At 68.6% G+C, this 50,025-nt stretch carries 49 protein-coding genes; 24 read left to right on the forward strand and 25 right to left on the reverse strand.

What is annotated here, in order from left to right; genetic code table 11:
• The 4 genes from D3H34_RS26220 to D3H34_RS26235 all read left to right on the forward strand — a co-directional run.
• Window positions 1-486: energy transducer TonB (locus tag D3H34_RS26220; protein WP_147400485.1), on the forward strand; the 486-nt coding region annotated here is incomplete at its 5' end.
• 71 nt (window positions 487-557) lie between these two features.
• The gene (locus D3H34_RS26225; RefSeq protein ID WP_119557231.1) at window positions 558-1,385 is read left to right on the forward strand and encodes a MotA/TolQ/ExbB proton channel family protein; all 828 of its coding nucleotides are present in this window, start codon (window positions 558-560) and stop codon (window positions 1,383-1,385) included.
• Between the two features lie 88 nt (window positions 1,386-1,473).
• Complete coding sequence (locus D3H34_RS26230; RefSeq protein ID WP_119557233.1) at window positions 1,474-1,911, forward strand: ExbD/TolR family protein; 438 nt, start codon at window positions 1,474-1,476, stop codon at window positions 1,909-1,911.
• Between the two features lie 9 nt (window positions 1,912-1,920).
• Window positions 1,921-2,349 (forward strand): ExbD/TolR family protein, encoded by a 429-nt coding sequence (locus tag D3H34_RS26235; protein ID WP_119557235.1) that lies wholly within the window; start codon window positions 1,921-1,923, stop codon window positions 2,347-2,349.
• 129 nt (window positions 2,350-2,478) lie between these two features.
• On the opposite strand, the gene D3H34_RS26240 is transcribed toward D3H34_RS26235, so the two are convergent.
• Window positions 2,479-3,426, reverse strand: a complete 948-nt coding sequence (locus D3H34_RS26240) for a hypothetical protein (protein ID WP_147400486.1) — start codon at window positions 3,424-3,426, stop codon at window positions 2,479-2,481.
• Window positions 3,427-3,721: 295 nt separating this feature from the next.
• On the opposite strand from D3H34_RS26240, the gene D3H34_RS26245 reads away from it, so the two are divergent.
• Complete coding sequence (locus D3H34_RS26245; protein WP_119557239.1) at window positions 3,722-4,618, forward strand: transporter substrate-binding domain-containing protein; 897 nt, start codon at window positions 3,722-3,724, stop codon at window positions 4,616-4,618.
• 8 nt (window positions 4,619-4,626) lie between these two features.
• Here the strand turns inward: D3H34_RS26245 and D3H34_RS26250 are convergent, their stop codons facing one another.
• The gene (locus D3H34_RS26250) at window positions 4,627-5,547 is read right to left on the reverse strand and encodes a LysR family transcriptional regulator (protein ID WP_119557241.1); all 921 of its coding nucleotides are present in this window, start codon (window positions 5,545-5,547) and stop codon (window positions 4,627-4,629) included.
• A 166-nt stretch (window positions 5,548-5,713) separates the two neighbouring features.
• Here D3H34_RS26250 and hglS point away from each other — a divergent pair, with 166 nt between their 5' ends.
• From hglS to D3H34_RS26265, 3 genes are all read left to right on the forward strand, one after another.
• Entirely contained in the window at window positions 5,714-7,117 is a 1,404-nt protein-coding gene (gene hglS / locus D3H34_RS26255; protein WP_119557242.1) for a 2-oxoadipate dioxygenase/decarboxylase HglS, read from the forward strand.
• Window positions 7,114-8,535 (forward strand): FAD-binding oxidoreductase, encoded by a 1,422-nt coding sequence (locus tag D3H34_RS26260; protein WP_119557244.1) that lies wholly within the window; start codon window positions 7,114-7,116, stop codon window positions 8,533-8,535. Before hglS ends, D3H34_RS26260 begins: the two co-directional genes overlap by 4 nt.
• A gap of 61 nt (window positions 8,536-8,596) precedes the next feature.
• Entirely contained in the window at window positions 8,597-9,874 is a 1,278-nt protein-coding gene (locus D3H34_RS26265) for an aminotransferase-like domain-containing protein (RefSeq protein WP_119557246.1), read from the forward strand.
• 24 nt (window positions 9,875-9,898) lie between these two features.
• Here the strand turns inward: D3H34_RS26265 and D3H34_RS26270 are convergent, their stop codons facing one another.
• Together D3H34_RS26270 and D3H34_RS26275 are read right to left on the reverse strand one after the other, a co-directional pair.
• Window positions 9,899-10,792, reverse strand: coding sequence for a DMT family transporter (locus D3H34_RS26270; protein WP_119557321.1), 894 nt, complete (start codon window positions 10,790-10,792; stop codon window positions 9,899-9,901).
• Between the two features lie 108 nt (window positions 10,793-10,900).
• The gene (locus D3H34_RS26275; protein ID WP_147400487.1) at window positions 10,901-12,061 is read right to left on the reverse strand and encodes an ABC transporter substrate-binding protein; all 1,161 of its coding nucleotides are present in this window, start codon (window positions 12,059-12,061) and stop codon (window positions 10,901-10,903) included.
• Between the two features lie 201 nt (window positions 12,062-12,262).
• Here D3H34_RS26275 and D3H34_RS26280 point away from each other — a divergent pair, with 201 nt between their 5' ends.
• On the forward strand, window positions 12,263-14,365 hold the full coding sequence (locus tag D3H34_RS26280; RefSeq protein WP_167481280.1) for a YadA family autotransporter adhesin: 2,103 nt from the start codon (window positions 12,263-12,265) through the stop codon (window positions 14,363-14,365).
• A 26-nt stretch (window positions 14,366-14,391) separates the two neighbouring features.
• Here the strand turns inward: D3H34_RS26280 and D3H34_RS26285 are convergent, their stop codons facing one another.
• Window positions 14,392-15,417, reverse strand: coding sequence for a phosphotransferase enzyme family protein (locus D3H34_RS26285; RefSeq protein ID WP_119557250.1), 1,026 nt, complete (start codon window positions 15,415-15,417; stop codon window positions 14,392-14,394).
• Window positions 15,418-15,631: 214 nt separating this feature from the next.
• On the opposite strand from D3H34_RS26285, the gene D3H34_RS26290 reads away from it, so the two are divergent.
• From D3H34_RS26290 to D3H34_RS26305, 4 genes are all read left to right on the forward strand, one after another.
• A complete protein-coding gene (locus D3H34_RS26290) occupies window positions 15,632-16,315 on the forward strand; it encodes a response regulator transcription factor (protein ID WP_119557252.1) in 684 nt (227 codons plus the stop codon).
• A 22-nt stretch (window positions 16,316-16,337) separates the two neighbouring features.
• Entirely contained in the window at window positions 16,338-18,110 is a 1,773-nt protein-coding gene (locus D3H34_RS26295) for an ATP-binding response regulator (RefSeq protein ID WP_119557254.1), read from the forward strand.
• Window positions 18,111-18,221: 111 nt separating this feature from the next.
• Window positions 18,222-19,583, forward strand: coding sequence for a DUF8696 domain-containing protein (locus tag D3H34_RS26300; protein ID WP_147400488.1), 1,362 nt, complete (start codon window positions 18,222-18,224; stop codon window positions 19,581-19,583).
• 65 nt (window positions 19,584-19,648) lie between these two features.
• Complete coding sequence (locus D3H34_RS26305; protein ID WP_119557258.1) at window positions 19,649-20,305, forward strand: dihydrofolate reductase family protein; 657 nt, start codon at window positions 19,649-19,651, stop codon at window positions 20,303-20,305.
• Between the two features lie 87 nt (window positions 20,306-20,392).
• Here D3H34_RS26305 and D3H34_RS26310 read toward each other — a convergent pair whose 3' ends face one another.
• Window positions 20,393-21,061, reverse strand: a complete 669-nt coding sequence (locus tag D3H34_RS26310) for an oxalate:formate antiporter (protein ID WP_167481281.1) — start codon at window positions 21,059-21,061, stop codon at window positions 20,393-20,395.
• A 224-nt stretch (window positions 21,062-21,285) separates the two neighbouring features.
• Here D3H34_RS26310 and D3H34_RS26315 point away from each other — a divergent pair, with 224 nt between their 5' ends.
• The 3 genes from D3H34_RS26315 (at window position 21,286) to D3H34_RS26325 (ending at window position 23,118) form a co-directional block, all read left to right on the forward strand.
• Entirely contained in the window at window positions 21,286-21,573 is a 288-nt protein-coding gene (locus D3H34_RS26315) for a helix-turn-helix domain-containing protein (protein ID WP_119557262.1), read from the forward strand.
• A gap of 103 nt (window positions 21,574-21,676) precedes the next feature.
• The gene (locus tag D3H34_RS26320) at window positions 21,677-22,663 is read left to right on the forward strand and encodes a LysR family transcriptional regulator (protein WP_119557264.1); all 987 of its coding nucleotides are present in this window, start codon (window positions 21,677-21,679) and stop codon (window positions 22,661-22,663) included.
• Window positions 22,660-23,118, forward strand: a complete 459-nt coding sequence (locus tag D3H34_RS26325; protein ID WP_119557266.1) for a GNAT family N-acetyltransferase — start codon at window positions 22,660-22,662, stop codon at window positions 23,116-23,118. Before D3H34_RS26320 ends, D3H34_RS26325 begins: the two co-directional genes overlap by 4 nt.
• Before the next feature lie 21 nt (window positions 23,119-23,139).
• Here the strand turns inward: D3H34_RS26325 and D3H34_RS26330 are convergent, their stop codons facing one another.
• Both D3H34_RS26330 and D3H34_RS26335 read right to left on the reverse strand, forming a co-directional pair.
• Window positions 23,140-23,484: a hypothetical protein gene (locus D3H34_RS26330; protein WP_119557268.1), complete on the reverse strand. Its 345-nt coding sequence runs from the start codon at window positions 23,482-23,484 to the stop codon at window positions 23,140-23,142.
• An 88-nt stretch (window positions 23,485-23,572) separates the two neighbouring features.
• Window positions 23,573-24,058, reverse strand: a complete 486-nt coding sequence (locus tag D3H34_RS26335; RefSeq protein WP_119557270.1) for a DUF2165 family protein — start codon at window positions 24,056-24,058, stop codon at window positions 23,573-23,575.
• A gap of 96 nt (window positions 24,059-24,154) precedes the next feature.
• Between D3H34_RS26335 and D3H34_RS26340 the strand changes: the two genes are divergently transcribed.
• Window positions 24,155-24,508 carry a hypothetical protein gene (locus D3H34_RS26340; RefSeq protein WP_119557272.1) on the forward strand — a complete coding sequence of 118 codons (354 nt, stop codon included), beginning with the start codon at window positions 24,155-24,157 and terminating at the stop codon, window positions 24,506-24,508.
• Window positions 24,509-24,517: 9 nt separating this feature from the next.
• Here the strand turns inward: D3H34_RS26340 and D3H34_RS26345 are convergent, their stop codons facing one another.
• The 6 genes from D3H34_RS26345 to D3H34_RS26370 all read right to left on the reverse strand — a co-directional run bounded on the left by D3H34_RS26345 (window position 24,518) and on the right by D3H34_RS26370 (window position 30,322).
• Window positions 24,518-25,147: an FABP family protein gene (locus D3H34_RS26345; protein WP_119557274.1), complete on the reverse strand. Its 630-nt coding sequence runs from the start codon at window positions 25,145-25,147 to the stop codon at window positions 24,518-24,520.
• A gap of 78 nt (window positions 25,148-25,225) precedes the next feature.
• On the reverse strand, window positions 25,226-25,651 hold the full coding sequence (locus D3H34_RS26350; protein WP_119557276.1) for a hypothetical protein: 426 nt from the start codon (window positions 25,649-25,651) through the stop codon (window positions 25,226-25,228).
• Window positions 25,652-25,666: 15 nt separating this feature from the next.
• Entirely contained in the window at window positions 25,667-27,004 is a 1,338-nt protein-coding gene (locus D3H34_RS26355; protein ID WP_119557278.1) for an adenylosuccinate synthetase, read from the reverse strand.
• A gap of 10 nt (window positions 27,005-27,014) precedes the next feature.
• On the reverse strand, window positions 27,015-27,986 hold the full coding sequence (locus tag D3H34_RS26360; RefSeq protein WP_119557280.1) for a VWA domain-containing protein: 972 nt from the start codon (window positions 27,984-27,986) through the stop codon (window positions 27,015-27,017).
• A gap of 45 nt (window positions 27,987-28,031) precedes the next feature.
• Window positions 28,032-28,976 carry a protein kinase family protein gene (locus tag D3H34_RS26365; protein ID WP_119557282.1) on the reverse strand — a complete coding sequence of 315 codons (945 nt, stop codon included), beginning with the start codon at window positions 28,974-28,976 and terminating at the stop codon, window positions 28,032-28,034.
• Window positions 28,977-29,011: 35 nt separating this feature from the next.
• On the reverse strand, window positions 29,012-30,322 hold the full coding sequence (locus D3H34_RS26370; protein WP_119557284.1) for a hemolysin family protein: 1,311 nt from the start codon (window positions 30,320-30,322) through the stop codon (window positions 29,012-29,014).
• Window positions 30,323-30,345: 23 nt separating this feature from the next.
• On the opposite strand from D3H34_RS26370, the gene D3H34_RS26375 reads away from it, so the two are divergent.
• Window positions 30,346-31,203: a symmetrical bis(5'-nucleosyl)-tetraphosphatase gene (locus D3H34_RS26375; RefSeq protein WP_119557286.1), complete on the forward strand. Its 858-nt coding sequence runs from the start codon at window positions 30,346-30,348 to the stop codon at window positions 31,201-31,203.
• A gap of 29 nt (window positions 31,204-31,232) precedes the next feature.
• Here D3H34_RS26375 and D3H34_RS26380 read toward each other — a convergent pair whose 3' ends face one another.
• The gene (locus tag D3H34_RS26380) at window positions 31,233-32,783 is read right to left on the reverse strand and encodes a M20/M25/M40 family metallo-hydrolase (protein ID WP_119557288.1); all 1,551 of its coding nucleotides are present in this window, start codon (window positions 32,781-32,783) and stop codon (window positions 31,233-31,235) included.
• A gap of 133 nt (window positions 32,784-32,916) precedes the next feature.
• On the opposite strand from D3H34_RS26380, the gene D3H34_RS26385 reads away from it, so the two are divergent.
• Entirely contained in the window at window positions 32,917-33,858 is a 942-nt protein-coding gene (locus D3H34_RS26385) for a LysR family transcriptional regulator (protein ID WP_119557290.1), read from the forward strand.
• Here D3H34_RS26385 and D3H34_RS26390 read toward each other — a convergent pair.
• Window positions 33,838-34,353, reverse strand: coding sequence for a helix-turn-helix transcriptional regulator (locus D3H34_RS26390; protein ID WP_119557292.1), 516 nt, complete (start codon window positions 34,351-34,353; stop codon window positions 33,838-33,840). The genes D3H34_RS26385 and D3H34_RS26390 overlap by 21 nt on opposite strands.
• A 237-nt stretch (window positions 34,354-34,590) precedes the next feature.
• Between D3H34_RS26390 and D3H34_RS26395 the strand changes: the two genes are divergently transcribed.
• Window positions 34,591-35,616, forward strand: coding sequence for a helix-turn-helix domain-containing protein (locus D3H34_RS26395; RefSeq protein ID WP_119557294.1), 1,026 nt, complete (start codon window positions 34,591-34,593; stop codon window positions 35,614-35,616).
• Here D3H34_RS26395 and D3H34_RS26400 read toward each other — a convergent pair.
• The 7 genes from D3H34_RS26400 to D3H34_RS26430 are packed head-to-tail and all read right to left on the reverse strand — an operon-like array spanning window position 35,613 to window position 42,568.
• Window positions 35,613-36,575 carry an ABC transporter substrate-binding protein gene (locus D3H34_RS26400; protein ID WP_119557296.1) on the reverse strand — a complete coding sequence of 321 codons (963 nt, stop codon included), beginning with the start codon at window positions 36,573-36,575 and terminating at the stop codon, window positions 35,613-35,615. The two genes, D3H34_RS26395 and D3H34_RS26400, sit on opposite strands and share 4 nt — an antisense overlap.
• 34 nt (window positions 36,576-36,609) lie before the next feature.
• Window positions 36,610-37,752 (reverse strand): c-type cytochrome, encoded by a 1,143-nt coding sequence (locus tag D3H34_RS26405; RefSeq protein ID WP_119557298.1) that lies wholly within the window; start codon window positions 37,750-37,752, stop codon window positions 36,610-36,612.
• Window position 37,753: 1 nt separating this feature from the next.
• The gene (locus tag D3H34_RS26410) at window positions 37,754-38,548 is read right to left on the reverse strand and encodes an ABC transporter ATP-binding protein (protein ID WP_119557300.1); all 795 of its coding nucleotides are present in this window, start codon (window positions 38,546-38,548) and stop codon (window positions 37,754-37,756) included.
• On the reverse strand, window positions 38,542-39,606 hold the full coding sequence (locus tag D3H34_RS26415; RefSeq protein WP_119557302.1) for an ABC transporter permease: 1,065 nt from the start codon (window positions 39,604-39,606) through the stop codon (window positions 38,542-38,544). Before D3H34_RS26415 ends, D3H34_RS26410 begins: the two co-directional genes overlap by 7 nt.
• Complete coding sequence (locus D3H34_RS26420; protein WP_119557304.1) at window positions 39,603-40,604, reverse strand: ABC transporter substrate-binding protein; 1,002 nt, start codon at window positions 40,602-40,604, stop codon at window positions 39,603-39,605. The genes D3H34_RS26415 and D3H34_RS26420 overlap by 4 nt, the downstream gene beginning before the upstream one ends.
• A 26-nt stretch (window positions 40,605-40,630) precedes the next feature.
• A complete protein-coding gene (locus D3H34_RS26425; RefSeq protein WP_119557306.1) occupies window positions 40,631-41,455 on the reverse strand; it encodes a class II aldolase/adducin family protein in 825 nt (274 codons plus the stop codon).
• Between the two features lie 3 nt (window positions 41,456-41,458).
• Window positions 41,459-42,568, reverse strand: a complete 1,110-nt coding sequence (locus tag D3H34_RS26430; RefSeq protein ID WP_119557308.1) for an LLM class flavin-dependent oxidoreductase — start codon at window positions 42,566-42,568, stop codon at window positions 41,459-41,461.
• Between the two features lie 200 nt (window positions 42,569-42,768).
• Here D3H34_RS26430 and D3H34_RS26435 point away from each other — a divergent pair, with 200 nt between their 5' ends.
• Genes D3H34_RS26435 through D3H34_RS26450 form a run of 4 tightly spaced genes read left to right on the forward strand, consistent with a single transcriptional unit; the run spans window position 42,769 to window position 47,214 of the window.
• Window positions 42,769-44,013 (forward strand): acyl-CoA dehydrogenase family protein, encoded by a 1,245-nt coding sequence (locus tag D3H34_RS26435; protein WP_119557310.1) that lies wholly within the window; start codon window positions 42,769-42,771, stop codon window positions 44,011-44,013.
• Window positions 44,010-44,981, forward strand: coding sequence for an ABC transporter substrate-binding protein (locus tag D3H34_RS26440; protein WP_119557312.1), 972 nt, complete (start codon window positions 44,010-44,012; stop codon window positions 44,979-44,981). Before D3H34_RS26435 ends, D3H34_RS26440 begins: the two co-directional genes overlap by 4 nt.
• Window positions 44,978-45,580: a cysteine dioxygenase family protein gene (locus tag D3H34_RS26445; RefSeq protein ID WP_119557314.1), complete on the forward strand. Its 603-nt coding sequence runs from the start codon at window positions 44,978-44,980 to the stop codon at window positions 45,578-45,580. The genes D3H34_RS26440 and D3H34_RS26445 overlap by 4 nt, the downstream gene beginning before the upstream one ends.
• Complete coding sequence (locus tag D3H34_RS26450) at window positions 45,577-47,214, forward strand: rhodanese-related sulfurtransferase (protein WP_119557315.1); 1,638 nt, start codon at window positions 45,577-45,579, stop codon at window positions 47,212-47,214. The genes D3H34_RS26445 and D3H34_RS26450 overlap by 4 nt, the downstream gene beginning before the upstream one ends.
• Window positions 47,215-47,284: 70 nt before the next feature.
• Here D3H34_RS26450 and D3H34_RS26455 read toward each other — a convergent pair whose 3' ends face one another.
• A complete protein-coding gene (locus D3H34_RS26455; RefSeq protein ID WP_119557317.1) occupies window positions 47,285-48,754 on the reverse strand; it encodes a DEAD/DEAH box helicase in 1,470 nt (489 codons plus the stop codon).
• A gap of 130 nt (window positions 48,755-48,884) precedes the next feature.
• On the reverse strand, window positions 48,885-49,763 hold the full coding sequence (gene ypfJ / locus D3H34_RS26460; protein WP_119557319.1) for a KPN_02809 family neutral zinc metallopeptidase: 879 nt from the start codon (window positions 49,761-49,763) through the stop codon (window positions 48,885-48,887).
• Window positions 49,764-50,025: the final 262 nt, after the last annotated feature.

The following is a 50,025-nucleotide window of genomic DNA, read 5'->3' on the forward strand; positions in this document are numbered from 1 at the left end:
CCTCCGCAGGAGCCTCCCAAGCGTCCGCCGCCGGTACGCAAGGCCGCGCCGCCGCCGAGCTACGTGCCGCCACCGGAGGTGAGCGTCGCGCCACTGCCGAATCCGGGACCCACGATCACCACCACGTCGGCGGCACCACCGCCCACACCCGTGGCCATCGCGCCCCCGGCGCCTGCGGTGCCGCGCCCCACCGGCACGCCAGCACGCATCGATGTGTCGTCCTGCGACAAGCCGGAGTATCCGCGTGCCGCGTTGCGCGCCGAAGCCACCGGCACCACGCGCATCCGCTTCACGATCGATGCGACCGGCCGGGTCGCGAAAGCCGAGATCGACAAGCCTTCGGGACTGACGCGGGAGCACCGCACGATGGACGCAGCCGCGGTCGAAGTGCTGAGCAAGTGCCCGTTCCGGCCGGGGACCGATGCCGAAGGCCGTCCGGTCGGCGGCGCCGTCACCACTGTCGACTACGTGTGGAAGCTCGAGTAAGCCGTCCCAGTCCTGTTCACCCCACGCGCCGGCCGTGCCGGCCACTTCTTGTTCCCAACGGAGAAAAATCCATGTCCCTGATCCAACTCATGCGCGCGGCCGTGCTGGCTGTCGTCGCCACCGTCTCGATGGCGGTACCCCTGGCCGCTTCCGCGCAGGCCGACCCTGCGCCAGCGGTGTCATCGGCGCCGGTCACCGCCGCGCCAGCCGCGGCCGAGAGCCCCACCGCAGCCGCCCACGCGGTCGAGAACCCTTACGGTCTCGGCGCGCTGTGGGCGCAGGGCGACTTCGTGGCCAAGGGCACACTGCTCATCATGGTGATCATGAGCATCGGCAGCTGGTGCATCATCTTCACCAAGCTGTTCGAGCAGCAGAAGCTGCTGAATGCGGCCAATGCGGCTGGCCAGTCGTTCTGGAAGGCCGGCACGGTGCGCGCCGGTACCGATGCCCTGCACAGCGGCAGTGCCTTCCGCTACATCGCGGAGCAGGGACTGACGGCCAGCGAGCATCACGAGGGCACGTTGGTCGAGCAGATCGACCTGCATACCTGGGTCACCATGAGCATCCAGCGCGCCGTGGACAAGGTCCAGAGTCGCCTGCAGGATGGACTGGCGTTCCTGGCCACCGTCGGCTCGACCGCACCCTTCGTCGGTCTCTTCGGCACGGTCTGGGGCATCTACCACGCACTGACCGCCATCGGCATCTCCGGCCAGGCATCCATCGACAAGGTGGCAGGCCCCGTGGGCGAGGCGCTCATCATGACGGCCATCGGCCTGGCAGTCGCGGTGCCTGCGGTGATGGGCTACAACTGGCTGATCCGTCGCAACAAGAGTGCGATGGAACGGGTCCGCAATTTCAGCGGCGACCTGCACAACGTCCTGATCGCCGGCAAGCGATGAGCACATCCGCATGGCGGCCGAGCCGCCTCTCGAAGGAGGGCCGGGTCGCTTTCCTGCCGGTCCTTTTCCCTGAAATGAGGGCTCCATCATGGCGATGAACATTTCTGCCGGGGGCGATGATGAGGAGGCCCTGAACTCCAGCATCAACACGACCCCCTTGGTCGATGTGATGCTCGTGTTGCTGATCATCTTCCTGATCACCATTCCGGTGGTCACGCAGTCCATCAAGCTCGATTTGCCGAAGGAGCGGAACGTCCCGACGCAGACCAAGCCCGAGAACATCGTGCTGGCCGTCAGCCGTGGTGGCGATGTCTACTGGGGTGTGGAGCGCGTGCCCGATATCGAGACGCTGGTGAGTCGCTTGAAGACCTCCGCGGTCAAGGAGCCGCAACCGGAGGTGCATATCCGCGGCGATGCCGAGGTGCCGTACGAATCCGTCGGCCGCGTGGTCGTCGCCTGTCGGCGCGCGGGCATCCAGAAGGTCGGATTCATCACCGAGCCGCCGGCCGGTGTCGCCAGTCGCTAGGAGAAAAACATGGCAATGAATGTAGGCAGCGGTGGTGGCGACGACGACGTGATGGTCGACATCAACACCACGCCGCTGATCGACGTGATGCTGGTGCTCTTGATCATGTTCATCATCACCATCCCGATCCAGACCCATGCGGTCAAGATGAACATGCCGGCGCCCAGCACGGCACAGTCACCGCCGAAGCCGCCCGAAGAAGTTCGCATCGACGTCGAGACCGACGGGACCGTCGGATGGAACGGTGAAGTCGTGCCGAGTCGCACCGATCTGGAAAGACGGCTCGCGCAAGTGGCCGCGCAACCTGACCAGCCGGAGGTGCACCTGAGGCCCAGCAAGCTGGTGCCATACAAGCATGTCGCAGGCGTGATGGCCAGCGCGCAACGCCTGGGCGTGACGAAGATCGGCATCGTCGGAAGCGAGCAGTTCACGAATTGAGGCCTGTCTGCGTTTGCGGGAGCAGGTGGAGGGTCGAGCTTCGGGAAGCTGCGAGCATCCCTTGCCAGGCGCCCTTGTCACGGCCCACCACCGTCTTCGCCAGTACCCGCGAACTCGGTCTGAGATTTCTCAATCGGTACCAAATACACGTCGGCCAGCGCGAGGCTTCAGCTTCTGATATTTGGCATAGGCATCTCCCGCAGCGCGACGCAAGGCTTTTTCGTCTGCCTGCGAGTCACTCCCGGCAAAGGTGCGCGCGACAGCCTCTACCACATAGCCTTCGGGCGCCATCAAGCTGAAGGTTGTGACGACCGGGGTGGCGCCGGCTGCCAGCAAGTGCTTGCTGAAGAAACGGTCGCTCAGGCATGCCAACACCGCCGCCTTCTTTCCGTGCGGCGTTCCACGGGGAAATTGGGCCGGCAGATTGGCGTGCACGGCGTCCATCAGGCCGTCGTGCCCCACGAACATGACCAATTCACGCCGGTTGGCCGTTTTCGGTGGCGTGGCCGCCTGAGTCATGAAAGCCTGCATGGCCCGATCGATGTGCCGGCCGCGCCAGGCCTCCGCCGTGAGGCGAAGCTTGTCCTTGCCCCATACGAATTCGCAGCGCTCGAGGATGCTGTCCGTCACATCGCTCTGGCAGCCTGTGCGTCGCCAACCCGGCGCCTTGCTCAGGAACGTTTTCAGCCCGTAAGCGGCACCCCAATACAGGTTGCTGGCCGCATCGTCGCCGTTTCCGATGGCGGCGGGCACGGGGACGATGCCTTGGGAGGCGTTGTCCACCAGCGCCACGACGACATGGACCTGAGGCGCGCTCTCCAGTATTTGCGCGGCGGCCGACGGTGCCGTTGCAGTCCCGACCGTCATGACTGCACCCACCGCGCCAACGCGGATCGCAGCCCTGGCTGCGGCACGCAGGCCATGCAGAAGATCGGCGGGGAAACGGGTGAAAGTCTGTGAGTTCATTTCAATGGCACACGGATTCCGACGCGGTGGTCCACCCTCCGCCGCACCAAGAATACGAGCGCCACGCGCCACGGGTTGGCAGTAGTTCACATTCTGATCAACATCGTGCATGCGGGAGTTTCTGCTCTCCGCTTCGGTGCGCAGAAGGTGTCTCGCGCATCTGGAGCCACCGGCCGGTCCCGGGGGAACAACTGCGCCCCACCCCCTGCAAAGTCATGCGCCACCGGCATGACCTCCTTCCATTTGATCGTTATGCAGCGCACGTATGTTGCTAAATACTCGGTTCGGGCGCCTCGACGGCGGCCTTTTTTCATTCAGGGGCAAGGCGCTGCCGGTGGCCAGCGCCTGGCGCGGGCGCGCCCTCGGCGCCCCCTGCAACCTACATAGACAGATCAAGGAGACATCGATGCGATTCGTTCTGGCCCATATGGCAATGGCATGCGTGATGGCGGTTTCTGCCGCAGCCCACGCGCAGGGTTCAACTGGCACGCTGGACAAGATCCAGGCGGAAGGCAAGGTCGTGATCGGCGTACGGGAAAGCTCGGCGCCCATGGCCTATGCCCAAGGCGCGGCCCAGAAGTTCGTCGGCTACCACGTCGAGCTGTGCGAGAAGGTGCTGGCCCAGATCGCGCCCAAGGCAAAGATCGAATACATGATCCTGACCGCGCAGAACACCCTGCCGCTGGTGCAGAACGGCACGGTGGACATGGGCTGCGGCCCGACCACGAACAACCTCGCGCGCCAGCGGCAGGTGGCTTTCGCGGTGACCACCTATGTGAGCCAGGTGCGCATGGCGGTGCGTGCCGACTCGGGCATCACCTCGTTCAAGCAGCTCGACGGCAAGCCCGTGGTGGCCTCGACCGGCACCACGGCCCTGCAACTGCTGCGCAAGTTCGCGCGCGACCAGAACATCACGGTGCCGACCTCGATGGGCAAGGACCACTTCGAGAGCTTCCTGATGCTGGAGTCCGGCCGCGCCGATGCCTTCGTGCTCGACGACAACCTGCTGGCCGGCGTCATCGCCAACTCGAAGAATCCCGATGGCTACAAGGTCGTGGGCGAAGTGCTGGGCTCCGAACCCATCGCCCTCCTGTTCCGCAAGGACGACCCCGCTTTCAAGAAGGCCGTCGACGATGCGCTGGTGCGCATGATGGCGTCCGGCGAAGTGGCCAAGCTCTATGACAAGTGGTTCATGCAGCCGATTCCACCCAAGAACGCAGCCCTGAACCTGCCCATGAGCGACACGCTCAAGCAGCTGCTGCAAAAGCCCAACGACAAGCCGCTCGAAGCCTACGGCAGCTGATCCCGGCTTCAGCGCCCTGCGCTCTCGCGCATGAAGTCCTGCGCCGCCTGCTGCAGCCAGTCCTTGAAGCTCTGCAGCGGCGGGTAGTTGTCACGGCTGGTGGGCCAGGCTAGGTAGTAGCGCTCGGCGCTCTCCATCTCGGGCACCTCGGGGAGCGCGCACACCAGGTCGCCCTGCGCCAGTTCTCGCTCGATGAGAAAGCGCGGCAGCAAGGCCACGCCCACCCCCACGATGGCGGCCTGGGCGGCTGTCGCGAACTGATCGAACAGCATGCCCTGGCTTTCCTGCAGCAGCACATGGTGAACCGACAGCCAGCGCTGCCACGCGTCGGGTCGCGAGGCCAGGTGCAGCAGCGGCGCGCGCAGCAGGTCCTCCGGCTGGGCAAAGCCATGCTGGGCAGCCAGCGCAGGGCTGCAGGCCGGCACCACCGTCTCGCTCATCAGAAACGCCAGCTCCGCGCCGGGCCATTGCGGCAGGCCGAAATGGATGGCCGCGTCCACGGCTTCGAGCTGGAAGTCGAACTGCGACAGCCGCGTCGTCAGGTTGATCGTGATGCCCGGATGCGCCTCGAAGAACTGCGGCAGTCGCGGCGCCAGCCAGCGCGTCCCGAAGGTGGGCAGGATGGCCAGGTTCAGGCTGCCTCCGCGCGGGTTGGCGCGAAAGCCCAGCGTGGCCGATGAGATGCGCATCAGCGCGCCGCGTATCTCCTGGGCATAGGCCTGCCCCGCCGGGCTCAGGCGCACGGTCTGGCGTTCGCGCACGAAGAGCTCCGTCTCCAGCCGCTCTTCCAGCGCGCGGATCTGGCGGCTGACGGCGCTTTGCGTCAGGTGCAGCTCGGTCGCCGCGGCCGTGAAGCTCTGGTGCCGGGCCGCCGCCTCGAAGGCGCAGAGCAAGGACATGGGCGGCAGGAATCTTCGGGTCAGGAGCATGGCGGTCGGCCTCGGAATGGGCGGTGGCTTCATTCCGCTTGGGAATGACTTGTGGGCCGGATTATCGTTTGACCCTGTGCGAGGCGCGGTCCTAGCATTCACGCCAGGAACTACCCATGCCGCCCCACTCTCTTGTGCGGCTTCACCTGCACCCCCACCCCACACCATGTCCGCTACGCCTTCCACCGCCTTCGTGTCCTGCGACGAAATCCGTGTGCGCTTCTCGCGCGCCATGTCCGAGATGTACTGCAAGGAGGTGCCGCAGTACGGCACCCTGATGGAGCTGGTGGCCGAGATCAACGGGCGCACGCTGCAGGACCAGCCCGCGCTGCTGGCGCAGATGCAACGCGCGGGCGAACTGGCCCGCCTGGGCGCGGAGCGCCACGGCGCCATTCGCGTCGGCACGGCTGCCGAGCTGTCGATGCTGCGCCGCCTGTTCGCGCAGATGGGCATGGAGCCCGTGGGCTACTACGACCTGTCGGTGGCGGGCGTTCCCGTGCATTCCACCGCCTTTCGTCCCGTGACCGATGCCGCGCTGCAGGCCAACCCCTTCCGCGTCTTCACCTCGTTGCTGCGCCTGGACCTGATCGCCGACGCCTCGCTGCGCCAGCGGGCCGCGGACATCCTTGCGCAGCGCCACATCTTCACCGAACGGACGCTCGCGCTGATCGCCCAGGCCGAGGCCGCGGGTGGACTGACCGATGCGCAAGCCGATGAATTCGTGCGCGAAGCACTGGAGACCTTCCGCTGGCATGGCGAATCGACCGTCGACGCATCGACCTACGACGCGCTGCACAAGGCGCACCGGCTGATCGCCGACGTGGTCTGCTTCAAGGGTCCGCACATCAACCACCTGACGCCGCGCACGCTGGACATCGACACCGCCCAGGCCGCCATGCTGGCGCGCGGCATGGGCGCCAAGGACGTCATCGAAGGTCCGCCGCAGCGTGCCTGCCCCATCCTGCTGCGCCAGACCAGCTTCAAGGCGCTCGAGGAAACGGTGCGCTTCGCGGGCGATGCATCGCCAGACGGCTCGCACACCGCGCGCTTCGGCGAGATCGAGCAACGCGGCGTGGCGCTCACGCGCAAGGGCCGCGCGCTGTACGACCACCTGCTGGCCCAGGTGCGCGACGCGGGCGGTGCCGCATCCGACTACGGCCAGCGCCTGGCGCAGGCCTTCAAGGCCTTTCCCGACACGCACGAGCAACTGCGTAGCCAGGATCTGGCCTTCTATCGCTACGCACTGACCGACGAGGGCCAGGCGCAAGCGGGCGACAGCGGCGGCGACGCGGATCTGCAGACCCTGCTGGACCGTGGCTGGCTGCGCTTCGAACCCGTCATCTACGAAGACTTCCTGCCCGTGAGCGCGGCCGGCATCTTCCAGTCCAATCTCGGCGGCGAAGCGCAGGAGCAGTTCGCAGCCCATGCCGCCGATGCGACCCGGCAAGCCTTCGAGGCCGACCTGGGCGCGCGCGTGCACGACGAGATCGCGCTGTACGAGGCCGCCCAACGTCACTCGATCGCGCAGGTGCGCGCCGTGCTGCGCGGCCAGACCCCGGTGTCCGCATGAGCAAGCTGACGGTCGACGAGGTCGTGGCCGGCCTGCGCGACATCGTGGGCCCGCGGGGCCTGCTGCTGGGCGACGACATGGCCGCGTACGAACAAGGCGCGCGCTATGGCCAGGGCCGTGCGCTGTGCGTGCTGCGCCCCGACAGCCTGACGCAGGTGCAGGCCGTGGCACGCTGGTGCGCCGAACACGGCGTGAAGCTGGTGCCGCAGGGCGCCAACACCGGCCTCGTGGGAGCGAGCACGCCCGATGCCAGCGGCAACCAGGTCGTGCTGTCCACCAGCCGCCTGCGCGGCGTGTGCGAGATCGACGTGGAGAACCGGAGCGTGCGCGTCGATGCCGGCATCACACTGCAGGAACTCAACGAGCGCCTGGAGCCCCATGGGCTGTGGTTTCCCATCGACCTGGGGGCCAACCCCACGGTCGGCGGCATGATCGCCGCCAACACGGGCGGCACGCGGCTGATCCGCTACGGCGATGTGCGCCACAACCTGCTGGCGCTGCAGGCGGTGCTGCTGGAGCCGCCCGGCGAAGTGCTCGAGATGGGCCGCGCGCTGCGCAAGGACAACACGGGGCCCGATCTCAAGCACCTGTTCGTGGGCAGCTCCGGCGCGAGCGCCATCCTCACGCAGGCCACGCTGGAGGTGCATGTGCGCCCCGCCCAATCGGCCACGGCGTTGGTGGTGCCGACCTCCGATGCGGCGGTGCTGCAACTGCTGCTGGCGCTGGAGCGCGAGCTGGGTGATTTCCTCAGCGCCTTCGAGGGGCTGTCCGGCCATGCCATGCAGGCAGCCATCGACCATGTGCCCGACCTGCGCAACCCCTTCGCCCCGGAGCCCGCACCCGACTTCGCCATCCTCATCGAACTGGAGGCCTCGGGCACGCGCACCTACACAGGGCTGGACCTGCAGGAAGCGCTCAACCTGTTCCTGCAGGATCAGTTCGAGCAGACCATCGAGAACGCGGTGATCGGCAACGGCCGCGAACTCTGGCATCTGCGCCACAGCATCAGCGAAGGCGCGCGGGCACTGGGCCAACCGATCGCCTTCGATGTCTCGGTGCCGCGCTCGCGCCTCATGGCGTTCTGCCGCGCAGCGCGCGCGCTGGTGGCTGCGGAGTTTCCGTTCCTCCATGTCGTGGACTTCGGCCATATCGCCGACGGTGGCGTGCACTTCAATGTCATCTGGCGCCATGACGCGGGCCGCCCCTACGACGCGGCCACGGTGCAGGCGCTTCGCGACCGCATCTACGCCATGGTGATGGACGACTACGGCGGCAGCTACAGCGCCGAGCATGGCGTGGGACCTCACAACATCACTTACTACCGCCGCTATGCCAGCCCCACGGCGCGCCGGCTGGCCCGGGGGCTGCGCGACCTCGTCGATCCGAAGCAGCTGTGCGGCAGCGTCGACTTCGGCTGATGTCCTCTTCTTCCTGTATTCCAGAGGGCGCAGCGTCCTCGCTTTCTTTCACGAGTTCCAGATGAGCATCGCCAACACGGGCAGCCCCTCGCCCACCTCGCACCTGTTCAACCCGCTGTTCGCCCAGCCCGAAGGCTCACCGATCCGAGAGCTGTTTCCCTACCTGAGCCGCCCCGGCATGCTGTCGCTGGCGGGAGGCTATCCCTCGCCTGGCCTGTTCGATGCCGAAGGCCTGCAGCAGGCCGCGACAACGGCCCTGCAGCAGGATGCGGCGGCCAGCCTGCAATACGGCGCCAGCGAAGGCCAACTGCCACTGCGCGAGGCGCTGGCCGAGCTCTGCGCCAGCCGGGGCATTACCTGCACGCCGGGCGATCTGCTGGTGACCACCGGCTCGCAGCAGGCCTTCGATCTGCTCGTCAAGGTGATGGTCGCCCCCGGCGACCCGGTGCTGGTGGAAGTGCCCGCCTATCCGGCCACGCTCCAGACACTGAAGCTGGCCCAGGCCCAGGTTGTCTCCGTGCCCACGGACGAGCACGGCCTGGACACCGAGGCCCTGGCCCGACTGCTGGCGCAATGGCCGCACGCGCGCCGACCCAAGCTGCTCTACACGGTGCCGAATTTTTCCAACCCGGGCGGCACGCTGCTGCCTGCGTCGCGGCGCGCGGCCCTGGTGGCGCTGGCGCGCGAGCACGGTTTCGCCATCGTCGAAGACGACCCCTATGGCGAGCTGCGCTTCGACGACCGGTGCGAGCCGTCTGTCTACGAGACAGGGCTTGCGCAATGCGGCAGCGCCAATCCTGTGGTGTACCTGTCCAGCCTGTCGAAGACGGTGGCACCCGCGCTGCGCATCGGCTGGATGCTGGCCGACGCCCAACTGCTGCGCCGCTGCGCCATCGCCAAGCAGACGGCCGATCTGTGCACCTCGCCGCTGGCACAGAACATTGCCGCCCACTACCTGCGCTCCGGTCGCTACGCGCCCCAACTGCAGAAGTCCTGCGCCGAGTACGCAGCGCGCATGGATGCGCTGTGCTCCGGCTTGGAGGCCGCCCTGGGCGAGCAGATCCGTTTCGTGCGGCCCGCTGGGGGCATGTTCATCTGGGCGCAACTGCAGCCGCAGGAAGGCGACCACGAGGCCCTGTCCCGCGCGCTGTTCGCGGCGGCTGTCACGCAAGGTGTGCTCTATGTGCCGGGCAAGGCCTTCTTCCCGGCCGACGCCGCAAAACAAGCCGGCCTGTGCATGCGGCTGTCTTACGCCGCGCCGACGGTGCCTCAGATCAACGAGGCCGTGGAAAGGCTGGGTCGCGCCTGGCAGCAGGCCGTGCTCAGCCCCATCGCCTGAAAAGCAGCTTCGCTCCGCCGCGCCTCAGGCTGCCTGCCGATTTTTCGTTGCGGACCTCGGCGCCTCGCTGCGCGCCAGCCACAGCCCGCTCGCAACGATCAACGCCCCGCCGCCCAGCGTCCACGCATCGGGCGCGGCCTTCCAGAACACCCAGTCCAGCACGAGCCCCCAGGCGAGCGCGCTGTATTCGAAGGGAGCGATGGCTGCAGCCTGGCCGTGGCGGAAGGCCTCGGCGATCGCCAATTGGCCCAGGAAACCGCTGAGGGCCAGACCGGCAAGCAACCACGCATGCTCGGCCTGGATGGGCACCCATTGCGGTGCCGACAACAGGCTGCCGCCAACGGCCATGCCGGCGGTGGTCCAGAAGACCAGCGCGGCGCTCGACTCGGTGCGGCTGATGAGCCGGCCCAGCATGTTCGACAGCGCATAGCAGACCGCGGCCACCAGAATCGCCAGCGCGCCCGTCGAGAGAAAAGCTCCCTGCTCGGGCCGCAGTGCGATCACGACGCCGAGGAAGCCCAGTCCGATGGCGATCCAGTGTCGCGGCAGGATCGACTCGCCCAGCAACGGCACGGCGATGAGCACCATCAGCAGCGGCGCGATGAAGGTGAGCGTGTAGGCCTCGGCCAGGCCCAGGGTCTTCAGGCCATGGACGAAGAGCACGAGCATCGTCATGTTCAGCACGGTGCGCAGCAGGTGCAGGCGCCAACGCAGCCGGCGGTTGAATACACCGGCCGCCTCGCGCCGCCAGCCGATGTACAGGCACACCAGAGGCAACGCCGTGAGGCCGCGCAGTGCCATCACCTGCACCGCCGGGTAGTGCCCGGCCAGGTTCTTGAGCAGCGCGTCCATGCAGGCAAAGAAGGCGCAAGCCAACAGCATCGCGGCGATGCCGCGCAGGGTTCCGGTCGAGTGCATGGTCGGGTTGTCTCTCGGCAGTGCCAAGGAGGGATGGGGGTCTTCGTGACCGCCTGGCATGGACGCTGCGAACGTCAGGTCTGGGTCCGATTCTGCCGGAACCCCACCCTACCGGCACTCGTTCCAGTACCCGTCAGGATTCGCCTCCAGCGGCGTGGCAATCCGCTGGAGCGACACGCGGCCCTGCGTATCCTTCGCAACAACGAAGACGTGTCCGTCCTGAACCGGAAAGCCGTTGCGCAGGAACTTGAAGCCGCTTCGGACCGACGCAAAGTCGGCCGCGTTGAGTGCGTTGCGCAAGGCACCCCGATCCGCGACGGAGCCCTTGGTTTCCTTCAGCGCGCTATCGATCAGGAGCGCCGCGTCGAAACCTTGCGCGGCGTATTGCGACGGGATGCGTCCATGCTTCCTTTCGAAGGCGGCCACGAAGGCCTTGCTCGTCGGGCTCGGCAGGTCAGGCCCCCAGACCGCGCCTGCGATCACATTCAGCGCGGCATCCTGAAGCAGCGGCAGCGTCGTGCCATCGACCGTGCCGACCGTCAGCAAGGGCACCTTGCTCAAGAGGCCCGTGCGGTTCATCTGCTGGATGAAGTGGACGCCCATGTCGCCCGGCAGGAAGGCGACCACCGCATCGGGCGCGACGCGCCTGATCTGCGCCAGCGCGGCCGCGTAGTCGGTCTGCTGCGGCGGGGCGTAGATTTCGCTGACCACCTCGCCCGAGTAGTAGCGCTTGAAGCCCCGCAACTGGTCCTTGCCGGACGCGTTGTCGGGCGCAATGAAGAGCGTCTTCCAGTACCCCTTGTCGACGGCGTACCGGCCCACGATGCCGGCCTGGTACTCGTCCTGGTACGAGGCGAAGACGAACCTGTTGTTGCACTGCTTGCCGGCCATCGGCGCGGGGCCGGCGTTCGAGCCGACGAACAACATGCCGGCCCTGGCCATCGGCCTGGCGATGGCCATCATCACGTCGGAGAAGGTCACGCCCGTGATGAAGCTGACCTTGTCCCTCTCGATCAGGCGCTGCGCCAGCTGCGCTGCGAGCTCGGGGTTGTGCTGGTCGTCTTCCTGGATGACCGTCACAGGGACGCCGCCGAGCATGCCTTGCCGCTGCTCGACCGCGAGCATGAAGCCGTCGTACTGCTCTTTTCCGACCGCTGCAGCCGGTCCGGAGAGCGTGCCGATGAAGCCGATCTTTACTTGAGCAGAAACGGCCAGCGCCGTGGCGCCCAAGGCGCAGGCCATGAGGATCGTGCGGATGTGGTGGATCAATGTGTTCCTTGTGATGTCGCTCGCGATGCTTCGCGGCTCGGTGACCTTTCGTGCATGAAGAGGATGCCAGACATGGCGGCCTGCCTCCCGCCACGGCCGCGTCTACCAGTTCTCGGGTATGGCCCTGCAGAAAACAAAAAGACACACTTGCCCGCGTTTTGTTTTGTCTGTCTTGTCCGCTGTTTTCGCGAAGGAGGAACCATGGCCACCATCACCCGACTGCACCCCGCACTCAGATACCTGCAGGCGGTTGCATTGCTTGCCGTGGGCAGCGCTCACGCAGCAGGCTACGTGGCCGGCGACGCCGGCAACCCCGGCCCCAGCCAGCCGGGCTGGACGAGCAGCGGCGGCGGCAGCGCAGCCACGGTTTCGGGAGATGGTGCCACCTCGATCGGCGCGGGCGGCAACGGCAGCAACGGAACCGCCGGGGGAACGGGTGGCACCGGTGGTGCGGGCGCCAGCGCAAGCGCGAACGGCGCGACGGCCATCGGCGGTGGCGGCACTGCCGGACAGGGCTCCGCGGGCGGCACGGGCGGCAGCGGCGGCCGCGGTGCGCAGGCTTCGGCCAGCGGCGCAATCGCCGTCGGGGCGGGCGGCCAGGGCACCGAGGGTTGCTGCGGTTTCACTGGCCAGGCGGGCGGCAGCGGCGCGCAGGCATCGGGCATCTCGGCGGTCGCCATCGGCAGTGCGTCCGGTGCCAGCCAGGGCGCGGTGGCGTCGGGCAACGGCAGCACGGCGATCGGCGGCGCCTACAACGGGTCTTCCGGCGCATCGGCACTGGCCACGGGCAGTGTGGCCGTCGGTACGGGCAGCCAGGTCGCGAGTGGCGCGACCAACAGCGTGGCCATCGGTGCGAACTCGGTCGCCACCGCGGCGAACACCGTGTCCTTCGGCTCGGTGGGCCAGACACGCACCCTCGTCAACGTGAGCGCGGGCGCGGTAAGTGCCACCAGCACCGATGCCGTCAACGGCAGCCAGCTCTACACCGTGAAGCAGACCTCCGACACAGCCCTCGGCCTCGCGCAGAACTCAGCGCAGTACGGCGCAGGCGGCACCACGCTGCAACTCAACGCCAACGGCGGCGCGGGCACCGCCATCCGCAACGTGAGCGCGGGTGCGGTGACCGCCAGCAGCACCGATGCCGTCAACGGCAGCCAGCTCTACACCGTGAAGCAAACCTCCGACACGGCCCTGGGTCTCGCGCAGAACTCGGCGCAGTACGGCGCAGGCGGCACCACGCTGCAGCTCAACGCCAATGGCGGCGCGGGCACCGCCATCCGCAACGTGAGCGCGGGCGTGGTGAGCGCCACCAGCACCGATGCCGTCAACGGCAGCCAGCTCCACACCGTGAAGCAGACTTCCGACACGGCGCTCGGCCTCGCGCAGAACTCGGCGCAGTACGGCGCGGGCGGCACCACGTTGCAGCTCAACGCCAACGGCGGCGCGGGCACCGTCATCGGCAACGTGAGCGCGGGCCAGGCGAGCACCGACGCGGCCAACGTCGGCCAGGTGCAGCAGGCCCAGCAGACGGCCATCACCACGGCGAACAACTTCACCGTGCAACAGGTCACGGCGCTGCAGTCGCTGATGAATCAGGCGCTGTCCAGCGGCGTCTGCGCGGTCGGCGCGGGCGGTTCCGTGGCCTGCGGCCCGGGCGCCGGCGCCAGCGGCGCGGGCAGCACCTCGATGGGCACCAACGCGCAGGCCAACGGAGAGAACACCGTGGCCGTCGGCAACGGAGCACAGGCCCACCACGCAGGCTCGGTCGCCATCGGTGCGGGCGCGAAGGCCCTGGCCGACCCGACCACCGCCGTCGGCAACAACGCAGTCGCCACCGGCAACAACGCCGTCGCGCTGGGCGCCAATACGCTGGCCAGCGGCAACAACGCCGTGGCACTGGGCCAGGGCTCGGTGGCCGACCGCGACAACACCGTGTCGGTCGGCAACGCGGCCACCCAGCAGCTGCGCGCCATCACGAACGTCGCGCCCGGTGTGCTGGGCACGGATGCCGTCAACGTCAACCAGCTGCAGCAGGCGGTGAGCAACGCGACCAGCCAGGCCAACGCATTTGCCGCGCAAGGCGTTGCCGCAGCCATGGCGATGCCGTCGATGCCAACGCTGGCGGCAGGAAAGAAATGGATGGGCGCGGCCGTGGGCAGCTACGCAGGGGCATCCGCCGTCGGCTTTGCGTTCGGGTATCAGGTCAACGACAGCCTGAACCTGGGGGTGGGCGTTTCGACGGCGACGAGCAGCGGGAGCGGAAACAGGGTTGCGGCGAGGGTGCAGGCGGGGTACGCGTGGTGAAACGCGAACGGGAAGAATGATCGCGGTCAGGCGCGCAGGTCCAGCCTCCTCCACGCCTCGAACACCTCCAGTTGCTTTTGCAGCCAATCCACAGGCACTGAATTCGTCCCCCAGTGGTGCAGCCGCCCGGCTGCCTCGCCAAGGTTCCACAGGTGCCGAAGCTGCAGGAACAGCGGCAATGCCGCCAGGTCGCTCTCGCTCACCTCACCGCCGCCCGCGCGGTAACCGCGCAGGTAGTGCGTCCAACGCTCGCGCAGCACCTCGTCGGGTTCCTTGAGGCTCTTGCGAAACAGATACGACCAGGGCAGCACGCTCAGGTCGTAGGCCAGGAAGCCCGGTCCGGCATCGTCGAAATCGAAGAACACGGTTTTCCTGGTGCCGGCCGGGTCCGTGTGCACATGGTTGTTGAAGCCATGCGTGTCACCATGGCAGATGACGCGCGTCAGCCCGCCCTCCGCCGCAGCCAGCTCTTCGAGCAGGCGATGTACCAAGCGGCGATACATCTCCAGCAGCTCCGCGCTGATCTCCGGGTACGCCTGCAGGTAGCCCAAGGTCCGGCCGGCCAGGTGGTGGCCGTCCAGCACGTAGCGACTGGGTGGGCCGGCGTGGTCGCGCGCCGCTTCATGGATGCACGCCAGCGCGCGGCCGGTCAGCTCGAGTTCTTCCAGCGTATCGGGATTCACGCCTTCGGCATGACGAAACAGGGCCAGGGCACGCGGCCCTTCGGGGAACTGCAGTTCGACGTACGCGCGCCCTTGCGTCGCCGGCACGGCCGCGGCAACGCCCACCCCCTTGGCTTCCAGGTGCGCCAGCAGCGAGATTTCGAAATGCGCGTTGAAGCTGCCGCGCGGTCGGATCGAATACAGGCGCGCGACATACCGGATGCCATCGGCCGAACGCAGCGCGTAGTTGTCGTTCAGGCCGCGGCGGATCAGGTGGCACTGCTGCACCGGGATGCCATGGTGCTGCGTCACCCAGTGCGCAATGGACGATGGCGCCGCGGTGGTGTGAGTGGGTACGAGCGCGGGGTCGCGGGGAGGGGCATCGGGCATGGCTTGTGTTCCATTCAATGGCGTGCCTCGGCACGGCCATCTCACTCTAGCGTCTCGCGGGACCGGGAAAACCGGACGTCCGCTTCTGGTCGGAGGTTCGCCAGTCTGCCCTTCCCTGGAGGTGTATGTCCTTTTGCCTATGCCTTTTCAAGTGCGCGGCGAATGACTTTGGTCATTTCGGATTCGCTTTCATCGGCCATAAGATGCCCCGACCATGGCCAACGCCACACCACTGTCGCCGCACGTTGCGCCGCCGCGCAGTGAAGCCGGCGTTCCCGTGCCGACACGAGGCATCCTGGTGGTCGACGACCACGAGCTGGTGCGGCTGGGCCTGCGGGCGTTGCTGCTGGCGGAGACCGGCAGCGTGCCGGTGTACGAAGCACGCTGCCTGGCCGATGCACTGCACTTGTACGAGCTCCACGTGGCATCGCACCATCTGGTGCTGCTCGATCTCGACCTGCCCGACTCCCAGGGGCTGGACACCCTGGTGCGCTTCAGGCGCGCCTTTCCCACGGCACCGGTGATCGTGCTCTCGGGCAAGGACAGCCACGCGCTGATGCAGGGCGCGATGGCGCTCGGGGCTCAGGCCTTCCTGCCAAAGACAGGGCATCTGGGCGAGGTGTTGCGCTACGTGAGGGACAACGATCTGATCCGTTCCGCGCCCCGGCCGTCCGCAGCCCCGACCGCCGTCCGCACGACGTCGGTGAGCGCCGAGTTGCAACCGCAGCTCAATGCGCGTCAGGTCGAAATCCTCGACTGGCTGCTGTCCGGCAAGTCGAACAAGGAGATCGCGCAGCTGTCGCATCTCACCGAGGGCACGATCAAGAACCACGTGTCCACCCTGTTGCTGCTGTTCGGCATGCGCTCGCGCGCGCAGCTCATCAGCAGCCTGAGGTGAGCCGCCCTTCTCGCGCCCCGCGATGAACGACCCGCATCCGCCCGAGCTGGCCCAGCGGGTGCTGCGCGAGCAGGTGGCCACGGTCCATGCCAACGCACCGGCGGCCTATCTCGCGGACCTGCTCACGGCCCAGTCGCTGGGCATCGGACTGTTCCTGGCCACGTGGCGCTGGCAGGTCCTGCTGTGGATGGCACTGCACCTGGCCTTGACGCTGCGGCGCGCCTACAGGCGCTATCAGCGCAGTCCCGACGCGGCCGATCATCCCGAGTACTGGGCGCGCTTCAACGCGCGCAACGTGCTGCTGCGCTCCTGCGTCTGGGGCCTGGCGCCCTGGCTGTGCGTGCCGCCGGGACGCAACCTGGGGCTGTGGGTCATGGTCATCGTCATGATGATGGGCGGCTGCGCCGGCGGCGCGCTGTCGCTGGCCGTTCTCAAGCGCAACATCCCCCGCTTCATCGTGCCCAGCATGGCGAGCCTGACCCTGGCGCTGGCCTGGCGCGGCGACAGCACGCACCTGTTCCTGGCCTCCGGCTGCCTGCTGTACATGTGCGTGATGATCATGTTCGCGCTGCAGCATCACCGGCTGCTGACGGCGTCGTTGACCATGCGTTTCGAGAAGGAAGCGCTGGCCGAGCAACTGAGCCACCAGATCGCCGCAACCCAGCGCGCCAGCGAGGAGAAGACCCGCTTTCTTGCCGCGGCGAGCCACGACTTGCGCCAGCCCATGCACGCCATCGCCTTGTTCGGCGCGGTCATCGAGAAAAAACTTCGGGGCAGCGAAGATTGGGATCACGCGGCACGGCTGATGGACGCGGTCGGCACGCTCGGCGATTCGCTGGACACCCTGCTGGACATCTCTCGACTGGATGCCGGCGAGGTGGCACCGCAGATCCGGCCCGTGGAGCTGAATCCGCTGTTCCTTGCGCTCAACAATGTGTTCGTGGCACAGGCGGCCGACAAGGACCTGCAGCTTCGGCTGCGTGCCACGCCTTGCTGGGTGCTGAGCGATCCGCAGCTGTTGCAGCGGCTGCTGTCCAACCTCGTGGACAACGCGCTCAAGTACACGCCGCGCGGCGGTGTCGTGGTGGCCGCCCGTGCACGCGGCTCGCAGGTGTGGATCGACGTGCGCGACACCGGCATCGGCATCTCGCACGAGCACCTGGGCCGCATCTTCGACGAGTTCTACCAGGTCGGTAATCCGGGCCGCGATCGGGCGCGGGGGCTGGGCATCGGCCTGTCCATCGTGCAGCGGCTCTCACGCCTGCTGGCGCACCCGCTGCAGGTGCGCTCGCGGCCGCATCGGGGCAGCCGCTTTCGCCTGGTGCTTCCGGCGGTCTCGGCCCTGGGTGTCGCCCCGTCCGCTGCACGTCTGGCCGCGGCTTCGCCGTTGCCGCGGCGCGTGCTGGTCCTCGATGATGAAGCAGCAATCCGCCAGGCCGTCACCGGACTGCTGCAGGCCCACGGCGTGACGAGCGACGCGGTTGCCGGTGAAGCCGAAGCCGAGGCCGTTCTGGCGCAAGCCGCCCACGGAAGTACCCCTGTCGACGTGCTGTTGTGCGACGTGCGGCTGGCCGACGGCGCCGACGGATTGGCCGCTGCGCAGCGGTTGCGCGCACGCTTCGCTCCCCGCCTGCAGGTGCTGCTGATCACCGGGGAAACGGCACCTGAACGGCGGCACCAGATGCATGACAGCGGATTGCAGGTGCTGCTCAAGCCGGTGGCTGCCGACAGGCTCCTGCAGGCCCTCGCATCGCTGGCGCGACACGAAACGACGCACGTTGTCATGCGCTCCTGAGCATCTTTTTCTTGCACCGGGGCGATGACCTTCGACACTAGATTGCAGGTATCGCCTTGCCTACCGTGGAGGCCTTCTCGTTCACTCCACTTGAAAAAAGGAAGGCCTCTCATGACTACTCCCCGTCCCGTTTTCCGTGCATGGCGCACACCTGCCGCGCTGTTGATGATGAACCTCGCGCTGGTGGCCTGCGGTGGTGGTGGCGGAAGCGGCGGCGGCTTTCCCGGCTTCGCTGTCGCACCCGCTCCAGCGCCTGCGCCGCAGGGAACACAGACGCCCGCGCCCACGCCGGAAGACACCGCGCCCGCCATCACGACGCAGCCATCGGATACCACCATTGGCCAGGGCGTGCCCGCCACGCTGAAGGTGCAGGCCGTTCACGCGACAGCCTACCAATGGCAACGCAGCACCGACGGTGGCACCAGCTGGACCGATGTGTCCGGCGCTACCGGCGACAGCTTCACCACGGCAGCCGGTCAACTGGCCGACAGCGGCCAGCAGCTGCGCGTGCAGGTGACGGGCGCCAGCGGCAGCGTGACCAGCCATGCGGCCACGCTCACGGTCAAGCCCTGGGTCGCCACCGTGCTGGCGACCACGGGCGTCACCTACAACCGTCCCTATCAACTCGTTCTGGATGCCAGCGGCGCGAACCTCTACGTGGCCATGGGAGGCAACGGTTCGGTCTACAGGATCGACACCGCCAGCGGCAGCGGCGCCGAGGTGACGCCGGGGTCGAGCATGAATACGCCCTATGGCCTGGCACTGGCGACCGACGGCACCCTGTACGTGAGCGACCAGCATCGCATCAACAAGATCGCGCCCAACGCCACGACTTACAGCACCTGGGTCGGCAGCAGCACCAGCGGGTACGCCGACAGCCCGGCCGCTGCGATGTTCAACAACCCCGCCAGCATCGCGCTCGATGGCGCAGGCAACCTGTTCGTGGCAGACCTGGGAAACAAGCGCGTGCGCAAGGTCGCGGCCGATGGCACCACGAGCACGCTCGCGGGCGACGGCACGCAGGCCTACCTGGACGGGGTCGGCACGGCCGCCCAGTTTGCCCGCCCGCAGGGCCTGGCGATCAGCCGCGATGGCCGCACGCTGTACGACACGGACACCGACAGCCTGTGCCTGCGCAAGATCGATGTGGCCAGCGCCACGGTGAGCACGCTGCTGGGCGATTGCGCCAACGGCAGCGCCAGCCTGGTCGACGGAACGGCCGCCACGCCGGCCACGCTCGGCTACTCCTACGGCGTGACGGTGGATGCGAACGACAACGTGTTCCTGACGCATGCCTGGGATGGCGTGGCGCGCGTGGTCACGGCTGCGGGCGAGATCAGCACGCTGCGCGACAGCACCGGCACGGCGCTGGCCTTCAATTTCCCGATCGGCGTGGCCGTGGGCAGCGACGGAACGATCTACGTGGGCGCCTCCAACGGCAACCAGATCTTCAAGCTCACGCTGGCGCCCTGAGGTTGCAATCCGGCGATCGGGCCCGCAAGGTCTAGACTGCCGCTTTGCTCATGCAGGAGACCTCCATGTCCCGATTGCTCGTGCGCAGTTTCGGCGTTTCGCTCGACGGCTTCGCGGCCGGCCCGGACCAGAGCCTGGCGCATCCGCTGGGCGTTCGCGGCCCCGAACTCATGGACTGGTTCGTTCCCACGCGCGTCTGGCAGCAGATGCTCAAGACGGGCGAGACCGACGGCGAGACCGGCATCGACAACGAGATGGCCGAGCAAGGCTTCGCCGAGATGGGGGCCTGGATTCTCGGGCGCAACATGTTCGGGCCGGTGCGCGGCCCCTGGCCCGACGATCAATGGAAGGGCTGGTGGGGCGACGAGCCTCCGTACCACGTGCCGGTCTTCGTGCTGACCCACCATGCCCGCGCGCCGCTGACGATGCAAGGCGGCACCACCTTCCACTTCGTCACCGGCGGCATCCACGAGGCGCTGGCCCAGGCGAAGGCCGCGGCGGGCGCTCGGGACGTGCGCGTAGGCGGTGGCGTGGCGACCGTGCGCGAATACCTGAAGGCCCGCCTGATCGACGAACTGCACCTGGCCGTGCGGCCGGTGCTGCTGGGCCAGGGCGAAGCGCTGTTCGCGGGCCTGGACCTGCCGGCGCTCGGCTACCGCTGCGAACGCCAGGTCGCGGGCGAACGCGCCACGCACATGTTCCTGCGCCGCGATACGCCTTGACGCGCCTTGACGTGCAAGGCGCGGTGCGATGGCGAATGGAAGCCCTGGAAAAAGCCGCGCCTCTCGGTCATGGCCGGGAGGCCGCGTTCAAAGGCTTGCGGCAACCTCGGCCACGTAGTCCATCGCCACCTGCTCGGCTTTCTCGTTCGCCTTCACGGAGGAGGGACGGAACGCGTGGTACGCGGCACAGGCGTTGCGCAGCGCCGCCAGCAACGCCGCCCTGTCCACTGCGCCCGCAGTACTGGCAAGTTGCTGCGCCAACGCCGGGTTCGCTTCGACGCGGCGAACCCCGGTCGGCTTGAGCCCGTAGCGCATCAAGCCCAACGGCCCGAGAACCGTCACCCGCAGGTACGAAAGAAAATCGAGCGACTCCTGCAGTTCGCCACGAGCGATCTTGAGGGCCGCGTAGTGGACCCACACCCAGAAGCGATCCTCGATCCATTGCGGATCGGGCGCCGGATGGCGACCGACGCCCGCCGCGAACGCCGCCGTCATCCGGCCGTCTCGCTCCCACAGAACCACGGGCTCGTCCACCCGGTCGGCAAGATCGGGCAAGGCCACGACCTTGAGATCCAGGTGAAGGGCCGGAGGTCCGTACAGGCAGATGAGGACCCGGGGCTCTCCCACATGCTCGCCGGTGAACGCAGCCACCAACGGGCCGAGCAGGGCCGCCAGCGACGCCCTGTCGCGCATCAGGCCGGCATGGTCCTCTTTGTTGCAGGTGAGGATCAGGTCCACGTCGCTGAACGTATCCATCGCGTTCTCCGCGTACGAGCCGGTCGCGGCAATCCCGATCACCCGAGGGTCGTCAGGAAAAAGTGTGACAGCTCGATCCAGGAATTCGCGATGAAGAGGCGGAGTGGATGTGGGATGCATGGCCGGTACGCTCGAACAGGTCGCAAACAGGATATCCGCATGCAGAGTTCGGGCGGACGCAAGACGAGCCGCCCCCTGAATCGGCAAGCGGTGACAATCGCCCGATGGCCCAAGGAAAACGCATTTCATCTGACATCGGGGACGACGCGCTCCAGGCGATCAAGGCGTTCGGTGCCGCCGCGAAACTGGCGCGCACCACCGCTGGCGAAGGCCAGGCCGCCGCAGCCGCGCGTCTGGGCGTTCATGTCCAGACGATCGCGCGGATCGAATCGGGTGAGCCCGGCGTCGCGATCGGGCACGTGTTCGGGATGCTGGCGCTGTATGGTGTCACGACGACGTTGCAGCAACAGCAGCCGCCGGCGGCGGCGGCGCACAGCGAACCCGCCTCCTGAATCGTCGGTCCGGCGGTGCCCATCCGCCCGATGCACGGCGAAAAACCGGGATGCCCCTACGACCCGTGCCCCCTCCCCCGATGCTGGAACAATCGGCCGATCTATGGATGGCCTCGATCTCATCAAAACGTTCCGTGAAGTCGCGTTCCGGCGCAGCTTCTCCCGCGCGGCCCTGTCGCTGGGCATGTCCAAGGCGACGGTCAGCCGCTATGTGGCCGAGTTGGAAGCGCGCAGCGGCGTGCGCCTGCTCAACCGTTCGACCCGCTCCCTGAGCCTCACCGACGCAGGCGAGGTGCTGCTGGAGCGCAGCACCGAGCTGGTCACGATGGCCGAGAACACGCTCAACGACCTGCAGGCGCACGGCGCGCACCCGCGTGGGCGCCTGCGCATGAGCGCGCCGCACGGGCTGATCGCGGGCTGGCTGTCGGATGTGATCGCGGAGTTCATCAAGCTGTACCCCGACGTGTACGTGAGCCTGAATTTCACCAACCACGACATCGACCTGATCGAGGAAGGCATCGACATCCACCTGACGGGCGGGCGCATCGACGACATGAACCTGATCGTGCGCCGGCTGGTGCGCTTCGACATGGTGGTGTGCGCGTCGCCGGGCTACTGGGCACAGCGCGGCATTCCGCAAGTGCCCGAGGACATGGCCCGTCACGACGTGCTGAGCTATTCGCCGATGCCCACCACGCACCTGCCCTTCGAGACCGACGGCCAGCCGCACGACGTGGCGGTGCACAGCCGCATGGAGGCCAACGACGCGGTCGCGCTGATCGAGCTGGCGCTGCGCGGCGTGGGCGTGGCCTACGTTCCCGAGCCGCTGGCGCAGTCGCACCTGGAACGCGGTGCACTCGTGCCGGTGCTGCGCAACCACATGCCGCACGAACACTGGCTGTACGCCGCCTACTCGCAGCGCCGCCACAACAGCGCGGCGATGCGCGCGATGCTCGACTTCCTCGAGAAATCGATGGGCCCGGTGCCCGAGCCCATGCCCGCTGCAGTGCCGGTGACGCTGCCGCCCTGCGCCACCACCGCAGCCGTCGCGGCACGAGACAACCAAACGCTCAACGGAAAGACCCCATGACTGCGCTCCTGATCCGCCCGCCAACGCCCGAAGACTTCGCTGCCTGGAAGCCACTCTGGGACGGCTACAACGCGTTCTACGGTCGCGAGGGCCCCACGGCGCTGCCCGAGGCGATCACGCAGGTCACGTGGCAGCGCTTTTTCGATCCGTACGAGCCGGTGCATGCGCTGGTGGCCGAACGCGACGGGCAGTTGGTGGGGCTGGTGCACTATTTGTTCCACCGCAGCACGAACCGCATCGAGCCCAACTGCTACCTGCAGGATCTGTTCACGCAGTCGTCCGAACGCGGCCAGGGCGTGGGCCGGCAGTTGATCGAGGGCGTGTACGAACAGGTGCGACGCGCTGGCGCACACCGCGTGTACTGGCAGACGCACACGACCAACGCGGCGGGGCGAATGCTCTACGACAAGATGGCGAAGCACGAAGGCTTCATCGTCTACGCGACGATGGTCTGAGGCGCCTCGGCGGATCGACGATCAGTATTTGATGGTGATGCCGGCCTTCACGCCGGTGTTGGTCTTGCCGTCCGAATGCGCACCGGCCGAGAAGGACACGTCGCCCCCCGTCTTGGCGCCCACCGAGTAGGTGGGGCGCTTGCCCGACGTGTCGGTGCCGGCCTCCAGGGCACTGCCGTCCGGGCGCTGCACACCGACCGTGGCGCCATTCGTGCGGGCGGAGGTTTCGGTGGAATTCACGTTCGGCGCGATGTAGGTCGTGCCCTTCTCGTCGCTGTCGACGGGCACCTTCACGGGCTCCGCGATGGCCACCACGGCCGCTGTGCAGGCAGCCACACCCAGGAACGCAAGCATCACTCTGTTCATGGGGACCGATGGTGGGTGCGGCCCGTCGCGCGGGCTGTGGGCGTGGCCTCCCCTGCCACGTAGGACGAGGACGGTGTTTGCGGCGGCGTCAGTGCCACGGCATGTTGAACAGGAAGAACGCCGCCAACACCCACAGCAGCAGCACGAGGTGCGTGAGCTGCAAGCCTTCCTGCCGGATCCAGTAGCCGAACCACAGGCCACCCAGGTGCATGGCGAACAGGAAAGCGGCAAAGCCGCCGAGCCCCAGGTTGAGCCACGGCCGCGCGGCGGGCAGGTCGCCGCCGACGACCAGTGCCGCGCTGCCTGCCCAGAAGGCAAGCGCCGCGCCGAACTGCAGCGCCAGCACCACCCCGAGCGCTACGCGATGCAACGCCGCCGAGTGGATGGCGCGCGTGAGCAAGGGTGTGTCGACGGCGGGGTCGGCGCGCAACGGCGCCATCGACATCGTCCCGCCGACCGCGAATGCCGAGCCCGCGAAGCCGCGCCAGTTGTTGCGCACGGCGATGGAAAGCCACAGCGCCATGCCCAGCGCGTGAAGGGACTGGAACAGCCAGACGGAAGTGGGGAGATTCATCGGAGAGCCTGCGGCGTTAAATATCAAAGATTATTCTTTGATATTTGAAACACCAGCGGGTCTGCTGTCAAAGTCCCTCCAACAAGGTCGAATGCCATGAACACAGCCACCACCCCACCCGGCCCATCACCCGATGCGCTCGAACACCTGCTGGCCGCCGGCCGCGACGGGGCCCTGCTGCGCATGAGCCTCGCGCTGGCGTACCAGCGTCGCGACGACGTGCCCACGGCGCTGATGCATGTAGCGAAGGCGCTCGCCTTCGACCCCGAGTTCACGGCCGCGTGGCGGCTGCAGGGTCTGCTCGCGCTGGCGCTCGGCGACGCCGCGAAGGCCGAGGCCTCGTTTGCGCAGGCGCTGGAAGTAGCCCAGCGGCGCGGGGAGCTTCAGCTGGTGAAGGAGCTCACCGTGCGGCTGCGGCGCCTGCGCACGCCGAAACCGCCCGCAGGCTGAACAACTGCCTCAGCCCATCATCGCCAGCGGATTGAGCCCCGGCTCCCCGACGCGCGAGAGCGTGTTGCGGTCGGTGTGATGGAAGGGCTCGGCCTGCCCCTGGATCTGCATCACCGTGTCCTGGTCGTACGACCAGGTGCCGTCGGCGTTGATCTTCACCGTGATGTTCCATGCCAGCGTGGTGAAGGCGCGTTCGAGGAAGGGGTTCGACACGATGCCGTTCACCAAACTGCCGTGCTCGGCGCTGAGCGTGAACTCCGTGTCGCCGGGGTTGACCTTGCCGCTTGCCATGGCCACCTGTCCGCGCGGAATGGCCAGTGTGAGAAACACGGTGCTGGTGGCCGGCTCCCACAGCCAGTAGCCGACCTGGTCGTGGTACATCTTGGTGAGGCCGGGCTTGTGGATGAAGGTGTGATAGCGCAGACCGTACAGCAGCTGCGGGCCGTTGGTCTGCGCATCGATGGGCTGCAGCTCGTAGTGCTCCACATACACCTGCGTCTTCGGGCCTTCTCTCTTCGGCTTGACGTCGACGCCCTTCATGCCCTCCCAGATGCCCGCCATCGGCCGCAGCGGGCCGAGGTTGGCGAGCGTGTCGGGATCGGCCGGGGGTTCGGTGTAGATGTCTTCGGGTGTGGTCATGGTGTGGGTCGTGGGAGAAAGAAAACGGGGGAAGCTTTCCGGCTTCGATTCTGCTTGAGTGCGGCAGCGGCCCGGTCGTCAGAGCGAGTCCCAGACCTGCACCAGCCCCACCAGGTGCACCGCGCCGTACACGAAGCACACGAGCGAGCTCCACACCCAGAAGGCGTTGAGGCGGCGCCGGTCGAACAGCCACATCGCGATCGCGACCAGCCCGCGCAGCAGGTACACGGCGGTGATCGCGGGCAACACCAGCGCCTGCAGCGGCAGCGGCTGCAAGACGCCGGCGCCCGCGAGCGCGTAGGCGGCCCACACGCCCAGCATGCTGGCGATGACCAGCGTCACGGCCACGGGGTACAGATGGCCGGCCTCTGCGCTCGCAGCCATGCGCTCGCCCGCGCCGAAGAAGCGGTACCAGGCCGGGCCGCCGAAGACGACGCAGACATGCAGCAGCGCGGCGATGGCGCTCAACGCAGCGCCGGCGATCAGGAAGACGTTGGGGGTCACGGAGGTTTTCTCAGGTCAGAGCAGATCGCGCGCGCGAACGGCCTCGCGCACCGGGCCGAACGCACCGAAGCGCACGGGCAGGCCGCTGAAAGCTTCCACGCGCCGCACCCAGTCCGTTGCGCTGGCGACGGGGTGCGTTTCGTACAGGGGCTGGACACCTTCCAGCAGACGGGTCAGCGCGTGCTGGTGGTCGAGGTCGGGCGCGTCGCCGAGGGGCAGCGCTGACAGCGTGCGTCCATCAGCGCCAAGGTAACCGGTGCACCAGCGCAGATCGGCGTGCGCAATCGCATCGAGGTGACTGGCGAGCAACCCGTCGAGCGGCCCGGCGGCGGCGAGCGCGTAGCGCAGCAGCACTGCATCGGGATGGCCGCGGCGGAATACGCCCTGCCAACCTTCATCGACGTTGTGCGGCTCGGCCAGCCGCGCATCGAGCGCGCGGTCGTGCGTGGGCAGCGGCCCGGCGCCGTGCCGCGTGAGGTGGCTGCGCAGCACGCCCAGGTGCTGCACGGGCGCCGAGATGCCCACATCGCGCAGCACCGCTTCGACGGCGGCGGTGGAGACGGTGCTCCAGGTGGTGTGCGGATGAAAGCCGCGCCACTCGTCGAGCAGCACGCCCTGCGCGCCTTCGAACAGCACGGTGCCCGCAAGCGCAAGCCGTGCGCCGATAGCGTCGGCACTCGCGGGCGGCGACTGGCGCAGGCAGGGCTGCACGGCGTCGAGCCAGCGTTGCGCGAGCGAGGCGTCGGCGAGCACGGCCAACTCTTGTGCAGCGCCCGCCGACGAGAAGGCCGCGTTCGCGAACTCGCGATGCAGCGCGAGACGCAGGGCTTCGAGTTTGACCAGCGTGCGTGCGGGGTGAACCAGATCGCCGTAGTGCAACGCCACTTCGGGCACAGCCAGCGCCTGCCGCACCGTCTCGCCAACGCCGACGCCACAGCTGCCATGCGCGCCTGCGCCCCGCGCCCACTCACGCAGGCGGCCGGCGGCCTGATGGAACGGCGTGGTCACGCGGCAACGCGCATCGACGAACAGGCGCGCGAACGCATCGGACACGCCCGCACGCTGCAGCACATCGGCTTCGACGCGCAAGGCGGTCGGGTGCACCACCACCGGGCTGGCGAGCACGGTCGCCATGCCGGCATGGAAGCTGCCCGCGCCGAACTGGGAGAAGGTGTGGTGGCGGCCGTCGGCCAGCACCACGTTGTGGCCAGCCTGCGCGCCGCCGTTGAAGCGCACCACGGTGTGCGCGTCCCAGGCGCCGCACAGGAAATCAGTGAAGCGGCCCTTACCGCAGTCGCCGAAACCCAGGCCGAGCAGCGAGACGTAGCGCGTCGACGCGAACGCAGAGGTCAAGGGCAAGCGGTCAACCGAAGAGCCGCTTCCACCACGAGCTGCGCGCACCGTTGCCCGCGGCCGGCACTGCGCGGCGCGGCGCGGTGGGATCGAGCAATGCTGCGTAGCCGTCGAGGGCGTGCAGCACGCCGCCCACGCGCTCCTTGGTCATGCCGGTGGCGCCCATCACGCGGGCCAGTGCGTCGAGGTTGGGCACGGCCTTCTCGGTGAGCGCCACGATGCCGGCGGCCACGGCGCAGGCGTCGTCGGGCGAGTCCATGCAGATCACGTGATCGCCCAGCAGCTCGCGCCAGCGCGGCTCGCAGCGGCGGCGGCGTTGCGCGTCGGGGATCAGGAAGAACAGGTGCGTGGTCTCGGCGGCGGCAGCGATGACTTCCTCGATAGGGATGTCCTCGTCGAGCTTCTCGCCGATCAGCCCCTCGACCTGGTGGCGCGAGACGGCCGGGTACGGCAGCTCGTCGCCGGTGACGAACAGGTAGCCGCGCTTCTTGCGCTTCACCCAGCAGTCCATGTCGGTGTGCTGCGCCATCACGTAGAAGGCGAGCTCGTAGCTTTCTTCGCCGCTGCCCCCGCCGCCGCCTTCGAGGTAGCTCCAGGTGAGCCACTGATCCATGAGGTTGGCGGTCGATTCGAACTGCCCCACCTGCAACGGCGCCTGGTCGGAGGTGGCGTCGCCGATGGCCATGAACAGCAGCTGGGGGTCGGCCACGCCGCAGTCGGTCAACAGCTTCATGAAGGTGGGCAGCTCACGGCGCGCGAGGGTCTGCGGGATGTCGCCCATCGAGCCCGTGACGTCGAGCGCGAACGCGATGCCCAGCGAGTTCGGATGGTCGGCGTTGTCGCGCGACTCGCGCACCTTGAGCCCCTGCGGGTTCATGAGCACGTGCGTGGCGGTCTGCGTGAAGACCTCGCTGCCGGGCTTGGCGGCGCGGTCGGCAATGAGCGCCGCGTGGGCGGCATGCGAGTAGTTTCCGTAACCCATGGAATGCTCCTTCGTGCGGGAAAAGTGAAGGGATGAGCGCGCCGGCTAGCGAACCGGTGCGGGATCGAAATGAACGAAGCGCGGCGGCCCGAAGGCTTCGCGCGAAGCGGCCGACAGCGCCTGCTCGATGCCCTGCGCGCCCAGGCGCTCGCAGGCCACGGCGTCGTCGCCGCACTCGCGCAGCAAGGCGGCCAGCGGTGCGGGCGTGGCGCTGTCTGACAACAGCGCGCGCACGCTGCGCGCAGAGGCCATCAGGTCGCGCCCGATGGCGCCACCGGACACCTCCTGCCGCGCCTGCGACCAGCCGATGAGCAGCACGCCGTGGTCGCGCGGATGCACAAGCGCATGCGCGGGCGTGAGCGCGCGGTGCGTCCAGCCGGCGCCGTGCACGAAGGCCAGCACCTCGAGCATGCGCCGCCAGAGCCAGACGGCATGGCGCGGGTCGATGCCCTGCGGGCTGTTGGCTTGCTGCACTTCTTGCAGGCTGCCCCAGAAGCCGGTCGGGTGGCGCAGCACGAGCGCTTGCCGCTCGCCGTCGCCGAGGCCTTGTGCCACGCCCAGGCCCAACGGCTGCGGCAGCCGCCGCGTGAAGTAGGCCGCGCCGGCCACCGACAGCGCCTGCAGCGACTGCAACACGGCGGTTTCGCGCGCCAGCACGGCATCGCCTGAACCGTCGCGCGCGAGCTTGATGGTCACGCGCTCAGGCACGGCACCCAGCCGTTCGGCCAGCAGCACCTCGCTGTGCTCGCCATGGCCGAGCGGCGCAAGCACGCGGTAGTGCGCGCCGCGCCATTGCAGCAGCCGGCCGGTGTCCGTGAGCTGCGCTGCGTTGGCACGCCGCCATGCGGCGCGGAAGCTCTCGCGCTCGACGGTTTCCGTGCCGCGCGTGATGGTGGCGCCGCAATAGCCGCAGTTGACGGTGCGCCAGCGCGCCGCGCGCGGCAACGGGGCCGAGCATTGGGGGCAACTCAGTGCAAGCAGCGACAGCATGGCCGCGCCCTCCTTCCTGTACTACCTGTACGTCGTCAGTCCGCTTGCGGCGCGGACGGGTCGGGCGATGCCAGCACGCGGTCGATGCGGCGTCCTTCGAGCGTCACGATCTCGAAGCACCAGCCCGCGCAGTCGATGTGCTCGCCCACGGCCGGCAGGTGGCCCGACACGGCCATCAGCAGGCCGGCGACGGTGTTGTAGCGGCCGCGTTCTTCATCAGGCAGCTCGCGGATGCCCAGGCGCGCGCGCAGCTCCGACACGGGCATGAGGCCGTCGAGTTCCCACACGCCGTCGGCGCGCTGGTGGGCCCAGGCGTCGGCCTGCATGCCGGGTTGCAGCTCGCCGGTGATGGCTTCGAGCAGGTCGCGCGGGGTCATGAGGCCCTGCACCACACCGTACTCGTCGACCACGAACACCAGCCGGCCGGCGCGCGTGCGGAACTGCTCGAGCAGTTCCATGCCGGTGAGCGTCTCGGGCACGAACACGGCCGGTGTGGCTTCCTGGCCCAGCACGCCGGTGTGCGCGGAGCCCAGGCGCAGCAACTGCGCCACGCTGACCACGCCGACGACGTCGTCCAGCGAATTGCGGCACACGGGGTACCACGAATGCACGAGGTTGAGCGCCGCTGCGTCCGCCACCTTCTGCAGCGCCTGCGCCACGGTGTTCGACGCGTCCAGCCATTCGATGTCAGCGCGCGGAATCATGAGCGACGACAGGCGCCTGTCATCGAGGTGAAACACATTGCGCACCATCTGGTGCTCGTGGTGCTCGATCACGCCGGCGTCCACGCCTTCTTCGAGGCTGGCCGAGATTTCCTCTTCAGTGACCGAGCGTGCGGCGTTGGCGTCGATGCGCAGCAGCTTCAGCACGGTGGCGGTGGCGCCGGCCAGCAGCCACACGAAGGGCTTGGCCGCCTTGGCCAGCCCGCGCATGGGACGCGACACGAAGCGCGCCACCGGCTCGGGATACAGCTGGCCAATGCGCTTGGGCACCAGCTCGCCGAAGATGATGGTGAAGAAGGTGATGCAGGTCACCACCACCGCGGTCGACACGATGCTGGCGGTGCCGGTGCCCATGCCGACGCTTTCCATCCACTGCGCCAGCGGTGCCGCGAAGGCGGCTTCGCCCACGATGCCGCTGAGCATGCCGATGGACGTGATGCCGATCTGCACGGTCGAGAGGAATTGCGTGGGCGATTCCATCAACTTCAGCGCAGCCTCCGCCCCGGAGTCCCCCGTTTCGGCCAAGGCCGCGAGGCGTGCGCGGCGGCTGGTGGAAAGGGCCATTTCGGACATTGCGAACACCGCGTTGAGGGTGGTCAGCAAGGCCAGCAGGAAGACATCCATGAACAGGGGGAGAGAATGAGGGAATGTCACTTTACTGTATCGGCGACGTCCAGGGCTGCGACGCCCCCCTCGGCCGGCTGCTCGACAAGATCGATTTCTCCCCCAGCCGCGACACCCTCGTGGTGCTCGGCGACCTGGTCAACCGGGGCCCCGATTCGGCCGCGGTGCTGCGCCGCCTGCAGGGCTACGGCGCCTCGGCGCGCAGCCTGCTGGGCAACCACGACCTGCACCTGCTGGGCGTGGCGCACGGCGTGCGCAAGGGCGGCCGCAAGGACACGGTGGCCGACCTGCTGGCCGCGCCGGACAGCGAGGCGATGCTCGAATGGCTGCGCCACCAGCACATGGCGCTGCACATGCAGGTGGGCGATGGCGACCTGCTCATGGTCCACGCCGGCGTGCTGCCGCAGTGGACAGTGGGCGAGACGCTGGCGCTGGCGTCGGAAGTCGAGTCGGTGCTGCGCGGCCCCGCACTGGGCGACTTCCTGCACGAGATGTACGGCAACACGCCCGACCATTGGGACGACGCGCTCACGGGCCATGCGCGGCTGCGCGTGATCGTCAACGCGCTCACGCGACTGCGCTTTTGCACCGCCGACGGCGTGATGGAGTTCGAGAGCAAGGACGGCGCGATTCCCGCCCCTGAAGGCTACCTGCCGTGGTTCGATGTGCCGGGCCGCAAGACGGCAGCGGCCACCGTCGCCTTCGGCCACTGGTCCACGCTGGGCTGGCTGTCGCGGCCCGACCTGCTCTCGACCGACACGGGTTGCGTCTGGGGCGGCTGCCTGAGCGCGGTGCGCATCGGCGCGACGCTGGATGTGGACGCGCGTGAGCTGATCCAGGTGAAGTGCGAACAGGCGCAGAAGCCCGGCAAAGGGGCCTGACGACCGCGCGTTCCGTTCGCCGCTCGGGCTCAGAACCCGTGCGTCATCAGCGCGTAGACCGTCTGCACGCCGGTCACGTAGTTGCCCATGCGCAGGTTCTCGTTCGCCGCGTGCTGGTTGTTGTCGGCGTTCACCAGCGGAATGATCGCGAAGGGCACCTTCAGCACGCGCACGATTTCCGCCGTCGGCACGGTGCCGCCCATCATGCGGATGCGCACGGGCTCGGGCGTGGTGCCGAAGGTGTCGGTCAGGGCCTTGTAGGCCCATTGCCCGATCGGTGAGTTGATCGGCGAGCCCGCCGCGTCGGCGCCCTCGCTGCGGTAGCTGAAGCTCGCGAGCTTGTCGTAGCGGGCACGATCGTCGTCGGTCGGCGTGCCCTTCACGAGGTGGTAACCCTGCTTGACGATGTGCGCCTCGATGAGCTTGCCGAGGTACGGCGCGTCGGAATCGGGCGTGGTGCGCAGGTCCATCTCGGCCTCGGCCTTGTCGGGAACGATGTTCGCGACCTTGTCGCCCACGGCCGCCGAGGCCATGCCGCGCACGTTGAGCGAGGGGTACTGCATCGCCTCCTGGTAGTTGGCGCCGACCCGGTCGGTGCGCGCGATGCCCAGGCGGCGCTTGAGCGCGGCTTCGTCGTCGGGCACGGCCGCCATGATCTTGCGGTCGGCCTCGCCGATCTTCACGCGGTCGTAGTAGCCGGCCACGGTCACGCGCCCCGTGTCGTCCTTCATCGTGGCCAGCAGGCTGGCCAGCCGCTGGGCCGGGTTGGGAGCGTAGTTGCCGTAGTGCCCGCTGTGCAGCGGCACTTTGGCGCCGTACACGGTCAGCCGCGCATCGGCCGCGCCGCGGTTGCCGAACACCAGCGTGGGCCGGTTGGTCGCGTGCATGGGGCCGTCATGGATCACGATGGCGTCGCTGCGCAACAGCTCGCGGTGCGCCTGCATGACCTGGCTGATGGACGGCGAGCCCTTTTCCTCCTCGCTGTCCAGGATCACCTTCACGTTGACCGCCGGCTGGCCGCCGCCGGCCTTCAGCGCGTCGATGGCCGCCAGCAGCATCATGATCGGGCCCTTGTCGTCCGCCGAGGCCCGGCCGAACACGCGCCATTCGGGGTCGAGCGGGCCGCTGAAGAGCGGGGCCGAATCGATCTCTTCCCACTCGCCCTTGTCCGTCTTGCGCTTGAGCACGGGCGTCCATGGGCTCTTTTGCGCCCACTGCGCGGGAATCACCGGCTGACCGTCCAGGTGCATGTAGAAGAGCACCGTCTTTCGCGCGGGGTCGCTGCCCGGGAACTCGGCGTAGAGCATGGGCTTGCCGCTGTTGGGCAACTGCTTCGTCGTGAAGCCGCGCTTGCGGAAGGCCTGCTCCAGCCAGTCGACGTTCTTGCGGATGTCCTCCGGCACGGTGGCATCGTTGGGCAAGGCCAGCAGTTCGAAGTACTCGCGGTAGGTGCCTTGCGCATGGCGCTCGGCCAGGGCCGACGAGAGTTCGGCCGACTGCGCCAGGCCGTGGCCCAGCAGGAAGGCCGCGGGCACCAGTGCGATCAGGCGGCGGGGAAAGCGAGGGGAAGGGATGGACATGAGTGGGCAGCGCAGAAGAGGCAGGACGAAGAGCGGGGTGCCCGCGGAGCATAAAAAGCGGTCCGCTTTTCAACAATTGCTATTTTCTTGAGCTACCTTTGCGTTTCGCTCAAACCTCACGTCACCTCATCCCATGCCCAGCCGCCGCCTGCAGGAAACCTCGCTGCGCTACTTCCTCGAAGTGGCCCGCACCGGCTCGCTCACCGAGGCGGCCGCGCGGCTGAATGTGAGCATCTCGGCCGTCAGCCGCCAGGTGGCGACGCTGGAAGCCCTGGTGGGCACGCCGCTGTTCGAGCGTCGGCCGCGCGGCATGGTGCCCAGCGCCGCGGGCGAACTGCTGGCGGCGCACGCCCTGCGGGGCGCGCTGGAGGCCGAACGCGTGCTGTCGGACATCCAGGCGCTGCAGGGGCCGCTGAGCGGGCTGGTGCGCATCGCCTGTTCCTCGGGCTTCGCCAACGAGTTCCTGCCGCATGCCATCACGACGTTTCGCGTGCAGTACCCGGGCGTGCGCTTCCGGCTCGATGCCACCGGCCCCACGCAGGTGAGCGATGCCGTGCTGCTCGGCGAGGCGGACATCGGCCTCACCTACAGCCGCGCGGCGGTGCGCGGTATCCGGGTCGAGCATCGCCAGCCGGCGTCGGTGTTCGCGATCATGCGGCCCGACCATGCGCTGGCCAGGTCGCGCAGCGTGACGCTGGCGCAGATGCATCCCTTCCCCATCGCACTCGGCAGCCCCGAGAACACGGTGCGTCAGCTGTTCGACGTGGGCTGCAGCAACCGCGGCCTCGTGTTCGAGCCCGTGCTGGTCAGCAACCGCTTCGAGGCGCTCGCCAACTTCGTGCTGCACGGCGGCGGCCTGGCGATCACGGGAGAGATCACGGTGCGCGACCGCCTGCAGCGCGGCGAACTGCTGGCGGCCGAAATCCGCGAGCCCGGCATGCGCGGGCGCTCGGTCGAGCTGCAGACGCTGGCCGACCGCACGCTGCCGGAGGTGGTGCGCACCTTCCTGGCCTTCCTGCGCGAGCAGCTACCGGCGCCGGAGCCGGCACCGCCATCAGTTGCGGGCAGGCCCTGAAACCGGAAATCGGATCACCCGGCGCTCGGTCGCGCCCGACGGGCGCAGCAGCCCGCGCCGCATGGCCTCATGCACCGCCTGCGTGCGCGAATGGACCGACAGCTTGCGGTAGATGCTCTTGATCTGGCTCGCGACCGTGCTGTCGGAGCGGTGCAGCGCCTCGGCCACGCGCCGGTTGCTCCAGCCCTGGGCCACCAGTTCCAGCACCTTGAGTTCGCGCGGCGAGAGCAGGCCCTCGTCGCCGGGCTCTGCGTGCGCCTTGTCAGGCCCATGCGCCGCCGGTGCCGCTTCCTCGATGTCGCACAGGATCTGCCGCGCCGTGCGCACGGCCGCCCACACATCGCCGCGCTCGACCGCCGCCATCAGGTTGGCCAGTTCCGGCTGGCTGGCCTGGGCAAAGAGCCGCGCCGCGGCATTCGCCGCCACCGACGGGCTCAGCGGCGGCCTGTCGTCCCCTTCCGAAATGGCACGCAGCTCGGCGTTTCCTTTGGACATGTCAATGCTCGCTCGGTCAGTCGGTCAACGCTCGGGGAAAAGGGAAATCCGCGTCCGCAGCGCAGCGAGATGCCGTGCGGGACGCCTCTTGCGAGCGTGAGGGCGCTTCGAAAACCGGCTTGACCGTGCGTCTCAGTTCTTGGGAGAATTTCGCGAAATTCGTGATTTTTTAACGCTTAGTTCGTACTATCTGGCGGGAACGCCCCGCCCTGCCCCTGGCGCCGCTTCGCCTCGCCCATGACCCACAGCGCCGCCGCCGCCGAACGCCCTCTCCATCCCCCGGGCGTGACACACAGCCACTTCAACGTGCATGCGGAACCGGTCGACCGCCAGTTCCTGGCTTGGCGCGCGCGGGTAGGTCATGTGATGGACGCCCTGCCCTCGCGCGACGCGCTCGAGCGCCCCTTCAGCGCCGCGATCGACCGCTACGACGTCGGCGGCCTCGTCTTCACCGAATGCCGCTCCGACACGCTGGTGCTGGAGCGCTCGCTGGCGCGCGTGTCGACCGACAGCGTGCGCGACTTCGTGTTCCATGTGTTCGAGGAAGGCGGCGTGGACGACCTGCGGGTGCGGTCCTCACCACGCAAGGGAGAACCGCCGCCCGCCCCCGTCGGCACGCCCACGATCCTCGCGCTGGACATGAACCAGCCGGTGCGCATGCGGCGCCACGGCTGCCGGGTCCACACCTTCTTCCTGCCCGGCGCGCTGGTGCAGGAAACCTTCCCCGATCCCGAGGCCCTCCACGGGCGCACGCTCGCCTGCACCACACCGCAGGCACGGCTGGCGGCCGGGCATGCAATCTCGCTCGCGCGCCACATCGGCAGCATGTCCCCGGCGACGGCACAGAGCGCGGTGCGCACGGGCGCGCAGCTCGTGGTGTCGGCCTTCGGCAAGCAGGCCGGCTTCGAGGGGAGCGCGCGCGCGGCGGCACGCGCGGCCATGTTCGACCAGGTGCGCCGCCATGTGCAGACCCACCTGCACCGCGCCGACCTCACGCCCGAGAGCGTGCTGGCCGCCCTGCAGCTGCCACGCCCCACGCTCTACCGCATGTTCCAGCACGAAGGCGGGTTGGGCAGCTACATCCGCACCCTGCGGCTGCGCCAGGCGGCGAACGACCTGGCGCGCTACCCGCATGTGATGGTGACCGACATCGCCTACAGCGCCGGCTTCGGCAGCGCCTCGGACTTCAGCCGCGCCTTTCGCCGCGCCTACGGCATCGCGCCGCAGGACTTCCGGGCGCAGGCGCTCGAACGACAGGCCTAGGCGGTTGCGCCGAAGCCGGCGTCGAACGTGCCCTTCACGTCGAGCGGCTGCTTGATGAGCCCCACCTGCCGGTAGAAATCCGCCGTGCCCTGCTGGTCGGCGATGACCTGCGCGTCGATGGGAATCCACTGCTGCTGGCGGCGCTCGAACTGCAGCTTCGCCGCCTCGGGCGGAATGCCGATGATGCGGGCGAGCGTGGCCGAGAAGGCATCGACGTTGCGGTACGACCAGCGCTGCGCCTTCACCACGCGCTGCAGAAAGTCCTGCAGCACCGGCCGCTTGGCGGCAATGGCGGCGTCGGTGGCTGCAAGGTAGCTCAGCCCCGGCAGCAGGCCGCGTCCGCTGACCAGCACGCGCGCGTGGCGGCTGACCTCGGCGAGCGCGGTGTAGGGCTCCCAGGTCGCCCACGCATCGACCGAACCCTGCGTGAGCGCAAGCTTGGCGTCGGCCGGCGCGAGGAAGCGCAGGCTCACGTCCTCCGGCTTCAGGCCCGTCGCCGTGATCGCCTTGAGCGTGACGTAGTGGCCGATGGAACCGCGGTTGGTGGCGATGCTCTTGCCCTTGAGTTCGGCAGCGTTCTTCAGCGGCGAATCCGGCCGCACCAGCACCGCCGTGCCGTAGGCGTCCGAGCGGTTCGCACCGATGGCCTTGACGCGCGTGCCGGCCGCGAGCGCGAAGATCAGCGGCGCATCGCCGATCGGACCCGAGTCGACCGCGCCCGCGTTCAGCGCCTCGGCCAGCGGCGCGGCGGCGGGGAACTCCGACCACTGGATGTCGTAGCTCAGCCCTTCGAGTCCGCCCGCCGCTTCGAGCAACGCACGCAGCCCGCCCTTCTGGTCGCCGGCCTTGAGCACCGGGCGGCCCTGCGCGCGAACCAAGGCAGGCAAGGTAACGGCCGTGGCAGCAGCAAGGCCACCGGCAAGCAGCTGGCGGCGCGATCGGTCGAGGTGCGAGGTCATGGTTGGTTCTCCGTGTGAAGCGATGAAAAGGAAATCAATGGATGAAGCCGCCCTTGACGAAGCGCACCGGCTCCGCGTCCATGCGGGCGATGAGCGCGCCCAGGCCATCGAGCGGCAACACGGCGCCTTTCGCCAAGGCAACGGGTGGACGGTCGCTGCGGCACAGCAGGTCGTCGTCTGACCAGCCTGCCTGCCCCGGCTGGCCGCGCACGCGCAGCCAGCCGTCGCGGTCGGCGATGAGCTGCATGCCCGCGAGCTGATCGGTGCCTGCGATGAGCGCCAGCGCTGCCCATGCGGCTGGTGAATCGGCCACGCAATCGGCGGTGACAGCTTCGGGATTCGACGCAGGCGGCAGCAACTGCACCGTCACCAGGCGCGGGTCTTCGCCCGGCGCGACGGTGCCGGCCACGACGCGCACGCGCTGTCCGCGCCAACGTGCGAGCGGCTGCGGGGCCTGCGTGCCGCAACGCACCGCCATGTCGGGCAGACCGACGGGTTGCGGCCAGTGGCCCAGCGCACGCAGGCTCTGGCCTGCGCCCTGCGCCTTCATGTAGTCGATCAGCGCCCAGGCGTCGGCCTCGTCGAGCGCGCCACCGAAGCCGGGCATGTCGGCCATGCCGTGAAGAATCCGCCAGAGCAGGTCGCCATCGGCGCGGCGCCACAGCAGCGGGCCCGTGAGGTTCGGCGGCCACACGGCCAGCGAAGCCGCCAACGGCCCTTCGCCCTTGCCGTCGGCGCCGTGGCAGCTCACGCAGTGCTGCGCGTAGAGCGCGCGCCCTCGTGTGATCGACGTGGCCGTGAAGCCGGTCGGCGACACCTGGAAGCTCGTCGGCGTGGCGGGCACCAGCACGACATTCGCATGGGGCCACGGCGCCACGATCAGCAGCATCGGCACCAGCGCGAGCAGGTACCAGCGTGGGCGACGCCAGACCAGCGCGATCAACAGCAGCAACAGCGCCACGCCGACACACACCAGCGTCCACGCGAGGCTGCGCGCCTGTCCCAGGTCGATCAGCAGGTTCTCGCCCGACAGGCGGTGCGCCCACGGCCACGCCGGCTGACCATGCACATGCCGTGCAAGGCCCAGTGCATCGAGCACACGCAGCAGCTGCAGTTGGGCGCCCTGGAGCAGGCCGATCAGCAGGTTGAGCCAATCGGCCTCGGGCGTTCCGTTCATGTCACCAGGTGGCGTCGAGCCCCAGATGCCGCAGCGCTTCGTGGCGAAGCTCCGCCAACCGCGCATGCCCGCGATGCCGCGGGTACGGCAGGTCGACCACCAGTTCTGCTGCGATGCGCGCCGGCCGGTCGCTCAGCACGATCACGCGGTTGGCGAGGAACAGCGCTTCTTCCACATCGTGCGTCACCAGCAGCGCCGAGAAACCCGCGCGCTGCCACAGGTTGACCAGCTCGCTCTGCATCGCGATGCGCGTGAGCGAATCGAGCTTGCCCAGCGGCTCGTCGAGCACCAACAGCTGCGGGTCGTTGACCAGCGCACGCGCCAGCGCCACGCGCTGCGCCATGCCGCCCGAAAGCTGATGCGGAAAGGCCTTGGCAAAGTCGGTCAGGCCGACGAGCTTCAGCGCCTCGTCGACACGGCCGCGCTGCGCCTTGAGCACGCCGCGCGCCTGCAGACCGAGCGCCACGTTGTCCCACACGCTGCGCCAGGGGTAGAGCGTCGGGTCCTGGAAGACGACGATGCGCGACGGATCGGGCCGCGTGATGGGCGCACCGTCCTGCGTGATGCGCCCGGCCGTGGCGGGCTCCAGCCCGGCCACGAGGCGCAGCAGCGTCGACTTGCCGCAACCGCTCGGCCCCAGCAGCGCGACGAACTCGCCGGGCTTCACCGTGAGGTCGATGTCGTCGAGCACCTGCAGCGGACCCGCCGGCACGTCGAACCAGTGGCTCACGCCCTGGATGTCGATCCGCGCGCCGGCCTGAAGCACACCTGCTTCTGCAATGGCGGTGGCTACCATTTGACGGTTCCCTTCTGCCACGACAGCACGCGGTCGCGCACCTTGAACAGCAGCGTGATCAGGCCCGAGCACAGCAGCGCCATCACGATCAGCGCGGCGTACATGTTCGAGTACGAAGCCCAGCCCTGCGCCCACGAGAGGTAGAAGCCCAGCCCCGCCTTCACACCCATCATCTCGGCCGTCACCAGCACCGAGAACGCGGCGCCGAGCCCCATGAACAGGCCGACGAACACCTGCGGCAACGCCGCGGGAATGGCCACGCGCAGCACCAGAAAGCGCTCGCTCGCGCCCATGGTGCGCGCCACGTCGTAGTAGTTGCGGTTGACGCCCGCCACGCCCGACCACGTCAGCACCGCCACCGGGAAGCCCGTGGCCAGCGCGATCAGGAACACGGCCGCCGCATAACTCGACGGAAAGAAGAAGAACGCCAGCGGCAGCAGCGCCGACGCAGGCACCGGCCCCACGAAGCGCAGCACCGGGTGCACCCAGTAACCCGCGATACGCGACCAGCCGATGGTCACGCCCGTGAGAAAGCCCGCGAGCGCGCCCAGCACGAAGCCGTGGCCGAGCAGCCGCGCCGAATGCGCGAGGCTTTCGCCGAGGCGACGCCAGTCGTCGATGTAGGTCTCGATGAGGCTTTGCGGCGGCGCGAAGAACGGCGTCGGCAGCAGCGCGAGCTTGGCGGTCGCGATCTCCCAGAGCGCGAACAGCACCGGCAGCGCGACCAGCCAAGGCCCGGCCGGCCGCAGCGTGCGCGCCACGCGGCCCGCTCGCGTGCCGAGCAACGCCACCACCAGCAGCACCACACCGATGGCGATGGCAGCAATGCCGAACTCGTCGGTGTAGGCCCAGTCGCTGAAACCCACGGCCTTGTTGGGCCAGTAGACGGTGAGCAGGCCCAAGGCGATCCAGCCCGCGCTTGCGACTGCGCCGGTGCGCCAGAAGCCTTCGGCGCTGCGCGCGAACACAAAGGCCGGTGCGACCTTCTCGATGCCGGGGCGGCGCCAGCTGCCCGTCGCCGGTGGTGCTTCAAGCACCTGATCGATGACGGCGCTCATGCCAGCGGATCGAAAGACACGTGCTCGGCGAAGCGCACCGGGTCGGTGGTTTTCTTGAGCACGCCGACGCCGCGGAAGTCGCGCGCATAGAACTCCACCTCGTCGCGCAGGTTCTTGCCCAGCGGGTGGTGGTTGTGCGTGAGCGTGCCCAGCAGCGCGCGCAGGTCTTCGACCGGCACCTTGGGCGAGTACTTGGCGAAGAGCTTGGCCGACTCGTTCGGGTTCTCGGCCACGTAGTCGGAGGCTTGCGCAATGGCGCGCACCAGCGAGGCGACGGTCGCCTTGTCCTTGCGCACCAGTTCGCCGCGCGCGCCGACGATGCAGCAGACCTTGTCCTTGTACTCGCCCGAGAGGTTGCTCGCGAGCTCGACGAAGGTGCCCTGGTTGCGCTTCTCGATGAGGTAGACGTTCGGGTCGCCGTCGGCAATGGCCTGGATCTCGCCCTTCTTCACCGCGATGTCGAGCAGGTCGGCCGGGTACTGGCGCCAGGTCACGTCGCGGTCGGCGTCGATGCCGTTCTTCGCCAGCAGGATCGAGAAGAAGTTCTTGCCCGGGCTCGCGATGTCCGACACGCCGATGATCTTGCCCTTGAGGCTCGCCAGGCTGGTCGCGCCCGCGGCCTTGGCGCCCACGAGGCGCACGCAGCCGCCGTGCGAGCTGCCGACGATCTTCACGTCGAAGCCCGATTCGAGCGGCTTGAGCCAGCGGTGGATCATGCCCACGGCGGCATCGGCTTTGGCGGTCGCGAGCGATTCGAGCAATTGGTCGGTCGAGCCCGTGTAGTTGACGAGGTCCACCTGCAGCCCGTTGCGCTCGAAGTAGCCACGCTCCTGCGCCACCACCACGGGCGAGAGGCAGAACGCGGCGGCGTTCCAGGCGAAGGTGAGCTTGCGCGCCTGCTGCGAGAAGGCCTGCGAGGCCATGAGGCCGCCCGAGGCGACCACGGCGGCGGCGCCGCCGGTGCGCAGCACGCTGCGGCGGGAAAGGGATGCGTTCATCGGGGAAAGGCTCCGGGGGTTCGTCGTCAAAGCAGGAGTTCGGGTTCGGCCTCGACCAGGCCTTCGTACAGGCTGTCGAAGGAATGGATGGCGCCCTCGGGACCACCGATCTGGCCGTGCGTGTGGCGCGCGGTGGCCTCGTCGATCGGCTGCGGCGTGCCGGCGGCCTCGGCCAGCAACTGCGTGTGGCAGGCGTTGTCCAGCGCGATGTACCACCACGCGGCGGCCTCCACCGTGGGGCCCGCGGTCAGGATGCCGTGGTTCTTGAGGATCGCGCCCTTCTTGTCGCCCAGCGCGCGGGCGATGCGATCGCCCTCGCTGGTGTCGACCACCATGCCGGTGAAGTCGTCGAACAGCGCCACGTCGTCGTGGAACACGCAGCTGTCCTGCGTGAGCGTGTCGAGCTTGCGCCCTAGCGTGGACCAGGCCTTGCCGTAGGTCGAATGTGTGTGGGCGGCGGCCACGATGTTCGGGTTGTGCTCGTGGATCGCCGCATGGATCGCGAAGGCCGCCTTGTTGAGCGGCCGGTCACCGATGACCGTCTCGCCCCTTGCATTGACCAGCAGCAGGTCGGACACCTTGATGCGCGAGAAGTGCACGCCCAGCGGGTTGACCCAGAAGTGATCGGTCAGCTCGGGGTCGCGCGCCGTGATGTGGCCGGCCAGGCCCTGCGCGAAGCCGAAGCGCGCGAACAGACGGAAGGCACCCGCCAGGCGCTCCTGCCGGTGGCGGCGCTCGGCCTGCACGTTGGGGCGCAGCGGGATGGGGTCGAACCAGTGCTTCTGTTGCGGGTTCGGATTGAGCTTCAGCGGCTGAGGAGTGTGGCGGTCGATGGAAAGAACGGCACTCATGGCTCAGGCCGCCTTGCGTTGCGACTGCAGACGCTGTGCGACGAGTTCGCGCGTGCGCGGAATCAGCTCGCGGCCGTAGTCCGTCGCATCCTCCAGCGGATCGAAGCCACGGATCAGGAAGGTGGTCACGCCCAGGTCGTAGTAGTCGAGCAGTGCATCGGCCACCTGTTCGGGCGTGCCGACGAGTGCGGTGCTGTTGGAGCGTCCGCCGATCTCCTGCGCGACCGCCGTCCACAGGCGCTTGTCGAGCCGCGAGCCCTTCTCGGCCGCCGCCAGCAGGCGCTTCGCACCCTCGCTCTGCTGCGGACCGCCGCGGTTGTAGCCCTGCACCACGCGCAGGCGCTTCGTCTCGGCCAGGATGTTCTCGGCGCGCGCCCAGGCGGCGTCTTCGGTCTGCGCCAGGATCGGCCGGAACGACACCGAGAAGCGCACGCTGCGCCCGTGCTTCGCGGCCTCGGCGCGCACGCGCGTCGTGAGTTCGCGCGCCTGGTCGAGCGACTCGCCCCACAGCGCATATACGTCGGCGTACTTGCCCGCGACGGGAATCGCAGCCTCCGACGCACCGCCGAAGTACACGGGCACATGCGGCTTGCCGTTTCGCGTCTGCACCGGCTTCACTTCGGAGAAGGCGTTCTGGAAGCGGTAGTGCGCGCCTTCGTGGTCGAAGGGCTTCTCGCTGGTCCACACCTTGTGGAGCACCTCGAGGTATTCGTCGGTGCGAGCGTAGCGCTGGTCGTGGTCGAGCCAGTCGCCGTCGCGCTTCTGCTCCTCGTCGGAGCCGCCCGAGATGTAGTGCACGCCGAGCCGGCCGCCGCTGAACTGGTCGAGCGAGGCGAACTGCCGCGCCGCGAGCGTGGGCGCCACGAAGCCGGGGCGGTGCGCCAGCATGAAGTGGATGCGCTCGGTCACCGAGGCCGCGTAGGCCACGGTGAGCGTGGCGTCGGGGCTGGTGGAATGGTGCGGCACCAGCACGCGGTCGAAGCCGGCGTTCTCGTGCGCCTGCGCGAAGGCACGCACGTAGTCGCGGTCGATGGCGGGGCCCTTGGCGGCGTGGATCTCAGAGACCTTCTGGCCCTGGATCATGCCGATGAATTCAACGTCGTTCTGGCTCATGGAGGATGTCCTCGTGGGTTCGTGCAGGAGAGATGGCATGGCGGACTCCGGGTCGTGCGATGCGTGCTTTCTTCTTCTGCGTTCAGGAAGAAGCCAGACCGTACCGAGAGAGGCACCGGAAACGAACGCAGAAAAACGAATTTGGATATGCGCGATGCATCCTTCGCGCGCTGGCGGCGGACCTTTACCGTGCAGGCACCATGAGTGCACTCCCCTTGCGCCGCACGTCGGCCGTTCCCGAAACAGACACCCACCCCTCCGTCGACCTCTCCGTCGACCCCGCCGTGCTGGCCCGCCTGTCGGCCCAGTTCGCGTCCACGGCCGCCGACCACGACCGCAGCGGCGCCTTCCCGAAGCAGAACTTCGAAGCGCTGCAGGCGCAAGGCCTGATCGCCCTGGTCGCACCCGCCGCGCACGGCGGCGGTGGCGCCACGCTGGCCACGGCGCGCCGCGTGATCGCGGCGGTGGCGCGCGGCGAGCCCGCCACGGCGTTGATCCTCACCATGACCTACCTGCAGCACCAGGCGCTCGCGCGCCGCGAGAGCCGCTGGCCCGCGCACCTGCGCGAGCGCGTGGCGCGCGATGCGGTGGCGCACGGCGCGCTCATCAACGCGCTGCGCGTGGAGCCCGCGCTGGGCTCGCCGGCGCGCGGCGGCCTGCCCGGCACCGTGGCGCGGCGCACGCCCGAAGGCTGGCGCATCGACGGCCACAAGCTCTACACGACCGGCATCGAGGGCCTGTCGTGGCTTGCGGTCTGGGCGCGCACCGACGAGGTCGCGCCGCGCACCGGCGTGTTCCTGGTGCCGCGCGACGCGCCCGGCATCCGCGTGATCGCGAGCTGGGACCACCTGGGCTTGCGCGCCTCCGGCAGCCACGAGGTGGTGTTCGAGGACGTCGCCATTCCCGCCGACCACGCCGTCGACCTGCGCGCCCCCGCCGACTGGGCGCCCGGCGCCGGCAGCCAGACCGACATCGATGCCCATGCGGCGCAGCAGGCCTGGATGGTCGTGCTGCTGGGCAGCCTCTACGACGCCGTGGCACGCGCCGCGCGCGACTGGCTGGTCGACTTCCTGAACCGGCGCGCGCCCGGCAGCCTCGGCGCGCCACTGGCCAGCCTGCCGCGCGTGCAGGAACAGGTGGGCGAGATCGAAGCCCTGCTGCGCACCAACCGCGTGCTGCTCGACGACGCGGCCGCCGCGGTCGACAGCGGCCATACCCCGCCCGCCACCGACAGCGGCCTGCTCAAGCACACCGTGACCACGCACGCCATCCGCGTGGTCGAGCTGGCGCTGCAGCTGAGCGGCAATCACGGGCTCACACGCCAGAACCCGCTCGAACGCTACTATCGCGACGTGCTGTGCAGCCGCATCCACACCCCGCAGAACGACGCGATTTTGGTCGCGGCGGGCCAGCGTGCGCTGCAGGTGTCGGGAGGTGCGGCATGAGCGCGCTGAAACTTTCTCGCCGCACCTGGCTCGCGCAAGGCGCTGCGTTGTCTCTGGCCGTGGCCAGCCCGCTGCGCACAATGGCGCAGGCCAAAGCGACGCTGGTGCTCGGCGACCAGGCCGGTGGCCTGCGTTCGCTGTTCGAGGCCTCCAAGGCACTCGACGACGCGCCTTTTGCCTACCGCTGGGCCAACTTCCAGGGTGCCGCGCCGCTGTTCGAGGCGCAACGCAGCGCCGCGGTCGACACCGCGATGGCCGGCGACCTGCCGGTGCTCGCGGCGGCCGTCGGCAAGACACCGCTGAAGATCGTTGCCACGCGCGTCGGCAAGCCCGAGTCGCTGGGCATCGTCGTGCAGCCCGACTCGCCGCTGCGCCACGTGGCCGACCTGCGCGGCAAGACGGTGATCGTCTCTTCGGCGCGCGGCAGCATCTCGCAATACCAGCTCTACGGCGCGCTCGAGGAAGCCGGCGTGCGACGCGACGAGGTCACGGTGAAGTTCGTGCTGCCCACCGACGCGGCGGCCGCGTTCGCATCGAAGCAGATCGACGCCTGGGCCATCTTCGACCCCTACTACACGATCGCGCTGCAGCAGGGCGGACGCATCCTGCGCGACGGGCGCGGCATCAACACGGCGCTGGGCTTCATCACCGCCAGCGAGCATTCGCTGGCCGACGCGGCCAAGCGCGAAGCCATCGTGCAGTTCCTCGACCGGCTCGCCCGCGCCGGCGACTGGGCGCTCGCCAACCCCGAGGCCTACGCACAGGCCTACAGCCAGCTCACGCGGCTGCCCATCGCGTCGGCGCGCATCATCACGGCGCGCGCCTCGGTCGCGGGACGGCCGGTGAGCGAGGCGGACATCACCGCGCTGCAGACCGTGGCCGACCGCTCGGCGCGCGACGGTATCCTTCCCACGCGCGTGGACGTGCGCGCGATCACCGATACCCAACTCTGGAAACGCCCTGCATGATTGCTCCGCTGCGCGACTTCGTCGGCGCCTTCGGCCGGCTGCTGGACAGCCACCCCGACGAGCCGCGCATCCTGTCCGAAGGCGGCGCGCTGCTGCGCACGCTGGTGGCGCGCGACGACTGGCTGCCCGACGCCTTCGCGGTGCCGCACCCGACCTACTACCAGCAGTTCCTGCTGCACGCCGACAGCACCGAACGCTTCTCGGTCGTGAGCTTCGTCTGGGGGCCGGGCCAGGCCACGCCGATCCACGACCACACGGTATGGGGCCTCATCGGCATGCTGCGCGGCGCCGAGTACAGCCAGCCCTACGCGCTCGACGCCGAAGGCACCGCGCGGCCCGAGGGCGAACCGGTGCGGCTCGACGCAGGACATGTCGAGGCTGTGTCGCCCACCGTGGGCGACCTGCACCGCGTGCACAACGCGCACGCCGACCAGGTGTCGATCAGCATCCACGTGTACGGCGCCAACATCGGCGCCGTGCGCCGCCACACCTATCCGGCCGAAGGCGGGCGCAAGCCCTTCGTCTCCGGTTACTCCAACACGCTGCTGCCCAATCTCTGGGACCGCTCCGCCGAACTCCGAAACACGACTGCCGCATGACGACTGCCACCACCGCATCCTTTCCCCTCCTGCCCTTCGCCACGCTGCGCGAACGGCTCATCGCACGCGAAGAGACCGCGCTGCTCGATCTGCGCGAGGAAGACCCGTTTGCACAGGAGCACCCGCTGTGGGCTGCCAACCTGCCGCTGTCGCGCATCGAGATCGAAGCGTGGCGACGCATTCCGCGGCGCGACACCTTCATCGTGCTGTACGGCGCGCACGACGGTGTCGATCTCGCACCACTGGCAGCGCGCACCTTCGCCACGCTGGGCTACACGAACGTGCATCTGCTCGATGGCGGGCTTGAGGGTTGGCGCGCGGCGGGCGGCGAGCTGTTCCGCGACGTGAACGTGCCGAGCAAATCCTTCGGCGAACTGGTCGAGCACGAACGCCACACGCCTTCGCTGTCGGCCCCTGAGGTGAAGGCACTCATCGATGACAACGCCGACGTGGTCGTGCTCGACGCGCGCCGCTTCGACGAATACCAGACCATGAGCATCCCCTCGGCCACCAGCGTGCCGGGCGCGGAGCTGGTGCTGCGCGTGCGCGAACTCGCACCCGATCCGGCCACGCGCGTGATCGTCAATTGCGCGGGCCGCACGCGCAGCATCATCGGCACGCAGTCGCTCGTGAACGCAGGCATCCCGAACCCGGTGGCCGCCCTGCGCAACGGCACAATCGGCTGGAAGCTCGCGGGCCAGGTGCTCGACCACGGCGCCGCCCGGCAGGCACCGGCCACGGTGTCGGAAGCCAACCGCGCACAGGCGCAGGCCGACGCGCGCCGCGTGGCCGACGCCGCAGGCGTGCGCCGTATCGCCCTTGACGCACTCGAAACGCTCGAGGCTCCGGGCCGCACGGTGTACCGCTTCGATGTGCGCACACCCGAGGAATACACGGCCGGCCACCTGCCCGGCTTCGCGAGCGCACCCGGCGGGCAGCTCGTGCAGGAAACCGACCACCAGGTGCCGGTGCGCGGCGCACGCATCGTGCTGGCCGACGACGACGGCGTGCGTGCGTCAATGAGCGCGTCATGGCTCGCGCAGATGGGCTGGGAGGTGTACGTGCTCGACACCGTGCCAACGACCACCGCGCACAGCGAAACCGGCACGCCGGCCGCGACCTACCCGCCCGTCGCGGCCACGGTCGCCGAGATCGCGCCCGAAGCGCTGGCCGCGCTGCTGAAGCAGCAACCCGCCACCGCCGTGATCGACGTGACCACGAGCGCCAACTACGTGAAGCGCCACATCCCCGGCGCCTGGTACGCCATCCGCGCGCAGCTGGCACAGGCGATCGACAGCAAGGCCATCTCCTCCGCACCGCGCTACGTGCTGACCTGCGGCAGCAGCCTGCTCGCCCGCTACGCCGCCGCGGACCTGCGCGTCCTGCTCGACGCGCGCGGCCAGCAGGACGTGGAGGTGCAGGTGCTCACAGGCGGCAACACCGCATGGTCTGCCGCCGGGCTGCCGGCAGAAACCGGCGAGACCCGCCTGGCCACGGCCCGCACCGACCGCTACCGTCGTCCCTACGAAGGCACCGACGCCCCCGCCGAGGCCATGCAGGCCTACCTGGACTGGGAGTACGGATTGGTGGCGCAGTTGGGGCGCGACGGCACGCATCACTTTCGCGTGGCCTGAAACACGGGCGACAGGCACAAAAAAGCCGGGCATTGCCCGGCTTTTGCTTTTACTGTCGCGCAACCCCGGTTCAACCCGGCTCGGCCGCCTTGAACAGTGCCGCGACCTTGCGCTTGCTCTTGATGTTGCTCGAGATGCCGCGCGTGGGCGCAGCCTTGGCCGACGCTTCCCAGGCGGGTGCGGCTTCGCGCTCGCCGGATTCGTAGGGCTTGTCGAAGAACGGATCGCGCGGCGCGGCAGGCGCACGGTGCGGGCGACCACCACCGCTCATGCTGCGGCGGCCGTCGCTGTCGCGGCGTTCGCGCGGCTGGTCGAGCACGTCGCGTGCGTCGCCGGCTTCACCTTCCTCGCGCCAGTGGCGGCGTCCGTCGTTGATGCGGCCGCGCGGGCGGTCTTCCTCGAACTCGACGGGTTCGAGCTCGATCTTCTTCTTGATCAGCTTCTCGATGTCGGCCACGAGGCGTGCATCGTTGCCGCCGCTGGCAAAGCTCACGGCCAGGCCCGAGGCGCCGGCACGGCCGGTGCGACCGATGCGGTGCACGTAGTCTTCCGCGTTGAACGGGATGTCGAAGTTGAAGACCGCGGGCACGTCCTTGATGTCCAGGCCGCGGGCGGCCACGTCGGTGCACACCAGCAGGTCGACCTCGCCGGCCTTGAAGGCGGCGAGCGACTTCAGGCGCTCGTCCTGGCTCTTGTCGCCGTGCAGCGCCGAGGTACGCAGACCGTCGCGCTCCAGCGAGCGTGCGAGGCGCGCGCAGCCGAGCTTGCTGTTGACGAACACGAAGGCCTGCGTGATGCCGCGCTGACGCACGATCTGCTTGAGCGCGCGGCGCTTGTCGTCGTCGGACACGCTGTAGAAGTGCTGTTCGACGGTGGAGGCCGTTTCGTTCGGCCGCGCCACTTCGATGGTGACCGGGTTCTGCAGGTAGCTGCCGGCCAGCCGCTTGATCTCGGGCGAGAAGGTGGCCGAGAACAGCAGCGTGGTGCGCTGCTTGGGCAGGTAGCTCAGGATGCGCTGCAGGTCGGGCAGGAAGCCGATGTCGAGCATGCGGTCGGCCTCGTCGAGCACGACGTATTCGACCTGGTTGAGCACCGCGTTCTTGGCTTCGATGTGGTCCAGCAGGCGGCCCGGCGTAGCAACCAGCACTTCGACGCCCTTCTTCAGCTCCAGCGTCTGCGGCTTCATGTCGATGCCGCCGAACACCACCGTGCTGCGCAGGTTGGTGTACTTGGCGTACAGCTTGATCTGCTGTGCGACCTGGTCGGCCAGCTCGCGCGTGGGCAGCAGCACCAGCGCACGCACCGGATGCCGCGCGGGCGACGTGGAGGCGTTTTCGTGCTTGAGCATGCGCTGCAGCAAGGGCAGCGAAAACGCCGCCGTCTTGCCGGTGCCGGTCTGCGCGGCGCCCATCACGTCCTGGCCTGAAAGCACGACCGGAATGGCCTGCGCCTGGATGGGCGTCATGGTCTCGTAGCCCATTTCGGCCACGGCGCGCGCCAGCGGTTCCGCCAGCGATAGATTGGAGAAGGACATTGTCATTGAGCCTTCTATTGTCGCATTGCCGCAAAAAACGGCAGTGACAACGAAACGACAACGTCCGTGAAGCGCGAATTGCTATTTATTCAATAGCAAAAACCCCAATAAACCCGTGACTCTCGGGAGACCGCCTTCAGAGATTGCGCGCGTTGAAGGTGTCGCAGGACTTCATTTCACCCGTCTGGTAGCCCGTGCCGAACCAGCGTTGGCGCTGTGCGCTGGAGCCGTGGGTGAAGCTGTCGGGCACCACCATGCGGCCTGCGGAGCGCTGCAGGGCGTCGTCGCCGATCTTCTGCGCGGCGTTCATGGCGGCCTCGATGTCGCCCGGGTCGAGCCACTTCTTCGATTCCTGCGAATGGTGCGCCCACACGCCGGCGAAGCAGTCGGCCTGCAGTTCGACGCGCACGCTGAGGGCGTTGTTCTGCGACTGGCTCAGGCGTCCGCGCATGCCATCGACCTTGCCCGTGACGCCGAGCTGGTCCTGCACGTGGTGGCCCACCTCGTGCGCGATGACGTAGGCCTGCGCGAATTCGCCCGGCGCGCCGAGCTGATTTTTGAGGGTGTCGTAGAACGCGAGGTCGATGTAGACCTTCTTGTCCCCCGGGCAGTAGAAGGGACCCATGGCCGATTCCCCGGTGCCGCAGGCCGTGGGCGTGGCACCGCGGAACAGCACGAGCCGGGGCGCCTGGTAGTTCCCGCCGGCCTTGCGGAAGAGATCGGTCCAGACCACTTCGGTGTTCTTCAGCACGGTCGAGACGAAAGCAGCTTCCCGGTCGCCTGTGGGCGGCTTGGGCGCGGGGCCCTGCTGCTGTTGCTGCACCTGGACCGGGTCGCCACCGCCGCTGAGCAGGCCCAGCACGGTGAGCGGGTTGATGCCGAAGATCCAGCCGGCGATGAGCGCGACCGCGATGGTGCCGATGCCGATGCTGCGGCCGCCGAAGATCGGCGAGCCGCCGCCGCCGCCGCGTCTGTCCTCGATGTTTTCCGATTCCCGGTTGCCGTCCCAGCGCATAAGAACTCCTTTGCGCCGGCATGCGCGGCGCGTGCAACGGCATATTACGTCGGCGCGGCCGCCTGCGCCGCGGCCGGCACTCAAAATGCCGGCAATCAGGACTAAGCTCCTACAAGCATCCCGGACTTGACCTGTGTACATTCGAGACCATGCACTTCCTCACTGCCTGGCGCGTGGCGCTGCTCCGGATGTTCCTGCATGAACGCGTTCTGGCCGTCGCCGACGTGGTCCCGGTGATCGAGGTGCATGCATGACGCAGCTG

The sequence above is a fragment of the Acidovorax cavernicola genome, from assembly GCF_003581445.1.

Coding starts and splice junctions, on each gene's coding strand:
- D3H34_RS26245 (WP_119557239.1), top strand. CDS start 3,722: ATGCGATTCGTTCTGGCCCATATGGCAATGGCATGCGTGATGGCGGTT.
- D3H34_RS26340 (WP_119557272.1), top strand. CDS start 24,155: ATGAACACAGCCACCACCCCACCCGGCCCATCACCCGATGCGCTCGAA.
- D3H34_RS26290 (WP_119557252.1), top strand. CDS start 15,632: ATGGCCAACGCCACACCACTGTCGCCGCACGTTGCGCCGCCGCGCAGT.
- D3H34_RS26425 (WP_119557306.1), bottom strand. CDS start 41,455: ATGAGTGCCGTTCTTTCCATCGACCGCCACACTCCTCAGCCGCTGAAG.
- D3H34_RS26315 (WP_119557262.1), top strand. CDS start 21,286: ATGGCCCAAGGAAAACGCATTTCATCTGACATCGGGGACGACGCGCTC.
- hglS (WP_119557242.1), top strand. CDS start 5,714: ATGTCCGCTACGCCTTCCACCGCCTTCGTGTCCTGCGACGAAATCCGT.
- D3H34_RS26320 (WP_119557264.1), top strand. CDS start 21,677: ATGGATGGCCTCGATCTCATCAAAACGTTCCGTGAAGTCGCGTTCCGG.
- D3H34_RS26440 (WP_119557312.1), top strand. CDS start 44,010: ATGAGCGCGCTGAAACTTTCTCGCCGCACCTGGCTCGCGCAAGGCGCT.
- D3H34_RS26450 (WP_119557315.1), top strand. CDS start 45,577: ATGACGACTGCCACCACCGCATCCTTTCCCCTCCTGCCCTTCGCCACG.
- D3H34_RS26345 (WP_119557274.1), bottom strand. CDS start 25,147: ATGACCACACCCGAAGACATCTACACCGAACCCCCGGCCGATCCCGAC.
- D3H34_RS26410 (WP_119557300.1), bottom strand. CDS start 38,548: ATGGTAGCCACCGCCATTGCAGAAGCAGGTGTGCTTCAGGCCGGCGCG.
- D3H34_RS26415 (WP_119557302.1), bottom strand. CDS start 39,606: ATGAGCGCCGTCATCGATCAGGTGCTTGAAGCACCACCGGCGACGGGC.
- D3H34_RS26405 (WP_119557298.1), bottom strand. CDS start 37,752: ATGAACGGAACGCCCGAGGCCGATTGGCTCAACCTGCTGATCGGCCTG.
- D3H34_RS26250 (WP_119557241.1), bottom strand. CDS start 5,547: ATGCTCCTGACCCGAAGATTCCTGCCGCCCATGTCCTTGCTCTGCGCC.
- D3H34_RS26285 (WP_119557250.1), bottom strand. CDS start 15,417: ATGCCCGATGCCCCTCCCCGCGACCCCGCGCTCGTACCCACTCACACC.
- D3H34_RS26300 (WP_147400488.1), top strand. CDS start 18,222: ATGACTACTCCCCGTCCCGTTTTCCGTGCATGGCGCACACCTGCCGCG.
- D3H34_RS26235 (WP_119557235.1), top strand. CDS start 1,921: ATGGCAATGAATGTAGGCAGCGGTGGTGGCGACGACGACGTGATGGTC.
- D3H34_RS26325 (WP_119557266.1), top strand. CDS start 22,660: ATGACTGCGCTCCTGATCCGCCCGCCAACGCCCGAAGACTTCGCTGCC.
- D3H34_RS26240 (WP_147400486.1), bottom strand. CDS start 3,426: ATGCACGATGTTGATCAGAATGTGAACTACTGCCAACCCGTGGCGCGT.
- D3H34_RS26310 (WP_167481281.1), bottom strand. CDS start 21,061: ATGGATACGTTCAGCGACGTGGACCTGATCCTCACCTGCAACAAAGAG.
- D3H34_RS26400 (WP_119557296.1), bottom strand. CDS start 36,575: ATGACCTCGCACCTCGACCGATCGCGCCGCCAGCTGCTTGCCGGTGGC.
- D3H34_RS26225 (WP_119557231.1), top strand. CDS start 558: ATGTCCCTGATCCAACTCATGCGCGCGGCCGTGCTGGCTGTCGTCGCC.
- D3H34_RS26230 (WP_119557233.1), top strand. CDS start 1,474: ATGGCGATGAACATTTCTGCCGGGGGCGATGATGAGGAGGCCCTGAAC.
- D3H34_RS26260 (WP_119557244.1), top strand. CDS start 7,114: ATGAGCAAGCTGACGGTCGACGAGGTCGTGGCCGGCCTGCGCGACATC.
- D3H34_RS26305 (WP_119557258.1), top strand. CDS start 19,649: ATGTCCCGATTGCTCGTGCGCAGTTTCGGCGTTTCGCTCGACGGCTTC.
- D3H34_RS26330 (WP_119557268.1), bottom strand. CDS start 23,484: ATGAACAGAGTGATGCTTGCGTTCCTGGGTGTGGCTGCCTGCACAGCG.
- D3H34_RS26455 (WP_119557317.1), bottom strand. CDS start 48,754: ATGACAATGTCCTTCTCCAATCTATCGCTGGCGGAACCGCTGGCGCGC.
- D3H34_RS26280 (WP_167481280.1), top strand. CDS start 12,263: ATGGCCACCATCACCCGACTGCACCCCGCACTCAGATACCTGCAGGCG.
- D3H34_RS26375 (WP_119557286.1), top strand. CDS start 30,346: ATGTCACTTTACTGTATCGGCGACGTCCAGGGCTGCGACGCCCCCCTC.
- D3H34_RS26295 (WP_119557254.1), top strand. CDS start 16,338: ATGAACGACCCGCATCCGCCCGAGCTGGCCCAGCGGGTGCTGCGCGAG.
- ypfJ (WP_119557319.1), bottom strand. CDS start 49,763: ATGCGCTGGGACGGCAACCGGGAATCGGAAAACATCGAGGACAGACGC.
- D3H34_RS26445 (WP_119557314.1), top strand. CDS start 44,978: ATGATTGCTCCGCTGCGCGACTTCGTCGGCGCCTTCGGCCGGCTGCTG.
- D3H34_RS26395 (WP_119557294.1), top strand. CDS start 34,591: ATGACCCACAGCGCCGCCGCCGCCGAACGCCCTCTCCATCCCCCGGGC.
- D3H34_RS26265 (WP_119557246.1), top strand. CDS start 8,597: ATGAGCATCGCCAACACGGGCAGCCCCTCGCCCACCTCGCACCTGTTC.
- D3H34_RS26360 (WP_119557280.1), bottom strand. CDS start 27,986: ATGGGTTACGGAAACTACTCGCATGCCGCCCACGCGGCGCTCATTGCC.
- D3H34_RS26335 (WP_119557270.1), bottom strand. CDS start 24,058: ATGAATCTCCCCACTTCCGTCTGGCTGTTCCAGTCCCTTCACGCGCTG.
- D3H34_RS26390 (WP_119557292.1), bottom strand. CDS start 34,353: ATGTCCAAAGGAAACGCCGAGCTGCGTGCCATTTCGGAAGGGGACGAC.
- D3H34_RS26365 (WP_119557282.1), bottom strand. CDS start 28,976: ATGCTGTCGCTGCTTGCACTGAGTTGCCCCCAATGCTCGGCCCCGTTG.
- D3H34_RS26270 (WP_119557321.1), bottom strand. CDS start 10,792: ATGCACTCGACCGGAACCCTGCGCGGCATCGCCGCGATGCTGTTGGCT.
- D3H34_RS26435 (WP_119557310.1), top strand. CDS start 42,769: ATGAGTGCACTCCCCTTGCGCCGCACGTCGGCCGTTCCCGAAACAGAC.
- D3H34_RS26385 (WP_119557290.1), top strand. CDS start 32,917: ATGCCCAGCCGCCGCCTGCAGGAAACCTCGCTGCGCTACTTCCTCGAA.
- D3H34_RS26380 (WP_119557288.1), bottom strand. CDS start 32,783: ATGTCCATCCCTTCCCCTCGCTTTCCCCGCCGCCTGATCGCACTGGTG.
- D3H34_RS26420 (WP_119557304.1), bottom strand. CDS start 40,604: ATGAACGCATCCCTTTCCCGCCGCAGCGTGCTGCGCACCGGCGGCGCC.
- D3H34_RS26430 (WP_119557308.1), bottom strand. CDS start 42,568: ATGAGCCAGAACGACGTTGAATTCATCGGCATGATCCAGGGCCAGAAG.
- D3H34_RS26370 (WP_119557284.1), bottom strand. CDS start 30,322: ATGGATGTCTTCCTGCTGGCCTTGCTGACCACCCTCAACGCGGTGTTC.